The sequence below is a fragment of the Arenibacter nanhaiticus genome (assembly GCF_900141935.1).
In the GTDB taxonomy this organism is placed as follows: domain Bacteria; phylum Bacteroidota; class Bacteroidia; order Flavobacteriales; family Flavobacteriaceae; genus Arenibacter; species Arenibacter nanhaiticus.
In genome coordinates, this window is record NZ_FQYX01000007.1 from 1 (window position 1) to 57671 (window position 57671).

General features: G+C 38.5%; 43 protein-coding genes and 3 tRNA genes (1 of these 46 running past the window's edge). 26 read left to right on the plus strand and 20 right to left on the minus strand.

Annotated elements, in window-relative coordinates:
- Nucleotides 1-680: 680 nt before the first annotated feature.
- Nucleotides 681-1319: a hypothetical protein gene (locus BUA16_RS06050; protein ID WP_072763818.1), complete on the plus strand. Its 639-nt coding sequence runs from the start codon at nucleotides 681-683 to the stop codon at nucleotides 1317-1319.
- 360 nt (nucleotides 1320-1679) lie between these two features.
- On the opposite strand, the gene BUA16_RS06055 is transcribed toward BUA16_RS06050, so the two are convergent.
- The 3 genes from BUA16_RS06055 to BUA16_RS06065 all read right to left on the minus strand — a co-directional run bounded on the left by BUA16_RS06055 (nucleotide 1680) and on the right by BUA16_RS06065 (nucleotide 9116).
- Nucleotides 1680-3146: a glutamate synthase subunit beta gene (locus BUA16_RS06055; protein ID WP_072763820.1), complete on the minus strand. Its 1467-nt coding sequence runs from the start codon at nucleotides 3144-3146 to the stop codon at nucleotides 1680-1682.
- A gap of 7 nt (nucleotides 3147-3153) precedes the next feature.
- Entirely contained in the window at nucleotides 3154-7662 is a 4509-nt protein-coding gene (gene gltB, locus BUA16_RS06060; RefSeq protein ID WP_072763821.1) for a glutamate synthase large subunit, read from the minus strand.
- Nucleotides 7663-7973: 311 nt separating this feature from the next.
- Complete coding sequence (locus BUA16_RS06065; protein WP_072763823.1) at nucleotides 7974-9116, minus strand: acyl-CoA dehydrogenase; 1143 nt, start codon at nucleotides 9114-9116, stop codon at nucleotides 7974-7976.
- 245 nt (nucleotides 9117-9361) lie between these two features.
- On the opposite strand from BUA16_RS06065, the gene BUA16_RS06070 reads away from it, so the two are divergent.
- The 7 genes from BUA16_RS06070 to BUA16_RS06100 all read left to right on the plus strand — a co-directional run bounded on the left by BUA16_RS06070 (nucleotide 9362) and on the right by BUA16_RS06100 (nucleotide 14596).
- A complete protein-coding gene (locus BUA16_RS06070) occupies nucleotides 9362-10588 on the plus strand; it encodes a Glu/Leu/Phe/Val dehydrogenase dimerization domain-containing protein (RefSeq protein WP_072763824.1) in 1227 nt (408 codons plus the stop codon).
- Between the two features lie 362 nt (nucleotides 10589-10950).
- Nucleotides 10951-11643 carry a MotA/TolQ/ExbB proton channel family protein gene (locus tag BUA16_RS06075; RefSeq protein ID WP_072763826.1) on the plus strand — a complete coding sequence of 231 codons (693 nt, stop codon included), beginning with the start codon at nucleotides 10951-10953 and terminating at the stop codon, nucleotides 11641-11643.
- A gap of 10 nt (nucleotides 11644-11653) precedes the next feature.
- Entirely contained in the window at nucleotides 11654-12040 is a 387-nt protein-coding gene (locus BUA16_RS06080; RefSeq protein WP_072763827.1) for an ExbD/TolR family protein, read from the plus strand.
- A complete protein-coding gene (locus tag BUA16_RS06085; RefSeq protein ID WP_072763828.1) occupies nucleotides 12040-12939 on the plus strand; it encodes an energy transducer TonB in 900 nt (299 codons plus the stop codon). The genes BUA16_RS06080 and BUA16_RS06085 overlap by 1 nt, the downstream gene beginning before the upstream one ends.
- A gap of 121 nt (nucleotides 12940-13060) precedes the next feature.
- Nucleotides 13061-14272, plus strand: a complete 1212-nt coding sequence (locus BUA16_RS06090; RefSeq protein ID WP_072763829.1) for a bifunctional folylpolyglutamate synthase/dihydrofolate synthase — start codon at nucleotides 13061-13063, stop codon at nucleotides 14270-14272.
- Nucleotides 14273-14366: 94 nt separating this feature from the next.
- Nucleotides 14367-14441 (plus strand) — tRNA-Val (locus BUA16_RS06095).
- Between the two features lie 80 nt (nucleotides 14442-14521).
- Nucleotides 14522-14596: transfer RNA gene (locus BUA16_RS06100), tRNA-Val, on the plus strand.
- Between the two features lie 211 nt (nucleotides 14597-14807).
- Here the strand turns inward: BUA16_RS06100 and BUA16_RS06105 are convergent.
- A complete protein-coding gene (locus BUA16_RS06105; RefSeq protein WP_072763830.1) occupies nucleotides 14808-15023 on the minus strand; it encodes a transposase in 216 nt (71 codons plus the stop codon).
- 136 nt (nucleotides 15024-15159) lie between these two features.
- On the opposite strand from BUA16_RS06105, the gene BUA16_RS06110 reads away from it, so the two are divergent.
- Both BUA16_RS06110 and BUA16_RS06115 read left to right on the plus strand, forming a co-directional pair.
- Nucleotides 15160-16644 carry an arylsulfatase gene (locus BUA16_RS06110; protein ID WP_072763831.1) on the plus strand — a complete coding sequence of 495 codons (1485 nt, stop codon included), beginning with the start codon at nucleotides 15160-15162 and terminating at the stop codon, nucleotides 16642-16644.
- Nucleotides 16645-16763: 119 nt separating this feature from the next.
- Nucleotides 16764-16838, plus strand: a tRNA-Val gene (locus tag BUA16_RS06115).
- Between the two features lie 31 nt (nucleotides 16839-16869).
- On the opposite strand, the gene BUA16_RS06120 is transcribed toward BUA16_RS06115, so the two are convergent.
- Together BUA16_RS06120 and gldJ are read right to left on the minus strand one after the other, a co-directional pair.
- Complete coding sequence (locus BUA16_RS06120; protein WP_072763832.1) at nucleotides 16870-18141, minus strand: UDP-N-acetylmuramoyl-tripeptide--D-alanyl-D-alanine ligase; 1272 nt, start codon at nucleotides 18139-18141, stop codon at nucleotides 16870-16872.
- Between the two features lie 64 nt (nucleotides 18142-18205).
- Nucleotides 18206-19864: a gliding motility lipoprotein GldJ gene (gldJ, locus tag BUA16_RS06125; protein ID WP_072763834.1), complete on the minus strand. Its 1659-nt coding sequence runs from the start codon at nucleotides 19862-19864 to the stop codon at nucleotides 18206-18208.
- Nucleotides 19865-20303: 439 nt separating this feature from the next.
- Between gldJ and porV the strand changes: the two genes are divergently transcribed.
- From porV to BUA16_RS06155, 6 genes are all read left to right on the plus strand, one after another.
- On the plus strand, nucleotides 20304-21440 hold the full coding sequence (gene porV, locus BUA16_RS06130; RefSeq protein WP_072763970.1) for a type IX secretion system outer membrane channel protein PorV: 1137 nt from the start codon (nucleotides 20304-20306) through the stop codon (nucleotides 21438-21440).
- A gap of 98 nt (nucleotides 21441-21538) precedes the next feature.
- The gene (gene cdd, locus BUA16_RS06135) at nucleotides 21539-22021 is read left to right on the plus strand and encodes a cytidine deaminase (protein WP_072763836.1); all 483 of its coding nucleotides are present in this window, start codon (nucleotides 21539-21541) and stop codon (nucleotides 22019-22021) included.
- Between the two features lie 196 nt (nucleotides 22022-22217).
- A complete protein-coding gene (gene pdhA, locus BUA16_RS06140) occupies nucleotides 22218-23216 on the plus strand; it encodes a pyruvate dehydrogenase (acetyl-transferring) E1 component subunit alpha (protein ID WP_072763838.1) in 999 nt (332 codons plus the stop codon).
- 4 nt (nucleotides 23217-23220) lie between these two features.
- Nucleotides 23221-24840: a pyruvate dehydrogenase complex dihydrolipoamide acetyltransferase gene (locus tag BUA16_RS06145; protein ID WP_072763849.1), complete on the plus strand. Its 1620-nt coding sequence runs from the start codon at nucleotides 23221-23223 to the stop codon at nucleotides 24838-24840.
- Nucleotides 24841-24952: 112 nt separating this feature from the next.
- Nucleotides 24953-25978: a M28 family metallopeptidase gene (locus BUA16_RS06150; protein ID WP_072763971.1), complete on the plus strand. Its 1026-nt coding sequence runs from the start codon at nucleotides 24953-24955 to the stop codon at nucleotides 25976-25978.
- Nucleotides 25978-26658, plus strand: a complete 681-nt coding sequence (locus BUA16_RS06155; protein WP_072763850.1) for an SDR family NAD(P)-dependent oxidoreductase — start codon at nucleotides 25978-25980, stop codon at nucleotides 26656-26658. The genes BUA16_RS06150 and BUA16_RS06155 overlap by 1 nt, the downstream gene beginning before the upstream one ends.
- A gap of 172 nt (nucleotides 26659-26830) precedes the next feature.
- Here BUA16_RS06155 and BUA16_RS06160 read toward each other — a convergent pair whose 3' ends face one another.
- Entirely contained in the window at nucleotides 26831-27892 is a 1062-nt protein-coding gene (locus BUA16_RS06160) for an AI-2E family transporter (RefSeq protein ID WP_072763852.1), read from the minus strand.
- A gap of 192 nt (nucleotides 27893-28084) precedes the next feature.
- Between BUA16_RS06160 and BUA16_RS06165 the strand changes: the two genes are divergently transcribed.
- The 3 genes from BUA16_RS06165 to BUA16_RS06175 all read left to right on the plus strand — a co-directional run bounded on the left by BUA16_RS06165 (nucleotide 28085) and on the right by BUA16_RS06175 (nucleotide 31335).
- Entirely contained in the window at nucleotides 28085-28687 is a 603-nt protein-coding gene (locus BUA16_RS06165; protein WP_072763854.1) for a SprT-like domain-containing protein, read from the plus strand.
- 12 nt (nucleotides 28688-28699) lie between these two features.
- Nucleotides 28700-29779 (plus strand): mannose-1-phosphate guanylyltransferase, encoded by a 1080-nt coding sequence (locus BUA16_RS06170; protein WP_072763856.1) that lies wholly within the window; start codon nucleotides 28700-28702, stop codon nucleotides 29777-29779.
- A 95-nt stretch (nucleotides 29780-29874) separates the two neighbouring features.
- Entirely contained in the window at nucleotides 29875-31335 is a 1461-nt protein-coding gene (locus tag BUA16_RS06175) for a DUF389 domain-containing protein (RefSeq protein WP_072763857.1), read from the plus strand.
- 17 nt (nucleotides 31336-31352) lie between these two features.
- Here the strand turns inward: BUA16_RS06175 and BUA16_RS06180 are convergent, their stop codons facing one another.
- Nucleotides 31353-32120, minus strand: a complete 768-nt coding sequence (locus tag BUA16_RS06180) for an ABC transporter ATP-binding protein (RefSeq protein WP_072763859.1) — start codon at nucleotides 32118-32120, stop codon at nucleotides 31353-31355.
- Nucleotides 32120-32857: an MlaE family ABC transporter permease gene (locus tag BUA16_RS06185; protein ID WP_072763861.1), complete on the minus strand. Its 738-nt coding sequence runs from the start codon at nucleotides 32855-32857 to the stop codon at nucleotides 32120-32122. Before BUA16_RS06185 ends, BUA16_RS06180 begins: the two co-directional genes overlap by 1 nt.
- Nucleotides 32858-32971: 114 nt before the next feature.
- Between BUA16_RS06185 and pafA the strand changes: the two genes are divergently transcribed.
- Nucleotides 32972-34654 carry an alkaline phosphatase PafA gene (gene pafA / locus BUA16_RS06190; RefSeq protein ID WP_072763863.1) on the plus strand — a complete coding sequence of 561 codons (1683 nt, stop codon included), beginning with the start codon at nucleotides 32972-32974 and terminating at the stop codon, nucleotides 34652-34654.
- 38 nt (nucleotides 34655-34692) lie between these two features.
- Here the strand turns inward: pafA and BUA16_RS06195 are convergent, their stop codons facing one another.
- The 4 genes from BUA16_RS06195 to gcvP form a co-directional block, all read right to left on the minus strand.
- Complete coding sequence (locus tag BUA16_RS06195) at nucleotides 34693-35547, minus strand: glycosyltransferase family 2 protein (RefSeq protein WP_072763865.1); 855 nt, start codon at nucleotides 35545-35547, stop codon at nucleotides 34693-34695.
- Nucleotides 35548-35642: 95 nt separating this feature from the next.
- Nucleotides 35643-36170, minus strand: coding sequence for a class I SAM-dependent methyltransferase (locus BUA16_RS06200; protein ID WP_072763972.1), 528 nt, complete (start codon nucleotides 36168-36170; stop codon nucleotides 35643-35645).
- Nucleotides 36171-36312: 142 nt separating this feature from the next.
- Nucleotides 36313-37374, minus strand: a complete 1062-nt coding sequence (locus BUA16_RS06205) for a 3-oxoacyl-ACP synthase III family protein (protein ID WP_072763867.1) — start codon at nucleotides 37372-37374, stop codon at nucleotides 36313-36315.
- A 169-nt stretch (nucleotides 37375-37543) separates the two neighbouring features.
- Nucleotides 37544-40393 carry an aminomethyl-transferring glycine dehydrogenase gene (gene gcvP / locus BUA16_RS06210; protein ID WP_072763869.1) on the minus strand — a complete coding sequence of 950 codons (2850 nt, stop codon included), beginning with the start codon at nucleotides 40391-40393 and terminating at the stop codon, nucleotides 37544-37546.
- A 137-nt stretch (nucleotides 40394-40530) separates the two neighbouring features.
- Here gcvP and BUA16_RS06215 point away from each other — a divergent pair, with 137 nt between their 5' ends.
- Nucleotides 40531-41355 (plus strand): UbiA prenyltransferase family protein, encoded by an 825-nt coding sequence (locus BUA16_RS06215; protein ID WP_072763871.1) that lies wholly within the window; start codon nucleotides 40531-40533, stop codon nucleotides 41353-41355.
- Between the two features lie 2 nt (nucleotides 41356-41357).
- Here the strand turns inward: BUA16_RS06215 and BUA16_RS18590 are convergent, their stop codons facing one another.
- Both BUA16_RS18590 and BUA16_RS06225 read right to left on the minus strand, forming a co-directional pair.
- Nucleotides 41358-41516 carry a hypothetical protein gene (locus BUA16_RS18590; RefSeq protein WP_178338849.1) on the minus strand — a complete coding sequence of 53 codons (159 nt, stop codon included), beginning with the start codon at nucleotides 41514-41516 and terminating at the stop codon, nucleotides 41358-41360.
- Between the two features lie 58 nt (nucleotides 41517-41574).
- The gene (locus BUA16_RS06225; RefSeq protein WP_072763875.1) at nucleotides 41575-42135 is read right to left on the minus strand and encodes a sigma-70 family RNA polymerase sigma factor; all 561 of its coding nucleotides are present in this window, start codon (nucleotides 42133-42135) and stop codon (nucleotides 41575-41577) included.
- Nucleotides 42136-42209: 74 nt separating this feature from the next.
- Here BUA16_RS06225 and BUA16_RS06230 point away from each other — a divergent pair, with 74 nt between their 5' ends.
- Nucleotides 42210-42566, plus strand: coding sequence for a rhodanese-like domain-containing protein (locus BUA16_RS06230; RefSeq protein ID WP_072763877.1), 357 nt, complete (start codon nucleotides 42210-42212; stop codon nucleotides 42564-42566).
- A 49-nt stretch (nucleotides 42567-42615) separates the two neighbouring features.
- Here the strand turns inward: BUA16_RS06230 and BUA16_RS06235 are convergent, their stop codons facing one another.
- The 3 genes from BUA16_RS06235 to BUA16_RS06245 form a co-directional block, all read right to left on the minus strand.
- Nucleotides 42616-44652 (minus strand): M3 family metallopeptidase, encoded by a 2037-nt coding sequence (locus BUA16_RS06235; protein ID WP_072763879.1) that lies wholly within the window; start codon nucleotides 44650-44652, stop codon nucleotides 42616-42618.
- Nucleotides 44653-44803: 151 nt separating this feature from the next.
- Complete coding sequence (gene purE, locus BUA16_RS06240; RefSeq protein WP_072763881.1) at nucleotides 44804-45295, minus strand: 5-(carboxyamino)imidazole ribonucleotide mutase; 492 nt, start codon at nucleotides 45293-45295, stop codon at nucleotides 44804-44806.
- Between the two features lie 15 nt (nucleotides 45296-45310).
- Complete coding sequence (locus tag BUA16_RS06245) at nucleotides 45311-46465, minus strand: 5-(carboxyamino)imidazole ribonucleotide synthase (RefSeq protein ID WP_072763882.1); 1155 nt, start codon at nucleotides 46463-46465, stop codon at nucleotides 45311-45313.
- A 134-nt stretch (nucleotides 46466-46599) separates the two neighbouring features.
- On the opposite strand from BUA16_RS06245, the gene BUA16_RS06250 reads away from it, so the two are divergent.
- The 3 genes from BUA16_RS06250 to BUA16_RS06265 all read left to right on the plus strand — a co-directional run bounded on the left by BUA16_RS06250 (nucleotide 46600) and on the right by BUA16_RS06265 (nucleotide 50038).
- The gene (locus tag BUA16_RS06250) at nucleotides 46600-47706 is read left to right on the plus strand and encodes an adenylate kinase (RefSeq protein WP_072763973.1); all 1107 of its coding nucleotides are present in this window, start codon (nucleotides 46600-46602) and stop codon (nucleotides 47704-47706) included.
- 651 nt (nucleotides 47707-48357) lie between these two features.
- Nucleotides 48358-49371, plus strand: a complete 1014-nt coding sequence (obgE, locus tag BUA16_RS06260; protein WP_072763886.1) for a GTPase ObgE — start codon at nucleotides 48358-48360, stop codon at nucleotides 49369-49371.
- 145 nt (nucleotides 49372-49516) lie between these two features.
- Nucleotides 49517-50038: a DUF4136 domain-containing protein gene (locus BUA16_RS06265; protein ID WP_072763974.1), complete on the plus strand. Its 522-nt coding sequence runs from the start codon at nucleotides 49517-49519 to the stop codon at nucleotides 50036-50038.
- 173 nt (nucleotides 50039-50211) lie between these two features.
- Here the strand turns inward: BUA16_RS06265 and BUA16_RS06270 are convergent, their stop codons facing one another.
- Both BUA16_RS06270 and BUA16_RS06275 read right to left on the minus strand, forming a co-directional pair.
- Nucleotides 50212-50586: a DoxX family membrane protein gene (locus BUA16_RS06270; RefSeq protein WP_072763887.1), complete on the minus strand. Its 375-nt coding sequence runs from the start codon at nucleotides 50584-50586 to the stop codon at nucleotides 50212-50214.
- A 77-nt stretch (nucleotides 50587-50663) separates the two neighbouring features.
- Complete coding sequence (locus BUA16_RS06275) at nucleotides 50664-56744, minus strand: alpha-2-macroglobulin family protein (RefSeq protein ID WP_072763889.1); 6081 nt, start codon at nucleotides 56742-56744, stop codon at nucleotides 50664-50666.
- A 344-nt stretch (nucleotides 56745-57088) separates the two neighbouring features.
- Between BUA16_RS06275 and BUA16_RS06280 the strand changes: the two genes are divergently transcribed.
- A protein-coding gene (locus BUA16_RS06280) for a UDP-N-acetylmuramate--L-alanine ligase (RefSeq protein WP_072763890.1) crosses the window boundary here: on the plus strand, nucleotides 57089-57671 show its 5' portion. It continues 779 nt past the right edge of the window; the window shows 583 of its 1362 coding nt (coding positions 1-583); its start codon is at nucleotides 57089-57091; its stop codon lies off the right edge, out of view.

The following is a 57671-nucleotide window of genomic DNA, read 5'->3' on the forward strand; positions in this document are numbered from 1 at the left end:
CAGCTGGCCCCTTACTCCAAATGCTGCTGTGCGGTCCTCTATTTTCTTTTCTCTTTGAACTTCCCTATCATATGACTAAAAATGTATTTGTTCAATATTAACCAAAAGTCAAATTGACCGGTAGTCCCGCAACATGCGGGGGAGGTACTGATTACTGTTCACCGTTCACCGATTATTTTTTCCACATTGTTTATTGCTAATTGTTAACTGTTAACTGAAATCCTCGCGTTAGGGATTGCAGCGGCATCCTTTTTTAGAGGGCCACGGGACCTTTAAAAAAGATAGAGCGGAAAGCCTGACCGACGAAGGAGGGAACGCCCAAAACGGTCTATTGCTGCTTCCCTATAAATATCTTTCCTTGTAATATGACCAAAGTTTTATTTAGTAGCTAATACCTATTGCCTTTTTCTAACCGCTACGAGATATAACACAGGTCCTTGGATGTTTTCAGATTCTTTCCCGGAGGATTAGCACAGCATGCTTTAGAAGTATAATATGTACTAAATTAAAAATAAGGTGATTATATCTGTTACAAAGAGAATAGTTTAATTAACACATAAAAACAATACTTAAAGTAGGAAAAAACAACTTTAAAATATTATTTTTGGACTCAACAAATTATTAATAGGAAAAACATTGGCTTCTAGTGAAAATAGTTGCTGGGAGGAACATTAACAAGCATGGTTAAAAACTTTATAGTATTTCTTTTACTTTTATTCATCACTTTATCGAATGCGCAAAATTACAAAGCTAATTATGCTATTGAAGATTACGATACATGGGGAACGGTACAATTGAAAGATAGCTTTGGCGACGAATCTGATGAAACCATTTGTACGTATTTAACCAAGGGAACGTACATAGATATTAAAGGTGAGTACGAAAGCATGGAAGTGATGGCTTTGGTTGATTTGAAGCGAAAGCAGCTGGCCGTAAATATTTATAATGGGTGTAACGAACTGATTAAAAATATAAATTTTGATGGAAAGGTTTTAATAAAGGATATGGGAAGTAATGATATTGATCATTACCTTTTTAAAGGAACAGATTGGACTTCGAATACTTTGATGGCACCTATTACAGAGGGGAAATACAGGGCTATCCCTGTAAAATATCTATTAGACGGTAATGGCCAGGTGGTAAAGTTTAAAATGGAGCATAGTACGGAGGGGCCAAAGAAATATTTAGGAGAGTATAATTTCAGTATTTTGGCTTGGGATGATACTTTTAGAAACTACCTAGAGGAAGGCCTATATAAAGAGGAAAAAAAGGAAAAGAATATTGGCAATCCACGGTTTATGGGAGAGGCTTCTAGATAAGGTATTAGCCGATCCTGATGATCGATTGTATATCGTTCCTATTTATATTTAGCATTTCATATCTCTGTAGGTCGGTTTTTTTGATAGTTCAAGGGCGTCAGTTGTCTAATATGTCTTTATTTGAAGGTTATTAATGACCTTTTAAGGGGTTTTTACTTAAAATACCGATATTGCCTAGCTCTATAGAACTAGAAGAGTGCACTTCGTTGAAAGGCTTATAAGCTTAAAAAGAGCAATCAATTGTCTTTGCGAATAATGGCTTAACGATTAAAATAAGTTGAATGCTTTGTGTGTTCTTTAAAAATAAAGGGCTGTCCTTGTACAAGAACAGCCCTTTAAATATATAGAAAGTTTTGAACCTTAAATCCTAGGCAAATCTCCTTCTCCTTTTAATGGTAAATTAGAAGATCCCATTAAATATGCATCCACGTGATGGGCTGCTTGTCTTCCTTCGGAAATGGCCCAAACGATTAGGGACTGTCCTCTTCGCTGATCTCCTGCGGCAAATACTCCAGGGACATTGGTTTTATAATCGCTTTCAGATGCCTGTATGTTGGTTCTTGGGTCTGCTTCAATGCCTAATTGCTCGGCAACGGTCATTTCTGAACCTGTAAATCCTAAGGCCAACAGAGCCAATTCGCATTTCCATTCTTTTTCCGTACCTGGAACTTCTTGTAGCCTAGGACGTTTTCCGGTTTCTATGATCCATTCTACCTCAGTGGTAACAAGTCCGGTTAAGTTTCCGTTTTTGTCACCTGTAAATTTTTTGGTTGAAATACTAAAAAATCGTTCAGCTCCTTCTTTGTGCGAGGTACTGGTGCGCAAGCGCATTGGCCAAAATGGCCATGGTTGGTCATCGGGGCGATCAACGGTTCCCTTGGGCATGATCTCAAAATTAGTAACCGAGGTTGCGCCATGTCTAATGGAGGTTCCGATACAATCCGATCCGGTATCTCCACCACCAATAACGATGACATCTTTATCGGTAGCTTTTATTTCTTCGCCCAAGTCGGTAATTCCATCGACACGTTTATTGTTTTGTTTTAAAAAGTCCATGGCTTGTACCACACCTTTTAAATCGGAGCCTTCAATCGGTAAATTTCTTCGGACCGTTGCACCTCCACAAAGGACAATCGCATCGTATTCTTTTTTAAGGTCTTCTGCAGAAATATCCGTTCCTACTTCTACACCTGTTTTGAATTGGATGCCTTCTTCTTCTAAAATTCGAAGCCTTCTGTCAATAACCGATTTATCCAACTTAAAATCAGGAATCCCATATCGTAAAAGTCCACCTATTTTTTGATCTCTTTCAAAAACGGTTACCAGATGACCAGCCCTATTTAATTGTTGGGCAGTGGCAAGTCCGGCTGGACCAGAGCCTATAACGGCTACTGTTTTCTCGGTTCTTTTTACTGGTGATTGGGCTTTTACCCATCCTTGTGAAAAGGCAGTTTCTGCTATATTTTTTTCTATATTTTCTATAGAGACCGGGTTTTCATTGATTCCCAATACACAAGCTTCCTCACAGGGTGCAGGACAAAGCCTTCCTGTAAATTCAGGAAAATTATTGGTAGAATGTAATATTTGCGCCGCCATTTCCCATTTTCCTCGGTAAACCGCGTCGTTAAAATCGGGGATCAGGTTCCCCAATGGACAACCACTATGACAAAAAGGAATGCCGCAGTCCATACAACGAGCACCTTGCTCTTTAAGTTCCTTTTCTTTCATAGGAAGGGTAAACTCCTTATAGTGTTTAACCCTATCTTCCACGGGAGCGTATTCTTCTACCTTTCTATCGAATTCCAAAAATCCTGTTATCTTTCCCATATTTCGATTATATAGTTTCTAGTTTTTCTTTTTCTAGGCGGATTAAAGCCTGCTTGTATTCTTCTGGGAATACCTTTACGAACTTAGTAAGGCAATCTTCCCAATTTTCCAATATGCGTTGGGCTATTGGACTTAGTGTGGCATTGTAATGATTTTCAATAAGACCTTTTAATTCCGCAATGTCATTGTCGTCATCTAATGGCAATAAATTTAACTCGGGTGACTTACAATTTTTGTGGAAGGTCTTTTTCTCGTCAAAAATATAGGCTATACCACCGCTCATTCCTGCACCGAAGTTTCTTCCTACTTCTCCAAGGATAACCGCGATACCACCAGTCATATATTCACAGCCGTGATCGCCAATACCTTCAACAACGGCTTTGGCTCCAGAGTTTCTGACACAGAATCTTTCTCCGGCCTTACCATTAATATAGGCCTCTCCGTTGGTGGCCCCGTAAAGGGTAACATTCCCGGTAATGACATTTTCTTCTGGTTTTAAGGTAGACTTATAAGGAACCTTAATGATTAGTTTGGCGCCCGACAAACCTTTTCCTAGGTAGTCATTGGTATTTCCATTAACAACCATGGTGAGTCCTTTGGTTGCAAAGGCTCCAAAACTTTGTCCGGCCGAACCTGTGAAATTAAGTTTTAAAGTGTTTTCTGGTAAACCTTCGGCACCGTAAATTTTTGAAATTTCATTACTGGTAATTGCCCCAACAGCTCTATCGGTGTTTTTAATAGGGAAATCTAAATTTGTTTTTTCCTTTCTAAATAAGGCAGGATGTGCTTTCTCAATGATTTCAAATTCAATTGACTTCTCTATATCGTGTTGTTGCTTTTGTGTATTGTAAAACTTGGTACCTTTAGGCACGTCTATTTCATGTAAAATAGGGGTTAAATCTATTCCGGCTGCTTTGTAATGCTCCAAGGCTTTTTTACGATCTAATTTTTGGACTTGTCCCACCATTTCTTGGATGGTCCTAAATCCTAATTGCGCCATGATTTCCCTAAGTTCTTGGGCGACGAAATACATATAGTTAACTACGTGCTCGGGCTTTCCATTGAATTTTTTCCTTAATTCCGGATTCTGTGTTGCAATTCCGACCGGACAGGTATTTAAATGACAAACGCGCATCATAATACATCCGGAAGCTACCAATGGAGCTGTCGCAAATCCAAATTCTTCTGCCCCTAGCAAACAAGCGATGGCTACATCTCTACCAGTTTTTAATTGTCCGTCACATTCTAGAACCACTCTATTTCTCAGGTCGTTCATCACCAAGGTTTGCTGTGCTTCAGCGATTCCCAATTCCCAAGGCAAACCTGCGTGTTTTAGGGAGGTTAGCGGCGATGCTCCAGTTCCTCCATCGTGTCCGGAGATTAAGATAACATCGGCCTTTGCCTTAGAAACACCGGCGGCTACGGTACCAACACCTACTTCGGAAACCAATTTGACGTTGATTCGGGCCTTTCTGTTGGCCGATTTTAAATCGTATATTAATTGTGATAAATCTTCAATGGAATAAATATCATGATGTGGTGGGGGCGAAATTAATCCTACATAAGGTGTAGAATTTCTTGTTTTAGCGATTGCAGGATCTACTTTTGCTCCCGGTAATTGTCCACCTTCCCCAGGTTTTGCTCCCTGGGCCATTTTAATTTGGATTTCTTTGGCACTGGTCAGATAGTTGGAGGTAACTCCGAACCTACCAGAGGCTACCTGTTTTATGGCACTGTTTTTCCAGTCGCCGCTTTGGTTTTTGTAAAAGCGTTCGGCGTCTTCTCCTCCTTCGCCAGAATTACTCTTACCGCCAATACGGTTCATGGCGACCGCTAAATTCTCATGGGCCTCCTTACTGATGGAACCATAGGACATGGCGCCAGTTTTAAAGCGTTTTACTATTTCGGTCCACGGTTCTACCTCTTCCAATGGAATAGGATCAAAATTGGAAAATTCGAACAACCCTCGAATGGTCATGAGGTCTTTTGTCTGCTCATTCACCATTTGAGAAAATTCCTTATAAGACTCTGGTTCGTTGTTTCTTACCGATTTTTGTAGTTTGGCGATGCTCAATGGGTTGAATAAATGTTTTTCCCCATCCCTTCTCCAGCGGTACTGTCCGCCTATTTCTAAATCTAGGCTAGCGGCAACTTCTTGTGTTTTAAAGGCTTTATGGTGTCTTTTTGCGATTTCTTTCTCAATTTCGTACAAACCAATTCCTTGTATTCTGGTAGGAGTGTTCGGGAAATATTTATCTACGGTTTTGGTATTGATTCCGATACATTCGAATAACTGGGACCCCCTATAAGAATTAAGGGTAGAAATACCTATTTTATTCATGATCTTAAGAATTCCTTTACCTACTGCTTTGTTGTAGTTCTTAATGGCTTCTTCAAAGGTATATTCCGTAATATCGAGGGCAGAAATTTGTTCGGCGATAATTTCATTCACCATATAAGGGTTAATGGCACTGGCCCCAAATCCGAACAATAAGGCAAAATGGTGAACCTCTCTAGGTTCAGCAGATTCTATGATGATACTTAGTTTAGATCTTTTTCCCAATCGCTGTAAACCACTATTAACAAAAGAACAGGCTAGTAAGGCGGGAATAGGTGCGTTTTGAAGATTTACATTCCTGTCGGATAGTATAATGATGTTGGTGCCTTCGTCGATGGCTTTTTCGGCCTGCTCTAAAAGTGATTCCAAGGCATTTTCCAATCCGTTATGTCCCTTTTCTATTTCGTATAGCATAGGAATAGAGACAACCTTATAATCTGGACTTGCGTCGTAATTTTTTATCTTGTCCAAATCCTCCTTGGAAATAACAGGATTTTGGATCTTTAATTTTTTACAGTGATATTCAGATTGTTCAAAAATATTTTGATCACTTCCCAGGGTTAAGCTAATATCGGTAATAAGCTCTTCGCGAATACCGTCCAATGGTGGATTGGTAACTTGAGCAAAGAGTTGCTTAAAATAATTATAGATTAATTGAGGACGCTCTGATAATATAGCGATAGGGGTATCCGATCCCATAGAACCTAGAGGTTCCTTGGCAGTTTTTCCCATCGGAAGAATGATAGTATTGATATCTTCTTGGGTATATCCAAAAATAGCTTTCCGCTTTTGTACGCTTTCCTCGTTTAAAAATAAAGGACAGTCATTATAAGGTATATCTTTTAGATGTACCAAGTTTTTGTCTAACCACTGTTTGTATGGGTGTCGGTGAGCTATTTCTTCCTTGATTTCCTCATCATTGACAATACGGCCTTCTTCCATATTTACCAAGAACATTTTTCCTGGTTCCAGTCTACCGTGCATTTCGATGTTCTCTGGTTCTAGTTGAACCACTCCTACTTCAGACGACATAATTACGTATCCATCTTTTGTAACGGAGTATCTAGAAGGTCTTAGGCCGTTTCTGTCCAATACTGCACCAATATAATTTCCGTCCGTAAAAGGGATAGAAGCCGGACCATCCCAAGGCTCCATCATACAAGAGTTGTATTCGTAAAAAGCTCTCTTGGCTTCGGACATCTCCTCGTTTTTTTCCCAAGCTTCAGGAACCAATATCATCATCACTTCAGGAAGCGATCTTCCTGTCATCAATAATAGTTCTACCACCATATCCATAGTAGCTGAATCCGATTTTCCTGGAAGGATGATAGGGAGTATATTTTTTATTTCATCACCAAACAGTTCACTTTCCATTAATTCCTGTCTAGAAAGCATTCTGCTGACATTTCCTCTAAGGGTGTTTATTTCACCATTATGGCACATGTAGCGGAAGGGCTGTGCTAAATCCCAGGTAGGGAAGGTGTTGGTAGAAAAACGTTGATGAACCAAGGCTAATCGGGTAACTACTCTAGGATCCATAAGATCTTGGTAGTATAAACTTATATCCTCGGGCATTAAAAGACCTTTGAAAATAATTATTTTGGTCGATAAACTAGGAACGTAGAAGAACTTGCTTTCAGACAGTTTTGAGCTGTTGACGGTATGTTCGGTAACTTTTCTAGCAATAAATAATTTTAGGTTAAAATTAAAAAAATCCTGATCGCTATTTTCTTTGGCTACGAATAATTGCTTTACAAAAGGTTCTGTTTCTGTTGCAATCCTTCCTGGTACGGATCGGTTTACAGGAACGTCTCTCCAGCCTAATAATTTTAAGCCTTGTTTTTTAATGTTTTCTTCAAAAACATCTATACAGTAATTTCTTTGGTTTTCCTTCTGTGGCAAAAATATATTTCCAACAGCATATTCGCCAGGTTCAGGAAGCTCAAAGTCGCAAACCTCCTGAAAAAAGGCATGAGGAATGTCAATTAGAATTCCAGCTCCATCTCCAGTTTTACCGTCAGAACTGACTGCTCCCCTGTGTTCTAATTTTTCTAATATCTCTAAAGCCTTATGGATAATATCGTTAGACTTTTTACCTTTTAGGCTACATATAAATCCTGCTCCACAGTTATCATGTTCAAATTCCGGTAGGTATAACCCTTGTTTTTTCAGCATCATAGATTAACGTATTTCTTCAAAAATACGGAATTTCATGAATTAAAATCAGTGTATACGCGTAAACCGTATAAAAAATTCAGCGTTTTCAATTATAGCTTACCTAAAATGCATATATTAGATTTTTGAGCTCATATATTATGATTATGATAATTTAAGATTTCGTTAAGAGAGGTGTTCGCTCTTTTATAGTTTGTCCTCATTCAGTTTTATGGGGAATTAAAAGTTTGCTTCCCGACATTAAGGAGCAGCCATGGGTAAATGAATCGCCACTCCTGAATTTGGGTTATAAATTTATAGCGGTATGTTCAATGCTAATTTTTTAAGATACTTCTCGAGATGACAATTTTTTGAATCTCTGAAGTACCTTCGTATATCTGGGTAATTTTGGCATCTCTCATATGACGTTCTACGTGGTAATCTTTAACAAAGCCATTTCCGCCATGAATTTGTACTGCTTCTGTAGCGGTATCCATCGCTACTTGTGAAGCGTATAGTTTAGCCATGGCTCCAGAGAGGTCGTAATCATTGCCCTGATCTTTGTCCCAAGCGGCTTTGTATACCAACTGGCGTGCTGCTTCGATTTGGGTATGCATATCGGCAAGTTTAAAGGCGATCGCTTGATGGTTCATAATTTCCGTACCAAAAGCTTTTCGTTCTTTTGAGTATTTTTTAGCCAATTCATAGGCACCGGCAGCTATTCCGAGCGCTTGGGCGGCAATCCCAATTCTTCCGCCCGCTAAAGTTTTCATCGCAAACTTAAATCCGAAACCATCTTCGCCTATCCTATTTTCTTTAGGGACCTTTACATCATTAAAAATTAACGAATGGGTATCGCTTCCGCGTATTCCGAGTTTGTTTTCTTTAGGCCCTATTTCAAACCCGGGCATATCCTTGGTCATTATAAGGGCATTTATTCCTTTGTGGCCTTTAGAAATATCGGTTTGTGCTATTACAAGGTATGTCTCGGCAGAATTGCCGTTGGTAATCCAGTTCTTGGTACCGTTTACGATATAATGATCGCCTTTGTCCAAGGCAGTGGTTTTTTGTGAGGTGGCATCACTGCCGGCCTCGGGTTCCGAAAGACAAAACGCCCCTATACTCTTACCGCTGGCCAAAGGGATTAAATATTTTTCCTTTTGGGCTTCTGAAGCAAAATGTTCCAGTCCCCAACATACCAATGAATTATTGACAGATACAATAACAGAAGCGGAAGCATCTACCTTGGAGAGCTCTTCCATAACTATTACATAGGATATAGTGTCTAGTCCACTGCCGCCGTATTTAGGATCAACCATCATCCCAAGGAACCCTAATTCCCCCATTTTCCTCACCTCTTCGGTTGGAAATTTTTGGGCGTCATCTCTTTCGATAACTCCAGGGAGTAGTTCGTTTTGGGCAAAATCCCTTGCGGCTTGGCGTATCATTAGTTGTTCTTCTGTTAGGGAAAAATTCATAGTATATAAAAGTTTAAGTGGTTTGTATCAAATATAAGGGTATACATTGAAATAATTATGATTAAGAAAAACTATAAATCCTAATCTATATTTATATATTTGTTTGTCGAAATCCTTTTTTATTGAAGATTAAATTACAATTATGAGACAACATTAGCTTCGGTAGTAGCAATGAATTCCGAGAATAGCTGGCAAGTGAAATTTTGCCTATAATTGTATTATAATCAAATAATTAAACCATTACAATGAAAAAGTTACTTCAGATATACGAGAACAAGGCTCCTGAGATTGTTTTTAATTGGAAGGATCCTGAAACCGAAGCAGAGGGTTGGACCGTCATAAATTCGCTTCGCGGCGGTGCGGCAGGAGGAGGTACTCGTATGCGAGAGGGGTTGGACATGAATGAGGTCCTGTCCTTGGCCAAAACAATGGAGGTGAAGTTTACGGTTTCCGGCCCGCCGATTGGAGGGGCGAAATCTGGAATTAATTTCAATCCTAATGATCCTCGTAAAAGCGGTGTTCTAAAAAGATGGTATCATGCCGTGGCCCCATTGTTAAAAAGCTATTATGGAACCGGAGGCGATTTAAATGTCGATGAAATTCACGAAGTTATCCCTATTACGGAAGATGCAGGGGTTTGGCATCCGCAAGAGGGGGTTTTTAACGGACATTTTAAGCCCACAGAGGCCGATAAAATAAATAGGATCGGTCAATTGAGACTAGGAGTTATAAAGGTGTTGGAGAGTAATAAGTATTCTCCTTCTACCCAAAAAAAATATACGGTGGCCGATATGATTACCGGTTTTGGGGTAGCCGAAGCCGTGAAACATTTTTACGATATACACTCGGGTTCTGTGGTAGGAAAGCGTGCTATTGTACAAGGTTTTGGTAATGTGGGTGCTGCTGCGGCCTTTTATTTGTCCCAAATGGGGGCTAAGATCGTTGGGATTATCGATAGGGATGGTGGCGTAATTAAGGAAGAAGGGTTTTCTTTTGAAGAAATCACCACCTTTTACCTAAATAAAAAAGGGAATACTCTTGTAGCCAAGGATCTGATTCCTTTTAATGAAATAAATGAAAGAATATGGCGTTTGCCTGCAGAAATATTTGCACCATGTGCGGCTTCTAGGTTGGTGACCAAGGAACAGGTTTCTGAAATGATCGATACAGGTTTGGAAGTTATAACATGCGGCGCTAATGTTCCGTTTGCGGATAAGGAAATATTCTTTGGGCCTATTATGGAATATACCGACGAAAGGCTGAGTTTGATTCCCGATTTTATTTCGAATTGTGGAATGGCACGTGTCTTTGCCTATTTTATGGAAGGAAGGGTTGCCATGGACGATGAAAAAATTTTTAACGATACTTCTCAAACGATAAGAGAGGCATTATTGAATATTTATAAAAATAATAGTACCAAACGTAATATTAGTAAAACAGGCTTTGAAATAGCACTCAAGCAGTTAATTTAGTATTCGATAATCGTAGAAACTTTTTTGTTTTTAGGTATTGGTTCCGCAGTGATAGATAATGTACCTTTGGTGTTGGCAAGAAGGGAAATGCTGTCTGAAGGAGTGGATGTTGCTGTTTGGGATTTCAGTGCTTCTTAAGCAGGAATAAGAGGTGTAATGTTGATTGTTGGTTCTGCTGTTGGGGTGGTATTAACAAGAATGTAAAAATAGATATTTTCTAATATCTTAAGGAATTGGCATGGTTGGTTTTTGCCGTTTTTTGGCGGGTTCCCTTGCTTTTGTGCTCATTAGAAAATTTGTGTTAAACACATAATATAAATCGGGTAAAACCGTTAATAAGGCAACTTTAATAAAGTAAATATATGTTATTGTTTCAAGGCCTCACTCAGGAGGCAGGTATTGAGGAAGTACTGTCTGAAGAAAAGACACTTTCGGTAATTGATTTAATAGTTAATGGTGGAACAGGAAGTATTCTGATCATCACCGTATTGTTTGTAATGCTCTTTGTGGCGTTGTATATTTATTTTGAACGGATTTTTGCCATCAAGGCGGCCTCTCAGATCGATAGCAATTTTATGAACCAAATACGAGATCATATTACTAATGGAAAGCTAGAGGCGGCAAAATTGTTATGCGCTCAGACCGATTCGCCAGTGGCGAGGTTAACGGCCAAGGGAGTTTCTAGAATAGGGAAGCCTTTAGACGATATTAATACGGCTATAGAAAATGCCGGTACCTTGGAGGTGTATAAACTAGAGAAAAACGTTAGTGTTTTAGCAACCGTAGCCGGTGCTGCCCCTATGATTGGATTTTTAGGAACCGTTATTGGTATGATTTTGGCTTTCCATGAAATGGCCTCCAGTGGTGGTCAGGCAGAGATGGGGTTACTGGCATCGGGTATTTATACGGCCATGACAACTACGGTGGCTGGTCTTGTAGTCGGTATTATTGCGTATATAGGGTATAACCATTTGGTAAATAGAACAGATAAGGTAATTCACAAAATGGAAGCTACTGCAGTGGAGTTTTTGGACTTGTTGAACGAACCGCTATAGTGGATATAATATGAAACTAAAAGGAAGAAATAAGGTTAGCCCAGATTTTAGCATGTCGTCTATGACCGACATTGTATTCTTGTTGCTTGTTTTTTTTATGTTGACCTCCAATTCTCCCAACGCTTTAGATCTATTGTTGCCAAAAGCAAAGGGGAAATCGACCAATACACAAAATGTATCGGTAAGTATTAACGAGAAATTGGAGTATTTTGTCAATAAGGATAAGATAAATGGAGAATATTTAGAAATAGAATTAAAAAAGGCACTAAAAGGACAAGAGAAACCTACCATTATTCTAAGAGCATCGGAGAGTATAGCATTAAAAGAGGCCGTGAATGTTATGGATATTGCTAATAGGAATAATTATAAAGTAATTTTGGCCGTGCGACCTAACTAATGTCATTATTAGATACCCCTTACAAGAAAAAATCCTTTACCCTTACAACTTTGTTGTTAAGTGTGCTGTTGCTATTGCTTTTTTATGTGGGACTCAGTTATATGGACCCACCGATAGAAAAGGGTATTTCTATTAATTTTGGAACTACCGAATTTGGAAGTGGAAGGGTGCAGCCTAAAGAAAAGATAAAATCCGAACCTGTAAATACACCGCCAAAAGAAACTGCCGTTCAAGAAACGAAAGTAGAAAAGGTAGTAGAAAAAATTCCTGAAGAAAAGATAGCGAAAGATGCCCCTACGGAAAAACTGTTGACGCAAGAAAATGAGGAGTCTGTGCTTATAAAACAACAGCAAGAAGAGAAACGAAAAGCCGAGGAAGCAGTTAATAAGGCAAAGGCCCAGGCCGAAAAGCTGGCCCAAGAAAAAAAGGCTGCAGAAGAAAAATTAAAAAAGGAACAAGAGGCTAAAAAGAGCAAGCTCGATGCCTTGATAGGAGGTATTAATAAGGCCGAAGGAACTACAGCCGGTGGCGAAGGAGACGATAAACGGGCCGGTGACAAAGGGAGACAAGACGGAGATCCGTATGCTACCAGTTATTACGGAGCCCCAGGCACGGGTAGTGGATCGGCAGGTTATGGTCTCAGTGGTAGGTCCTTGGTCAATAAGGGCAAGGTGGTACAGGAGTGCAACGAAGAAGGTAGGGTAGTAGTGAAAATTATAGTCGATAAAAACGGTAATGTGGTAAGTGCAGTGCCAGGAATGAAAGGGACTACCAATAACCATCCTTGTTTGTTGGAGCCCGCAAAGAAAACAGCCTTTTTACATAAGTGGAATTTGGATACCAATGCGCCTAACCAACAGGTAGGATTTGTAGTGGTGAATTTTAAACTTGGAGAATAAATTCTTTCTATACATTTTTTAAAGCAGTATACTACACACAAGTACTTAGTTCTCTATACCCAAAAACAAGAGGGTTAAATGAGATAATATTTTTAATTCTAAAAAAAAAAGGTTCGTCAAAATGACCTATCAGGAGACTCTGGATTGGATGTTTAGCCAACTTCCAATGTACCAGCAAAACGGAAATTCGGCTTATAAGGCCAAATTAGATAATATTTACGCGCTCAGTTCTTATTTGGGAAATCCCGAAAGAAAATTCAAAAGTATTCATGTGGCAGGGACCAATGGCAAGGGTTCTAGTAGCCATATGTTGGCTTCCATATTGCAAGAGGCTGGATACTCCGTAGGTTTATATACCTCACCGCATTTAAAAGATTTTAGGGAGCGTATACGAATTAATGGTGTTCCGGTTTCGGAAGATTTTGTCGTAGATTTTATAAAGGACAATAAATTGTTTTTTGAAGCGCATCGTTTGTCGTTTTTTGAAATGACCGTCGGAATGGCTTTTGATTATTTTGTTAAGGAAAATGTCGATATAGCGATTATAGAAGTCGGATTGGGAGGGCGATTGGACTCTACTAATATCATTACTCCAGAAGTTTCCCTAATTACGAATATCGGTTACGATCACGTAGAGTTATTGGGAGATACCATCGAGAAAATTGCTTTTGAGAAAGCGGGAATTATTAAGGAAGGTGTTCCAGTAGTTATCAGTGAACTTCAAAAAGAAACAGCGGCAGTATTTAGTACTGTAGCCCATGAAAATAAGGCTAAAATCATTTTTGGTAGTGAAGTAACTCCTGCTAAGTATAAAACCTCTTTGTTGGGGAATTATCAGTCTAAAAACATCAAGGGGGTTGTTGCGGCTATAAAGGAATTAAAAGGTTTTGAGGTGCGGGAAAGTCATATTCGCGATGGATTGCTGAATGTGGTAAAAAATACCGGCCTTTTGGGGCGTTGGCAGCTTGTAGGGAAAGAGCCGACAGTAGTTTGTGATACGGCTCACAATACTGAAGGCCTGACAATAGTCATGGAACAATTAAAACAACAACAATACGGGAACTTACATATGGTCTTGGGATTTGTAAAGGAGAAGGACTTAGAACGAGTTTTTCCTCTTTTTCCAAAAAATGCCACCTATTACTTTTGTAAACCAAATATTTTAAGGGGACTAGATGAAACTGTGTTAAAGTCCCATGCCAATGAGCTAGGCTTGGTTGGGAGGAGTTATAATTCTGTAAATGAGGCGCTTGAAGCGGCAAAAAAAGCTGCTGATAAAGACGATTTTATTTATGTTGGTGGGAGTACTTTTGTGGTAGCAGAAATTATTTAATTTTTTTTTCGATTTTATTTTGGTGAAACGAAAAACAAGCTTACATTTGCACTCGCAACGCGGTTATAGCAACTGAATTGCACTCCTCGAAAGAGGGCTCTTAGCTCAGTTGGTTCAGAGCACCTGCCTTACAAGCAGGGGGTCACTGGTTCGAATCCAGTAGGGCCCACGATAAGAAGGAAGCTTCTAGGTAAAATTGGAAGCTTCTTTTTATCAAAGTCGAAAGACTGAAATACAATCCTCGAGAGAGGGCTCTTAGCTCAGTTGGTTCAGAGCACCTGCCTTACAAGCAGGGGGTCACTGGTTCGAATCCAGTAGGGCCCACAGTAGTAGAAAAGGCTTCCAAGAAATTGGAAGCCTTTTTTTGTTATTATACCTTATTTCTGGAATGAGGTTGTAAAATATAGACGGATCAAGAACAATTGTTGTGTTTATGGATCAAGTCCAAAATCTGGGTTTTTACGGATCATGACCAAAAGTTGTGTTTATGCAAAAATATTTGAGAGTCTAATCGGATCATGACCAATTGTTGTGTTTATGCAAAAATTGTGGTTAATCTATAAAGGAAGAATTCTACATTTTTCACCCCTCTGAACTGTGCCCTGAACGCTTTAATTTTTGCATTGAATGATTCTGCCGAGGCATTCGTACTTTTATTTATAAAATAGTTCAGGATAGTTCTGTAATTAACGCTGATACTGTTAGCCACTGTTTGGAAGCTTTTAAAGCCCGAAGCCTCTACGTGGATCATGACCAAAAGTTGTGTTTATGCAAAAATATTTGAGAGTCTAATCCATACAATTTTGTTAGATTTAATTAATATCAGGCTAATGTTTTATTGAGACTTGTGTTAACTTCGTATGTTTGGTTAATTAAAACTAGAGTAAATGAATATTAAAAGTGTTAGTGTCCTAATGGCTATTGCTGCTTTAGGGCTTGTTTCCTGTAATTTTTTAAGTAATAAGTCTACTGTTGCCCAAGATAGAAGTATATCATCTACCGATGCGGTAAGGGTAGATAAGCCGAATATTATTTATATTCTGGCCGATGACTTAGGGTATGGCGATCTCGGTATTTATGGACAAGAGAAATTTGAGACTCCAAATATCGATAAATTGGCTGCTGAGGGTATGTTGTTTTCTCAACATTATTCCGGTAGCACCGTTTGTGCTCCTTCTAGATCTGCATTGATGACAGGGATGCATACAGGACATACGGTGGTAAGAGGGAATTATGAAATTAATCCAGAAGGACAATACCCGATTCCGGATGATACTTACACGATAGCCGAGCTTTTAAAAGAAGCAGGGTATACCACAGGTGCTTTTGGAAAATGGGGTCTTGGTTACCCTGGTTCTGAAGGAGATCCAAATTACCAAGGATTTGATACTTTCTACGGCTATAATTGCCAAATGATTGGGCATAATTATTACCCCTACCATTTATGGTCAAATCAGGATTCTATTGTCTTGCCTGCAAATTCTGGTTTTAATAAGGGAACCTATGCACCGACTCTTATTCATGAAAAAACCATAGCGTTTATAGAAGAGAATAAAGACACTCCTTTCTTTGCTTATGTGCCCTCTATAATTCCGCATGCCGAATTGGTAGTGCCAGAGGATGTTCACAATAAGTTTAGTGGGAAATTTGCCCCTGAAAAACCATACAAGGGTGTGGATAGTGGTCGTGGTTATAAAATTGGAGGATATGGTTCACAACCGGAGCCTAGGGCGGCTTTTGCAGCTATGATTACCTTGTTGGATGAGCAGGTAGGTGAAATTATGAAGAAGGTAGAGGATTTGGGGATCGCAGACAATACCATTATTATTTTTGCTTCCGATAACGGTCCTCATAAAGAAGGTGGTGCAGATCCCGATTATTTTAATAGCAATGCCTCTTTAAAAGGGTATAAGAGAGATTTATACGAAGGTGGAATTCGTGTTCCAATGATTGTTAAATGGCCAGGGAAAATTAAAGAAGGTTCTAAAACGTCACATGTATCGGCTTTCTGGGATGTATTTCCAACAGTCGTGGAAATTACAGGGCAGAAAAAGAAAAATGGTTTAGATGGTATTTCTTTTTTACCAACTTTATTGGGGAATGAAGATCAACAACAAGCGCATGAATATCTGTATTGGGAATTTCATGAGTTAGGTGGAAGACAGGCAGTTAGAATGGGAGATTGGAAGGCTGTAAAGTATAATGTATTGAAAAATCCTTCTGCAAAACTAGAACTATATGATCTTTCCAAGGATGTGAAGGAAGAAAATAATGTAGCGGACGAGCACCCTGAAATTGTTGAAGAGATAGAAAAAATACTCCGTGAGGCAAGAACCCCTTCTGAGGTGTTTAGTTTTGGAAACTCTGAATAAAATTTGGTTTGCAACTATGGGTAACGGTTAGAATGTAATAGTAACTGTCTAATTTTTTTGAAAAGAATTTTAGACAGTTACTTTATTTTAATGTATGTTTGTTGCGGTAATAATTTAATGGGGTATTAGCTCAGTTGGTTTAGAGCGCTGCCTTGACAGGGCAGAGGTCACTGGTTCGAATCCAGTATGTCCCACTACAGTAATTTTCTTTCTTACTGCTTTCTACTACAGCAGTTCCAGTATTCGTTCTAGGGCCATGCCTCTGGAACCTTTGATCAGAATGGTGGACTTTTTAAATTTTGTTGTTTTTAAATATTGAGCCAGCTCATCAAACGATCTGTACTTGGTAAGGCTGTTTTTTGTTTTGTAAAAGTTTTCACCTACCAAAAACAGGGCATCAAAATTCATGCTTATGGCAAGATCTGATAATTCTTGATGTTCTTTTTCTGATGAGCTTCCCAGTTCAAACATATCGCCTAAAAAAACAACCTTATTGCTCGCTTTTAGTTCCTTAAAATTTTCCAAAGCCAGTTTCATGCTTGTGGGATTGGCATTATAGGCATCCAAAACAATTTGGTAGCCATCTTTCTCTATAATTTGGGAGCGGTTGTTTTGAGGAGAATAGTTTTCTATGCCTTGTTTAATGAGGTCTAATGTTAGTTTAAAATAGTGTCCTATTAAAATAGCGGCACAGCAATTTGTAAAATTATAGCGCCCTACCAATTGAGTTTGTATAGTTAAATTTTCTACGGTTAAGCGTACAAACGGATCGGCATCTAGAAATGTTATGGGATAGTACTGTTTATTATCGCTATAGCCCGATTTATGAGGGTATGAGTGAAGTCTATTGGTTTGTATTGGGTCGTCTCCGTTAAAGAAAATGTGTTTTTTGTTTAGGATAAGGTAATCGTATAGCTCGCCCTTGGCCTTAATAACGCCCTCGACACTTCCAAAGCCTTCTAAATGTGCCTTTCCGAAATTGGTTATATAGCCGTAATCTGGTTTCGCGAGTTTACAAAGGAATTCTATTTCTTTTAGGTGGTTGGCGCCCATTTCAACGATGGCAATGTCCGTCTCGGGGGTAATGGAGAGAAGGGTTAAGGGAACACCGATATGATTGTTTAAATTACCTTTGGTAGCGATGATTTTAAATTTTCTGGAAAGCACCGAGGCTATCAATTCCTTGGTAGTTGTTTTGCCGTTGCTCCCAGTAAGGGCGATAACGGTAGCTTTGCAGTAATCTCTATGCCATTGGCCAAGTTGTTGCAAAGTTGAAAGGACGTCATCGACTACAATAATCTGGTCATTGTGATCGGTACGTTTTTCATCGACTACGGCATAAGAAGCACCTTTTTTTAAGGCTTCTTCAGCATAGGCATTACCGTTAAAATTATCTCCTTTTAAGGCGAAAAAAATACAGTTGTCGGTTATCTTTCTGCTGTCCGTACAGATGTTGGGAAACTCTAAGAAGAGTTGGTGTAGTGCTTCAAGTGTCATAAACCGAAGATATAAAAAAAGCCCTTTTTGAAAAGGGCTTCTTATGAATTATTTATGAAATTGCTTATCTGACTTTTTTAGCTCTTGGAGTTTTGTTTTTACTCTTGGATTTTGAGCCGACCCTAGACATGGCGCATCTAAAACCTATGTAATCTGTTGCCATGTATTGTGGTAGATATCTTCTTTGAGCTGGATCTAGCCAATAGGCCCTATCTCTCCATGATCCTCCCTTAAATACTCTTACCTCGTCATTTATCAAGGACGTTCTAGTGTTAGATTTGTCATAAGCCCTAACAAGTTCGCCTCTTTCGTCTACCTGAACCTTGCTTACGGGAGCGTTGTACATTTTAATTTTATTTTCTTCATCATCATCATCATTAAAACGGTCGTAGAATCTAGTAGACCCGGGTTCGCCATCCCTATAGCCACGGTTGTCACTAGAGGAGAAATTGGTTCTTAAGAAAGTTTCTTCTTCTCCAACTGGAATCATTTTTATTTCCCCTGGTAAATTTACGGCCATAATCTTGCCATTGGGAAGGGTGTCGTATACAATAGAATCTCTTATGACATGTACCTTGCCGTCTTTTCCGATGGCTGTTTTCATATAAACGTTTCCTCTGAAATAATTAAAGTCGCTTATTTCATCGTCTACAATTGGTCTGTATACATCTGCCACCCATTCGGCAACGTTGCCTGCCATATCGTATAGGCCAAAATCATTAGGTTTGTATGATTTTACTTCTGCGGTAATATCGGCTCCGTCATCGGACCAGCCTGCAATACCGCCATAATCACCTTTTCCTTGTTTGAAATTAGCTAATTGATCTCCTCTGCCCACGCGTTGTCCGTTTCTGGTGTAATCGCCCGCCCAAGGATATTTTTTTCTTCCTTTATAATTGTTGTATTCTCTATTGCCGATCTGTGCTTGGGCTGCATACTCCCATTCGGTTTCTGTGGGCAATCTGTATTCTGGTAAAATGATACCGCTACTTCTTTTGGCAAAAGAAGAAATGGAGTCTTTCTTTCTTTTTCCTTGAAGTGAATCTATTTGGCCGTTGTATACAGATTCTGGTTTGTTTAAATAGGCTTCGGTACTAAAACCGCCTCCTACTTCGCCGGAAATCACCTTGTATTTGGCGTCCTTAGATAGGTATCCTTCTCTTTCTAACATAATCTCGTTTACACGGTCTGTTCTCCATTCCGCAAATTGAGTTGCCTGTATCCAATTTACCCCAACCACTGGATATTCCGCATAAGCAGGGTGGCGCAGGTAATTATTGGTCATGGTTTCGTTAAAGCCCAGCCTATTTCTCCATACCAAGGTGTCTGGTAATGCTCCGGTATAAATGTGGGCGTACTTAGAATCTGATGGTGGATATACGCTTTTTAGATAATCCAAATATTCCAGATACATAACGTTGGTAACCTCAGTTTCATCCATGTAAAAAGATTGTACATGTTGTGAAGTAGGAGTGTTGTTCCAATCGTGCATCACATCATCCTGTACCTGGCCTTTTGTAAATGTACCTCCTTCAATAAAAACCAGACCTGGAGCTGTTGCTTGCTCTTTAAAGTCTGAATTGTATTGAAATCCACCTTCTTTGGCATTGATCTTCCAGCCAGTGGCTCTCGAAACATTTTTGGAAGAGGAGTTTTTACAACTTGTAAAACCACCTGCAATCACTGCGAAAGAAAGTACAACTTTGATGAATTGTTTTTTCATAATTTGGACTTGTGTTCAGAAACAAACCTCTGTTAAAGGGGATTGTTATTCTTATTTTTGTTAAAAATTTATGTCGCTATTGGCTAATAAAACGGCAATTAAGATAGAATATTTTATCACTTGTCTGATATTTTACGAAATATATCTATGGCTTAGTGCCGATGCTTCACAAGAATAACGACTTAAAATATATTATAGTATGGACTTTTATTTTTTCTTCCCAAGAAATCTGTAAAATTAAAAAAGAGATTCTTAATTGGGCTGTAAAATTAATAATGTTTATTGCTATTTATAAATAAGGAATATAATTCTTTTTTAAAAAAAGAGTTTGTTTGCACAAGATAAGTTGAAAAAGATCGTTTCATTGTTACGGATAGGTTTTATTAGTTTTAACTAGATTTACAGTTTTTTAGAAAACTACTACATTATAATGGGGGAAATGAAAAAAATAGTAACACTGGTTCTTGTAGTGTTTATGGGGAAGGTTATGGCTCAAGAAGAGCGGGTTATTACTACGGCGGTTCCATTTTTGACCATCGCTTCCGATGCACGGGCTTCTGGTATGGGCGATATGGGAGTAGCTACTTCTACAGATGCTTTTTCACAACAATGGAATCCAGCAAAATTCGCCTTTTCTAAAGAGAGAACCGGTCTAGGATTAAGTTATACCCCATATTTAGAAAGTATCATTACTGACATATCCTTATTGAGTGCTGGGTTTTTTAGTAAAATAAATGATCGCAGTGCCTATGCCTTTGGAATACGGTATTTTACTCTAGGAGAGATAGAGCTAAGACAATTTGCCGGGGATCCGGGAAGGCCTGCAAAGCCTAATGAGGTTGCTTTTGATGGTTCTTATTCCTTAAAGCTCAGCGAAACTTTTTCTATGGCCGTAGGAGGTCGTTTTATCAGTTCTAATTTAAAACTGCCCGATGACGGTTTTGAAGATTCTAGAGCAGCTAGTTCTTTCGCTGTAGACGTAGCAGGATATTACCAATCACGTGAAAGAGCCTATAATACTTTTGACGGGCGTTGGAGAGCCGGGTTTAACCTCTCTAACCTAGGGGGGAAGATCAAATACGACAACGGTGGACAGGAAAACTTTTTGCCGACCAATTTAAAAGTTGGACTTGGTTTCGATTTCATTTTAGATTTTGACAATGTAGTATCTGTTACTACAGAGTTTAATAAATTATTGGTGCCTACTCCGAAAGATTTTAATGATGATGGAAAAATTAATGAGGTCGATAATGAAGAATACCAAAACATTACTTTTTTTGAAGGAGTCTTTAAATCTTTTAACGATGCACCAGGTGGATTTAGTGAAGAGCTTAAAGAAATTACATGGGCGCTTGGGGCAGAATATGTATACCAAGAATCGTTTATGTTAAGAACTGGGTACTTTCACGAAAGCGAATTAAAAGGTTCGCGTAAATACTTTACCCTAGGGGCTGGATTCAGATTTAAATCTGCTGAAATGGATTTATCATATCTATTCTCAACCTCACAAGTAAGAAATCCATTAGAGAATACCCTTCGCTTCTCTCTAACCTTTAACTTAGCACAGGTGTTGTAGGGAAAGTTGCGTGGCCAGAAAATATAGGGGCGTAGAGAACAGCTTTTCTTAAGTGGTTTTTTACTAAATTTAGCCCGTAATATATTAAGGTGTAGTCCATGAAAAAGCAGAAAATTAGTTTCGATCTTATGGTTTATGAGACGAAGGATGAATTGGAACGGAAGGATCAAGAATTAATGGAAACTGCCGTAAATGCACGGAAGGATGCTTATTCGCCCTATTCGAAATTTAATGTCGGCGCCGCTATCTTATTAGATAACGGAGAAGTAGTGATCGGAAATAATCAGGAAAACGCCTGTTATCCTGCAGGACTTTGTGCAGAAAGAGTAGCCATGTTTTACGCCTCGGCAAAATATCCAGGTGCAATTATTAGAAGTATTGCTATTAGTGCTACTTCCCAAAATTATTGTATGGATAAACCAGCGGCTCCCTGCGGGAGTTGTAGACAGGTTATTTCAGAATATGAAGTAAAACAAGAGCAACCAATCGCTATAATTTTAATGGGAGAAACAGGGGAGGTGCTTAAGTGTCAATCTATTTCTGATATTCTTCCCCTTGCCTTTAACAAGTCTTACCTATAAAAAAATGTTTTTTGCTTTTTTTTGAACCTTATTTTTAAATTTTTCTTAAAAATAGCCGAATTTGGTTCAGATTATAGCTTTGTGAAAAGCTTTTTATTTAAATTTTTTTCCTGTTGAATTATATATGTATTTTTGTTCTCCGTTTTTATCATAACCAGGTATTGGGTAAAGGGAAATATTACAAAATCAACAATTAATGGAAAAAGTAACCAAAGAGGTCTACCTTAAATGGTATGAGGACATGTTGTTCTGGAGAAAGTTTGAAGATAAACTAGCTGCAGTATACATTCAACAAAAAGTTCGTGGATTTTTACACTTGTACAATGGTCAAGAAGCAGTTCTTGCTGGAGCATTGCATGCAATGGATTTGACTAAGGATAGGATGATCACAGCGTACAGGAATCATGTTCAGCCGATAGGAATGGGAGTCGATCCTAGGAATGTAATGGCAGAGTTATACGGTAAAGTTACCGGTACTTCTAAAGGAATGGGTGGCTCTATGCATATTTTTTCTAAGGAGCACCGTTTTTATGGTGGTCACGGAATTGTAGGTGGACAAATACCTTTGGGAACAGGATTGGCTTTTGCTGATAAGTATTTTAAGAGAGATGCTGTGACCCTATGTTATATGGGTGACGGAGCGGTGAGACAAGGAGCACTTCACGAAAGCTTTAACTTGGCTATGTTGTGGCAGTTGCCAGTAGTTTTCATTTGTGAGAACAACGGCTATGCTATGGGTACTTCTGTGGCTAGAACCTCGCACTCTACAGAAATTTGGAAACTAGGGTTGGGCTATGAAATGCCATGTGGACCAGTAGATGGTATGGATCCTGTAACCGTTGCCAAGGAAATGAGCAAGGCTATAGAACGTGCTAGATCTGGAGGAGGGCCTACTTTCTTGGAAATGAAAACATATAGGTATAGAGGACATTCTATGTCTGATGCCCAGCATTATAGGACGAAGGAAGAAGTAGAAGAATACAAAAAAATTGACCCAATTTCTCAGGTATTAGCCGTAATCAAAGAAAATAATTACGCTACAGAGGAGGAAATCAAAGGAATTGATAAAAGGGTTAAGAAATTAGTTAATGAATGTGAGAAATTCGCGGAAGAATCCGATTATCCACCAGTAAACCAATTGTATGATATGGTATACGACCAAGAAGATTTTCCATTTGTACAACATAAACTATAAGTAAATGGCAGAAGTAATAAACATGCCGCGACTTAGCGATACCATGGAGGAGGGTACTGTTGCTAAGTGGCTGAAACAAGTAGGAGACAACATAGAAGAAGGAGATATCCTAGCAGAAATTGAAACAGATAAGGCTACAATGGAGTTCGAATCTTTCAATGAAGGGGTATTGTTATATATTGGGATAAAAGAAGGCGATACCGCACCAGTCGATTCTCTTTTGGCCATTATTGGTGAAGAAGGTGAAGATATTTCAGGATTGATTAACGGAGCTTCTAATACCGAGGTGGAAGAAACCACTGAAACGGCTGGCGAAGAGGAGGTCAGCAACGAAAATGGCAGCCAAGATATTCCTGAAGGGGTAGAGGTTGTTAAGATGCCTAGGCTAAGTGATACCATGGAAGAAGGTACTGTGGCCAGTTGGTTGAAAAAAGTAGGGGATGATGTTGAGGAAGGAGATATTCTTGCGGAGATTGAAACCGATAAAGCTACCATGGAATTTGAATCTTTCTATTCTGGGGTACTATTATATGTAGGAGTTCAGGAAGGTGAAACTGCTCCTGTTGATTCAGTATTGGCAGTTATTGGGCCAAAAGGCACCGATGTAGATGCAGTATTGAATGCGGGGAAAGGCAGTGCTCCTAAAAAGCAGGCCCCTTCTAAAGAAACTGAAAAAGTAACCAGCGAAGCAGCTCCATCGGCAACAACTACCGAGGCTGTTGCACAAGATGGTGAACGTGTTTTTGTTTCCCCATTGGCAAGGAAAATTGCCAAGGATAAAGGAATAAACCTAAGAGATATAAAAGGTAGTGGCGATCAGGGAAGAATTGTAAAGAAAGATGTGGAAGCATATCAGCCTAAACAAGCTGCAGCAACAACTCCTGCTGCAACCCAAGCAGCTAAGCCATCGGCCCCTGCACCTATTGCTCTGGCCGTAGGAGAAGAAAGCACTTCAGAGGTTAAGAATTCGCAAATGCGAAAGGTAATCGCGAAAAGATTGGGTGAGTCTAAATTTTCGGCACCACACTATTATTTGACTATTGAGGTCGATATGGACTATGCCAAAATTTCTAGAACACAGATCAATAGTCTGCCAGATACCAAGGTGTCGTTCAACGATATGGTGGTAAAGGCTTGTGCTATGGCTTTGAAAAAACACCCACAGGTTAATACTTCATGGAACAACGATACGACACGTTACAACCAACATGTTCATATTGGTGTAGCCGTGGCCGTGGAGGATGGTCTGTTAGTTCCTGTGATCAAGTTCGCAGATCAGCAGAGCTTAACCCAAATAGGTGCCTCTGTTAAAGATTTGGCAGGTAAGGCAAGAAACAAAAAAATTGCACCAGCAGACATGGAAGGCAGTACTTTCACCGTTTCTAACCTTGGAATGTTTGGAATAACCGAGTTTACTTCGATTATCAATCAACCAAATTCTGCTATTTTATCCGTAGGAGCGATCGTAGAAAAACCGGTAGTTAAAAATGGTCAGATAGTTGTTGGTAGTACTATGAAAGTTACTTTGGCTTGTGATCATAGAACGGTGGACGGAGCAACAGGAGCTCAGTTTTTACAGACTCTAAGGGCATATCTGGAGAATCCTGTGACCATGTTGGCATAAATGACAAATTCGTCCGTCAATTTATTTCAAGACGCGACATTATAATTCAAAAAGCATCCTACTGTACGGGATGCTTTTTTTTGTTAAATTTAATTCAATTATAAACAACGATATGAAGGGAATTTTTAAAAGTTTACTGTTATTGCTATTAATAGCCAGTTGTGGGGTTCATAATACAAATGAAGTCGCCCAAAAGGAGTCAACCCCTACTATGGGAAGTGTTCAGGGAGATCAATTAACCACAGTTGAAAAATACTTAGATGCCCCTTTGGCGTTTTCAAAGGAGGAACGGGTAAGCGAAATTTTGGGGTATTTGGCTTCCGATGCATTAGAGGGAAGAGAAGCTGGAAGCGAGGGTATAGATAAGGCTGCAGCCTATATAGAAGACCTTTTTATAAATTATGGGATAGCACCCTTTTTTACTAGCTATCGGGATACCCTTTCTAATTTTGAGAAAACAACCTTTAATATGGTTGGTTATATAGAAGGTAGCGATGAGGATTTAAAAAACGAATATGTCATCATTGGAGCGCATTACGACCATATCGGTAGAATTGCCGGAGTAGCCGGAGATGATATAGCCAATGGCGCTAATGATAATGGATCTGGAACTACTACTGTGCTAGAGTTTGCTCGTTATTTTGGACAAACCAAGGCTAACAAACGATCTGTTATTTTTGCCTTGTTCAGTGCGGAAGAACAAGGACTTTTAGGGGCTAAGCACTTAGCGGAAAGATTGAAGGAACAAGAGCTTGATTTATATACCATGCTTAATTTTGAAATGGTAGGGGTTCCTTTGGTCGATAAGGACTATATGATGTATGTTACCGGGTATGAAAATTCTAATTTAGCGGATGTTTTTAACGCCTATGGCAAGGACAAACTCGTTGGGTTTTTGCCTACCGCGAAGGAATATAATTTGTTTAAAAGATCGGACAATTATCCATTTCATGAAACCTTTGGGGTTCCCTCTCAAACATTTTGTACTTTCGATTTTACCAATTTTGATCATTATCACAAGGTAGGTGATGAGGTTTCTATGATAGATATGGAGCACATGAGTTTTTTGGTAAATAAAACCATTCCGGTTCTGGAAAAAATTATCAATGCACCAACAAAAGAAATAAGTTATAAGTAATGGCAAATATTATTATTACAGGAAGCAGTAGGGGGATAGGGTTTGAAATGGCCAAGCTCTTTGCAGATAAAGGACACAAGGTTTTGGCTTTGTCAAGAAACGACGCCCCTATAGCGGCACTGAACCACAAAAATATTTTTAGTTTTCCCTTTGATCTTTCCATGCCATCGGACTATGCTAGATTGGATGCATTTTTGGCTGAAAATTGGAGGCAGGTAGATGTGCTTATTAACAATGCGGGGAAATTGTTGAACAAGCCCTTTTTGGAGTCGTCCATGGAAGAATTTGAGGCGGTATACAAGGTTAATGTCTTTGGCGTGGCCGAATTGACTAAAAAAATAATCCCATTAATGCCTAAGACTGGACATGTGGTGACAATTAGTTCTATGGGGGGTGTGCAAGGAAGTATGAAATTTCCTGGACTATCGGCTTATAGCTCTAGTAAAGGAGCCGTAATTACACTAACAGAATTATGGGCAGAAGAGTTTAAAGAATCAGGTCCTTCTTTTAATGTCCTAGCCTTAGGGGCTGTTAACACAGAAATGCTGCAGGAAGCTTTTCCAGGGTATCAGGCTCAAGTATCGGCTTTGGAAATGGCTAGTTATATAATGGACTTTGCTTTAACAGGGAATAAGTTGTACAATGGAAAAATGTTGCAGGTTTCCAATAGTACTCCCTAGTGCTGAAAGGTATTATTTAGATAAAAGTTACCAACACCTTGTCAAAAGTAACGACAAGTGTTGTTATGATATTAGAGATAAGTCTTCTAATAATACGAAACCCCCTAATGGATGTTATGAATTCCGGTAGGGGGTTTTTAATGTTTGAGTTATAATAACTTTTAAGAAGCAATTATTTTTTTTTCAAGGGGATATTTATAGGCTTCGTCGATCCCGAAATTAGATCGGCAATGAGTTTTGTTTGCGGAAACTGTTCTAAGATAATCTTTAGGAATACCGTTATAGGAATGGCCATTATAAGTCCAGGAATACCCCAGATAAATCCCCAAAACATTAACATCACCAAAACGGTAATGATGTTTATAGAAAAAGACTTGCCCATAAAAATAGGCTCCAAAATAGATCCAAATAGTACCTGTACTCCCGTAATGGAAATCGTAAAGAACAATAAAGTACTGCTCGGGTCTAATTCTACAAAGGCAAAAATGCTTAATAAGATTACGGTGGCAAAGGAGCCTACCATCTGAATAAAGTTAATGGCAAAGGCAAATAGTCCCCAGAAAATGGGAAAACTAACATCGAAAATAACACAGGCAATTCCAGTTCCGATTCCCGTAAACAAACTTACGAGAAATTTAACTTTGATAAATTTTATAAGGTCATTTTCAATTTTCATAAAAGCCTTTACTGAAGTATGTTTTTGCTTTAATATGGTGCTATTCATCAATTTTTGAACATTGATAGATTCTGCTAGCCAAAGAACCACGAAAAACACTGTCATTAATGTCATGGTCAATGTATTCCCCAAAAAATTAATGGTGGAGCTAAAGTTTTTTACGATACTTTCCTTGGGAACTATATTATTTAAGATAGATTCGTCCTCTGAATAAGGAATGCCAAAGTATTGTTCCATACCAACTAATAAGGCCTTCAGTTTGGGTTCAGCCTTTTCAAGGAAAATTTTATCACTAGATAGGATTTCTTTGCTGGTAAGTTGTATCAATTCGCCTCCAATTTTTAGAGCGCCTATAATAATTAGGATCACTATAAAAATACTAAAGGGTCTAGGTAGTTTTTTTTTGCTCAACCATCTCATTAATGGTAAAAACAAGAGGGCTATGAACATAGAAAACACCAAGGGTATGAAGATGAACGATAATAGTTTCAGCAAATAAAATACTAATGGGATCACTATAATCAGTAATAGTTTATTGGTGGTTTTTATACTATTCATTTCTTAAATTCGAGTTTATAAAAGCTATTGGCACTAGAAAGTGCAAAGTTAGGTGAAAGATGTTATCTTTAATCGTTAATTAAAATCTAAAAAAGGCGTTAAATTATAGTTTTTAGGTCTGGTGTTGACTAATTTATTTAAATATCGAGGAGCACCTACAAAACGGATCTTAAAATTTCTATTTTTGCGGGTATGCAGGGCATCTTAGAAAAGTATCTACCAGAACGGGCAGTGAGTCCATGTTTGGAATTAATAAAACAATTTGGGGTTAACCTTAAAATTGTTAATCAAAGGGTTACGAGACATGGCGATTATAGGAGAAGGCCTAATGGTTCCCATCAGATAACCGTAAATGCTAGCTTAAATAAGTACCGTTTTTTGGTTACTTTGATTCATGAAATAGCGCATTTAATGGCTTTTGAGAAGTATGGTTATAACATTAAACCGCACGGTTTGGAATGGAAGAAAACTTTTCAATATTTAATGTTACCTTTCCTTCGTCCAGAAATTTTCCCTTCTGAACTGTTACCGTTCCTAGCAAATCATTTTAAGAATCCGAAAGCTAGCAGTGATACGGATGCACGCTTATCCTTGGCATTAAAACAGTTTGATGATGTAGAAAGAAAGCTCAGTTATATATTTGAATTACCACACGACAGCATTTTTAGAATATATAACGGGAAGTTATTTCAGAAGAAGTATAAAAAAATAAAACGGTACGAGTGCGTTGAGATGGCAACTGGGAAGGTTTACCTCTTTCAGCCAAACGCAGAAGTAGAGTTGATAAAAAGTTAAATGCATTATTTAATGAAGAAAAATTATTATGCGGTTTTAATGGCAGGTGGTATTGGATCTAGATTCTGGCCGACAAGTACCTCCGAGTTCCCAAAACAGTTTCACGACATGTTGGGGTCCGGGGAGACCCTGTTACAAAAAACCTTTAAAAGGCTTTCTGATTTTATTCCCAAAGAAAATATACTGGTATTAACCAATGAGCGATACAACGACTTGGTTTTGCAACAGTTGCCAATGGTTAAGCCGTCGCAACTAGTTTTAGAGCCGGCAATGCGCAATACTGCTCCTTGTATATTATATGCTGCTTTGAAAATACAGAAAATGGATCCCAATGCTGTTATGATAGTGGCTCCAAGCGATCATTGGATAGAAGATGAACAAGCCTTTTCTAAGGATGTTATTGAATGTTTTGGCCGATGCGAAAAAGAAAATGTGTTGTGTACCCTAGGCATAAAACCTACTTTTCCCAATATTGGGTTTGGATATATCGAATATGAAAAAGGGAAGGAAGAGAATTTAAAAAATGTTCTTCAATTTAGAGAAAAACCCGATTATAATACGGCTAAGGAATTTATTGCGCAAGGAAATTTTTTGTGGAATGCAGGGATTTTTATGTGGAGCGCAAAGGCTATATTAGAGGCTTTTAAAACTTATCAGCCCAAACAATATTCTTTATTTGAAATCGGGATTCCAGTTTTAAACACTGACAAAGAAGAAACTTTTATCAAACAACAATATCCCAAGGCCGATAACGTATCTATAGATTATGCTATTTTGGAGCCTGCTAAAAATATTTATGTTTTGCCAGCTAATTTCGATTGGAACGATCTGGGGACTTGGGGGTCTTTGTACGATAAATTGGAAAAGGACGAACATAATAATGCCGTCGTTAATTGCCGGTTACTTTCGGAGAATTCCACAGGGAATATTATCCGTTCTCCTAAGGGGAAAATAGTGGTGGTAGACGGACTAAACGATTATATCATAGTAGATAAAGAAGAGGTGCTTTTGATATATCCCAAGGCCAAAGAACAAGATATCAAAAAGGTGCTTTTAGGAGTAAAGGAGAAATTTGGGGATGAATATATTTAATAATGAATTGAGTACGACCGAAAATAGGTCGCAAAAACGAATGACGATATGCGAATTCCATATGACCGCTAAAAAAACATTAGAGATCTACACATATGAAAGAAAATACAGAAATAGATAGAGAAAAGCGCTTGGCTGACGAAAACACACAAGAAATAAAGAAGGATTTAAAGGGGCTTTTAGGAGGGATTAAGATATTTCTTGTCGATTTACTGGATATTAGGCAAAATACGGACCAAGAGGCTACTAAGGAGTCTATTATAGCCGATATCCCCTTTAAAGGGCATACCTCGTGGATTTTAATATGTTCTATTTTTATAGCTTCCGTCGGATTAAATGCAAATTCTACGGCAGTGGTTATTGGAGCGATGTTAATTTCCCCTCTAATGGGGCCTATTTTGGGAATAGGGCTGTCCTTAGCGATTAATGATATAGATACTTTAAGGCGCTCTATAAAAAACTTTGCGGTGATGGTAGTTCTAAGTGTATTTACCGCCTTTTTGTTTTTCTACTTTTTTCCTTTACGCGATGAGTCATCGGAATTGTTGGCCCGTACCGCTCCAGATATAAGGGATGTGTTAATTGCTTTTTTTGGTGGCCTGGCCTTGGTAATAGCTAGGGCGAAGAAAGGGACCATCGCCAGTGTTATTTTTGGAGTTGCGATTGCTACGGCTTTAATGCCTCCTCTCTGTACGGTTGGTTTTGCATTGGCTATTGGGAATTTTAGTTATGCCACTGGGGCAATGTACCTTTTTACTATCAATACTATATTTATTGGTTTGGCAACCTTTTTAGTTATTAAAGTGTTGCGTTTCCCAATGGTGCGTTATGCCAATTCTCAACGCAGGAGATTTATTGCTAGAATGGCTTCTATAGTAGCTGTTGCAGTTATGATCCCAGCTGGCTTTACTTTTTATGATGTGTTTCAAGAATCGATATTTAGAAAGGATGCAAAAGATTTTGTGAAGCAAAATATCGTTCCTTATAAATTGCCAGGAGAGGGGAGGTACTTGGAGAATTTAACGGAAATCCAATATAACCATGGTGTAAACGGATTTATCGAGTTGGTCTTTATGGGGAGTGAGCCAATACCAGATAACGTGATAGCAACATGGAATGCCCAAAAAGACAGTTATCCGAAATTGAAAAATACCGATTTAAAAATCGTCCAGGGATCTAAGAACTTGGAATTAGACCAGATGAAATATGTAAACGAACTGTACGAGTCCCAAAAGACAGAATTGTTAAGCAGGGAACAGCAGATTCAGGTATTGAGGAGTGAGGTGGCTAAATTGAATAAAATGGCCGAAAAACAAATACCTTTCCAAGATATTAGTGAAGAGGCCAAATTAAATTATGATACGATGGCAAGCATAGCATTTGCCTTTACTATTTCGACCGACTTTAATACCCTAGATACTATTCCGGTATTTAGAGTAAAATGGAAGGATGGCCTTTCGGAAAGACAGATGAATGAGCAGACCGAAAAATTATCAAAATGGTTGCAATTGCGTTTAAAGGATCCAAAGATCCAGGTGAAAAAAGAATTGAATTAAGGCGGTACACAACCGCTTTAATTTCGCTCTTCCAAATACATTTGCCGCACCTTTTTAAACAAATCAGATGAATAAACAAAGTCGGTGACGGCTTTGTTGTCTGTTTTGAATATTTCCTTATTACTACCTTCCCATTCTTTATAACCATTTTTGAGGAAAATAATTTTTTCTCCGATTTCCATAACTGAGTTCATATCATGAGTGTTTATTACTGTAGTGATATCGAATTCTTGGGTGATTTCATGGATGAGGTTGTCTATAAGTATGGCTGTTTTAGGATCGAGTCCCGAGTTTGGCTCATCACAAAATAAATACTTGGGATTCATGACAATGGCCCTGGCAATGGCGACTCTTTTTTGCATCCCCCCCGAGATTTCAGAAGGATATTTTTGGTGGGCATCAATTAAGTTGACTCTTCTCAGAACGATATCGACCCTATCTTGCATTTCAGATTTCGATTGTTTTGTAAACATGTCCAAAGGAAACATAACGTTTTCCTCTACAGTCATGGAGTCAAATAAGGCACTTCCTTGAAATACCATGCCTATTTCTTGTCTTAAATTTCTTTGTTGATCCCCGGATAGATTGCTGTATATTTTACCGTTGTAAATAATATTTCCCTTATCAGGTGAAAACAATCCTAGCAGGCATTTTAGAAACACTGTTTTACCCGAACCACTCTGTCCTATGATAAGGTTTGTTTTTCCCTTCTCGAACTGAGTACTCACGCCTTTTAAAATATGGGCATCCCCAAAAGATTTATGTATATCGTCTACTTTGATCATTAGCCTAATAATAATTGGGTTAGTACATAATTTACAATAATAATAACCACACTGGTCCACACGAAAGACGTCGTACTAGCCTTACCGACCTCCAAAGCTCCACCTCTCATGTAAAATCCGTGAAAAGAAGGGATGGTGGCTATGATAAGAGCAAATGCAATAGTTTTTATAAAAGAATAGGCTACGTGAAAAGGAATAAAATCTAACTGAATACCTTCTATAAAGTCGGCACTAGAACTAAATCCGCCAAAAACACCGGCGATCCATCCACCGAAAATACCAACATACATTGCTATGGCAATAACGAAAGGATATAATAACATGGCAATGATCTTTGGGAAAACCAAATAATTAAGAGAGTTTATCCCCATCACTTCTAAGGCATCGATCTGCTCGGTAACTCGCATGGTACCTATACTAGAGGTAATATAAGAACCTACCTTTCCGGCCATGATAATGGAAGTAAAAGTGGGCGCAAATTCTAAAATCACCGATTGCCGAGTGGCAAAACCGATAAGGTTGCGCGGAATCAACGGATTTGTAATATTCAATGCCGTTTGAATGGCGACAACCCCTCCAATAAAAAAGGAGATAAAAATAATAATCCCGAGAGAGCCGTAAATTAATTCGTCTATTTCTTTTAAAATTAATTTTCTCATTATGGGCCATTTTGTAGGTTTTTTGAAAACCTCCCTTATCATGATAAAATAGCTGCCAATTGATGCGATGTAATTCATGCAGTAAAAATATGCTTATGCCTGTAAAAATAACAATATTAGATGTCATTTAACCTTGATTTAAAATATTAAAGGATTTATTTCTATATTTTTGGGAGTTAAATTTATAGATATATGTGTCATAGAAAGTTTCACTTATTTTATTTCCTTCTTTTCTTGAGTTTTAATGTAGGAGTACTTAACGCGCAACGAAAAATAAAGCAGAAAACAGATAGTCCCCAACAGCTGGCCATTGCGACTACCCCAAAATTAGTGGTGGGCATTGTTGTAGACCAAATGAGGTACGATTACTTAAGTCGTTTTTGGCACCAGTATGGAGACGGTGGTTTTAAGCGCATGGTTCAAGAAGGGTTTAATTGTAAAAACAATCACTTTAACTATGCCCCAACCTATACAGGACCTGGTCATGCTTCTGTATATAGCGGAGCTACGCCGTCTAGTCATGGTGTAATCGGTAATGACTGGTACGATAAAGAGTCAGATAAGAGCGTATACTGTGCGGGAGACCCTGCGTATTCATCTGTTGGAACAGCCTCCAGGGCAGGAGAAATGTCTCCTCATAGGATGACATCGACAACCCTTACGGATCAATTGAGGTTGCATACCCAAATGCGTGGGAAGGTAATTGCTATTTCATTAAAGGATAGGGGTGCTGTATTGCCAGGAGGACATTCGGCAAATGCTGCCTATTGGTTCCATGGGGAAAATGAAGGAAATTGGATTACTAGTTCTTATTATATGGACGAATTGCCAAAATGGGTATCCGATTTTAATGCGGCAAGAAGTGTCGATAAATATAAAAAACCATGGACCACTTTAAAGGATATAAATACGTATACGGCAAGCGGATCTGACGACAATGCTTATGAAGGGCTTTTTAAAGGACAGACCAGCCCTACATTTCCTCATGACTTGGAAGCATACTGGGATAAAAATGGACAGTATTCTATTTTAAAGGGAACACCCTATGGTAGTAATTTGACCACCGACTTTGCTTTAGCAGCGGTAAAAGAAGAGGCTTTGGGAGTAGATGATATTCCGGATTTCCTCGCTGTTAGTTATTCGAGTACAGATTATGTGGGTCATAAATATGGCGTGAATTCCAAAGAAATAGAAGATACATATGTGCGTTTAGATCTAGAGCTTGAACGTCTCTTTAATTCCCTTGATAAAACGGTAGGTAAAGGGGAGTATACGGTTTTCTTGACCTCTGATCATGCCGGAGTGCATGTTCCGGCATATCTTCAAGACAAAAAACTTCCTGGTTCTTATGTAGATTTTGGTGCGGTTAAAAAGGAACTTAACGACTATTTAAAAAATACCTATGATACATCAGACCTGGTTCGTAATTTTTCTAATAACCAAGTGTTCTTGAATCATGAAGTAGTAGAGAATTTAAATCTTGATCTGGTGGCTGTTCAGGAAGCTGTAGCGAAGCATTTATTAAAGAATAAAGAGATACAGCAGGTTTTTACAGCTCATCAATTGTCACAAAACGAGTACACATCCGGTATTCCTAATATCATTCAAAATGGGTATAACCTAAAACGCTCGGGCGATGTTATATTGGTGCTGAAACCAGGAAGCGCTAGTTATTCCAGAACTGGGTCTACCCATGGATCTCCATGGAAATACGATACTCACGCGCCATTGTTGTTTTTTGGAAAGGGTATAAAAAATGGCAGTACGGTAAGGAGAACCGAAATTCCAGATATAGCGCCTACTATTTCTGCTTTATTGGGAATAGCTTTTCCTTTTGGAGCAACAGGAGAACCTATTATTGAGGTTGTAGAGTAAAAAGGTTCATTAACTATATAATTAGCCAAGCATTTCTGTTATCGGAAAAGCTTGGCTTTTATTTTTTTCCAGCGGAGGCGCCGTATAAAATCACCTTCTTCAATATTGACTAAATAAGGTTTTTTCTCTTTTTTAGCTTTTAAGAACCCTCTTATATTGTCCCAAAATGCTTGTGGTTTACCTTGCTTTGCTGCCATTTTTAGGGAAGCAATCAACGTAATCCAAAATCCGTATCTCATGGTAAACATGGCTTTTCCTTGGAGTAATTTAGCCTTGGGATTATAGGCCTTGCCCAAGGGGCGTAAATGTTTAGCATGTAATGTATGGTCGGTACTTATATTAAAGCCGTGGTATTGGGCCAGCAATTCATCTACGGTATCCCATCCCATGGCATTCCTAAGTCCGCCTATGGCTGTAAAACAATTTTTGGTATACGCTTTAAAGGCTCCGCGAACATGATCCTTGTCCATGGGGTGATTTAATTTCCAAGTCCCTGTTATATCCTCTTCATAGGCAAATCCTCCAGCTATTCCAATCTTGGGACTGGTTTGGAAAATTGAAGCTATTTTTTCAAAATAGTGATGGGGAAGAATTATATCTGCGTCTAGCTTTACAATAAAATCGTATCGGGAATCTAATAGCTGTAGCCCTTTGTTAAAAGCATTAACAACCTTACTTCCGGGCATATGCGCGGAAGAGGATGTTGTGTTTAATTTCACTATAAAAGGATAGGTGGCTATAAACCTATCAATAATACCTTCGGTATTATCGGTAGAATTATCGTTGACTACTACTACCTTTTTAGGAAGAAGGGTTTGGTTGACTATCGAATGTAAGGTATCCGATAAAAATAAAGCCTCATTATGGGCAGGTATGATAATGTAGTATTGCATCTTTTAAATTCCAATAGGTGAATGTACTTATTATAGTTAAGTTAGATAAAAGAACTTTTTTATTGTTTTAGGTCTAACATAGGGATATTGTACATTTATTGATCTTTGCGTTCTGCATATACAATATAATATCTAGGGGTAAAGGACCGAAGTAGCGGTCTGATTCCTATTTTTTTTACAGGATTGGTCCATTTTGCGCGGTCCTTTATTTCCCATCCCGATTTTTCTAACAACCAATCAAATTGCCAATCTTCAAATTCGTGGTAATGCCTGTCCCATGGGTCGGTTTTACTTTGGTATGCAGGGGAAAACCACAGTCGAAGGGGGATGCTAGCGACTAATTTATTGGCTTTTATTTGGGTGAGTACATTGAGTGGAGATAATAGGTGTTCAAATATTTCAAAGGCCGTAACTACATCGACCTTTGCATTTGTTACAGACGAAAAATCCAAATCCAAATCTTCACCATGGGTATTGTTTACCTGATAACCGTTTTCTTTCATGATCTTAGAAAAGGGATTGTCTACACCTAAATCTAGGATGGTTTGATCTTTTGAAATGTGTTTTTCTAAGAAATTGAGCGTGTGCTTAAATCTTTTGTTCGGGAATGTTTTTTCGTACATGGATGTCAGATTTAAAAAGGATTCGCTATTGTAGCTGATTGAAATTCCTTTTTGGATCATGCGAATTTAAAAAATAAACCATAGTGGGTAGACTATGGTTTATTTTTTATAACAATGAAATTCTAATAATAGAAATAAGTTGTTAAACTTTATAGACAATGGCGTTTATATTCATTCCGGCGCCAACACTGGCAAAGAGCACAATATCTCCTTTTTGAATAGATTGGTTTTCTACTTTTCCATTTTTTACCATATCGAACAAGGTAGGGATCGTGGCCACAGAACTATTTCCTAATTTTTCAATATTCATGGGCATAATTCCCGCTGGCATATCCATATCGAATAGTTTATAAAAGCGTTTTACAATTGCCTCGTCCATTTTTTCATTGGCTTGGTGGATAAAGATCTTTTTGATCTCAGTAATATCTACACCACTTTTATCCAAGCATTCTTTCATGGCCTGTGGGACATTGGTACAGGCAAATTCATATATCTTTCTACCGTACATTTTAATGAACCTAGTGTCTGTTTGCTTTAATTCCTTGGAGTAGGATTCTCCGAAAAACAGAAAAAAGGCTTCATCATTGGCATAGGTGGCACTGGCGTGGGATAAAATATGCCCAGCGTCTTCTTTGGCCTCTATCACCGTAGCGCCGGCCCCGTCCGAATAAATCATAGAATCCCTATCGTGGGGGTCAACGACTCGTGAAAGGGTTTCAGAACCAATGACCAAACATTTTTTTGCGATACCACTTTTTATAAAAGCATTTGCTTGGATAACGCCTTCAATCCATCCGGGGCAGCCAAATAATAAATCGTAGGCTACACAACTTGGATTATTAATTTTTAGTAGATTTTTTACTCTAGTTGCCAAACTAGGAAGCGTATCCCCTTGGGTTTTTCCATGGGAAACATCTCCAAAATTATGGGCAAAGATAATATAGTCTAACTCTTCCTTATCAATACCCGCATCAGCAATGGCCTTCTCGGCCGCATAAAAGGCTAGATGAGAATTGTTGATGTTCTCTTTAGCATAGCGTCTTTCCTTAATACCTGTGATGCCTTTGAACTTTTGAATTATAATCTCGTTATTTTGTTTAAAGGGAGTTCCGTCCTCGTTTAAAAACTCGTGAGAACCAAAATCGGAGTTTTCGATAATAAGTGATGGAAGATACGAACCGGTACCGGTAATTGCGATATTCATAGGTTGTTGCTAATTAATTAGAATAAATATAAATATAATGACTTTGTCCATTATGAGTGCATAAGATTCCATATGATGTTCAAGATTAATTCAACCAAAAAAATGAGCATAAAAAAAAGCCTTTCAAAATAAATTGAAAGGCTGTAAAGGTTTGATTTTATTAGGGTTTTTATGCTTCCATATAAGCTTCAATAGGAGCACAAGTACAGATTAAATTACGGTCTCCATATGTTTCATCAACACGTCTTACGCTAGGCCAAAATTTATTTTCCGCAATATAAGGTAACGGAAAGGCTGCTTTTTGCCTGCTGTAGGGCAGTTGCCATTCATCAGCTGTAATCATCTCTAAGGTATGCGGTGCATTCTTAAGGGCATTGTTAGGGTTATCTATAGAAGCTTCATCAATTTCTTCTCGTATAGATAACATGGCGCTTATGAATCTGTCCAATTCTGCAACACTTTCACTCTCGGTAGGTTCAATCATTAAGGTCCCTGCCACTGGGAAAGAAACCGTAGGGGCATGAAAACCATAATCCATTAAACGCTTGGCGATATCGGAAACTTCAATTCCTTTTTCTTTAAACGGCCTACAGTCAATAATCATTTCGTGGGCAGCTCTTCCTTTTTCACCTGTGTATAATACGTCAAATTTCCCGCTCAGGCTATTTTTGATGTAGTTGGCGTTTAAAATGGCCGTTCTAGTAGAATTAGAAAGTCCAGATTCACCTAACATTTTAATATACCCATAAGAAATAAGGCACACTAAAGCAGATCCCCATGGGGCTCCAGAGATAGCTGTGATAGCTTTTTCTCCACCAGTTTTTATCACTGGGTTTCCAGGTAAAAATGGCACTAATTGTTCTGCAACACAAATTGGGCCTACACCTGGTCCACCACCACCATGTGGGATGGCAAAGGTTTTGTGCAGGTTAAGGTGGCAAACGTCTGCTCCAATAGTACCAGGATTGGTCAATCCTACTTGGGCATTCATATTGGCACCATCCATATATACCTGACCACCATTGTCATGGATTAATTTGGTGATTTCTTTTATAGAAGATTCAAAGACCCCATGGGTAGAAGGATAGGTGACCATTAATGCCGAAAGGTTGTCTTTGTGTAAAATGGCTTTTTCACGTAAGTCGGTTACGTCTATATTTCCTCTCTCGTCTGTTTTGGTTACTACCACTTTCATGCCGGCCATAACCGCAGATGCTGGGTTAGTTCCGTGAGCAGATGCCGGTATCAAACAAATGTTTCTGTGACCTTCCCCTCTAGACTCATGGTATGCTCTAATAGCCATCAGTCCGGCATATTCTCCTTGAGCTCCAGAATTAGGTTGTAACGAGGTTCCTGAAAACCCGGTAATAACATTAAGGTCTTGCTCTAATTCCTTCAATATAATTTGGTACCCTTCGGCCTGATCTATTGGTACAAAAGGATGAATATTAGCCCATCTTGCCATACTTAATGGAAGCATTTCAGAGGCTGCATTCAATTTCATTGTACAAGACCCCAAAGAAATCATGGAATGGTTAAGTGCTAAATCTTTTCTTTCCAATCGTTTTATGTAACGCATCAAAGCAGTCTCGGAATGGTAAGAGTTAAATACGACATTATTTAAGAATGATGAAGTACGAGTAACACTGCTACCAATTTTATTGTCGGTAGTCAATTCGTCTAAAATCAAGGTGTCTTTTCCTAAAACTTCGGCAAAAACATCTACAATAAGTTGTACGTCTTTTAAGGAAGTAGCCTCGTTTAATGATATAGAGATGGTATCGGCATCTACATACCAAAAGTTCATTTCGTTCTTTTCTGCAATAGGTTTTACTTTGGCAGCATCAGCCTTAACAATGATGGTGTCAAAATAAGAAGTGTTAAGCTGGTATAAACCTAATTTCTCCAAACTATCAGCTAAGGTAACAGCAGCACTGTGTACCTTGTTGGCAATATATTGAAGGCCTTTTGGTCCATGATAAACAGCATACATCCCGGCCATTACTGCTAGCAATACTTGGGCAGTACAAATGTTCGATGTGGCTTTGTCTCTTTTGATATGTTGCTCACGGGTCTGTAAAGCCATGCGTAGAGCACGCTTACCATCGGTGTCTTTCGTTACGCCAATGATACGTCCCGGAATATTTCTTTTATAAGCTTCTTTCGTTGCAAAGAAGGCGGCATGTGGACCTCCATATCCTAAAGGTATACCAAATCTTTGGGTGGTTCCAACGACAACATCTGCCCCAAATTCTCCAGGAGGGGTCAATAATACTAAGCTTAAGATATCAGCAGCTACTGCTACTTTTATGTTTTTTTCGGCGGCTTTGGCAACAAAGGCGGCATAGTCATGAACTTGCCCGTGTTTACCAGGATATTGTAATAAGGCCCCGTAAAAATCTTCTGTAAATGAAAATTCCTCATGGTTTCCTATTACCAATTCTATGCCGATAGGAGTAGATCTTGTTTGTAAAAGAGAAAGTGTTTGTGGCAGTATTTCTTCAGAAACGAAAAATTTTACGACATTGTTTTTCTTTTGGGCTCTATCGCGTACTTCAAAAAGCATGCTCATAGCCTCGGCGGCTGCAGTACTCTCATCTAAAAGAGAGGCATTGGCCAATTCCATACCCGTTAGATCTGAAATCATGGTTTGGAAATTTAATAAAGCTTCCAAACGGCCTTGGGCAATTTCTGCTTGATAAGGAGTGTATGCAGTATACCAACCTGCATTTTCTAAAATGTTTCTTTTTATAACGGATGGAGTAAAACTTTCATGGTATCCTAAACCAATATATGTTTTAAATACCTTGTTTTTTTCCGATAAGTTTTGAATATGTGATAAATATTCATGTTCACTCATTGGGGCATCCAAATCAAGAGGTTCTTTTAGACGAATGTCATCTGGAATAGTCTCAACAATAAGCTGCTCAATATTTTTTACATTAATAGTTTTTAGCATTGGTTGAAGGTCTTCTTCTCTAATGCCGATGTGACGCAAAGCAAATACATCTGTCCTCATGATTCAAGCTGTTTTTCTAAAATTAAGGTGTGCAAAAATACTCATTATTTATTTTTAAATGTTACGATTGTAGTGGAACATTTATAAAGTTTTTTTGAAATAAAAAAGGTTAACAGCACATTACCTACTTTTGTTTAATGAAGTGGATAAAACAATTATTCGTTTTTTATCTAGACGCAAGTATTCATGTGTCCTTTGCTGTGATTGCCTTGTTAGAGCTTACGTGGTATTTTTTTGAAAAGCCTAGGGAGGTTCACATTTCGTATTTTATATTTTTCGGAACTATAAGCTGTTATAATTTTGTAAAGTATGGGGTAGAGGCTAAAAAGTATATATTAGTATCCCATACCTATCATAGGAAAATTCAATTAATAAGTGTTTTAGCCTTGGGAGCCGCTGTTTATAATGCTTTTTATTTGGATGCAAATATGTTGTTAGGTTTAATGGTATTGGGTTTTGCTACTGCTCTGTATGCTATTCCGATGTGGCCAAAGTCTAAAAATCTTAGGAGCTTAGGGGGATTGAAAATATTTATTGTAGCTATGGTTTGGGCAGGGACAACTGTTTTTTTACCTATGATACCCGGTAAAGATTTTTTGTCGTGGGATGTGGCTATTGAAGGGGGACAACGCTTTATTTTTGTACTAGCCTTGATGTTGCCTTTTGAAATACGGGATTTAAAATATGACGCTCCCGAGCTAAAAACCTTGCCTCAGCGGTTTGGGATTCCCAAGGTAAAAAGGCTTGGAACCCTCTTAATGTCAATTTTTTTCTTACTTACTTTTTTTAAGGACTCATGGCAGTCTTTAGAACTGTTCTCTAAAGGTGTGGTAGCTGTTTTATTGGGAGCAATGATATGGTATACCAAAGAAAATCAGTCAACATATTTTGCTTCCTTTTGGGTAGAAGCCATTCCTATATTTTGGTGGGGGCTTATTTTAGGGTTAGGGTATTGGATTTAATCTCATTCTTTAAACATTCCTTTAATCTTTCTTTTTCTTCGGTAGGAAGCGTCTTTAGATTGGCCTGATGGCAGAGGGTGGACAATTGCCTGTTTTTTTTCGAAAAAACCTTGCAAGCCTGGCAAATGTTGATGTGGAATATAAATTGTATTCTTTCCCATAGCGTAGCTTCTTGGTATTGTTTTTTAGTGCAGATGATTGCAGCTTTTTTACATGAACTCATATCTTGAACCAATTGTTTTTAAGGCATTCCATAAGCGAGGTTCTTGCTCTATGGATGATTACCCAAAGATTAGACGGATTAATTTTCAGCTCCTTACAGACTTCTTCTGTACTTAATCCTTGTATTGTTTTTAAGGAAAAAGCTAAGGCGTGTTTTTTAGGGAGCTTGGAAATACACTCATGAATAGCAACTCCCAATTCTTCATTTTCCATGGCGTTATTTTCTAATAGGCTTAGAGGGTCTGCTACTTGGTGTTCCAGAAAATTGTTGTCAAAATCGCTATCGGCCTTTGGGGTTATCCGTACCGTTGCCTGTGCTTTTTTTGAATTTATTTTACGATAGTGATCTATGATTTTCCGTTTTAAAATGGCAATGAGCCAAGTGCGTTCAGAAGCATCCCCTTTGTAGTTTTGTGCCGATTTTAGGCCAGCAAAAAAGGTGTCCTGAACTAGGTCTTTTGCAATGTCAACATCACTAACCCTGGCTATAGCATAGTTAAAGAGGTAGTCAGAGTGGTTGTCTACCCAATTGTCCGGATGTAATATGTGCTTTGTCATATTGGTATGTTACCCAAAAGTTAGTGATTTTTTTCTAAGAATGATTTCTTATTTTTGGATCAAATAAAAATGAAATGAGATCCGTATTTTTGGTTTTAGTGGTTTTGGTCCTACACATCAGTTGTGCACAGGCAACTTCGAATAACTTTCCTATAGCATCCTTTGAGCAATCTTTACTTAAAAATGCCATCTTAGTCGATGTGCGAACTCCAGAAGAATTTTCTCAAGGGCATTTAGAAGAAGCCGTAAATATAAATTGGTATGATCCTGATTTTGCGACTAATTTTAGCAAAATTGAAAAAGAAAAAACGATCTACTTGTATTGTAAAGTAGGTGGGCGTAGTTTAATGGCTATGGAAAAATTAAAGAAATTAGGATTCAAGAACGTTATTAACCTAACGGGAGGATATGATGCGTGGATTGCAAAATAATGAACTTCTTTTTTCCTTGTTTTTTCCATAGCCATTGGCTTTTTATACTTTACTTATTTACGGGAGTATCCAATAACCCAGCTCGTTCCAATAAAGCTTCAATATTTGGTTCAGCACCGCGAAAACGTTTGTATAATACCATTGGGTTTTCTGTTCCTCCTTTAGAAAGTACGTGGTCCATAAATTTTGTGGCCACTTCTTTATCGAAAATGCCTTTTTCTTTAAAATAGGCAAAAGCATCGGCATCTAAAACTTCGGCCCATTTATAACTGTAGTATCCCGAAGAGTATCCGCCCTGAAAAATATGGGAGAAAGATGTGCTCATACAAGTTTCGGCCATGCTTGGGAAAAGGTCGGTATTCATAAATGCCAATTCCTCTTGTTTCTTAACATCGGTAATATGACTCGGATCGGCTGCATGCCAAGACATGTCTAATAATCCAAAGCTTATTTGGCGTAAGGTTGCCAAGCCTTCCTGGAAGGTAGATGATTCCTTAATTTTTGTCACCAGTTCCATGGGGATCAATTCGCCAGTTTGGTAATGGGTAGCAAATAATTCCAAGGCCTCCTTTTCGTAGCACCAGTTTTCCAAGATTTGGCTTGGCAATTCTACAAAATCCCAATATACCGAAGTCCCGGATAGGCTAGGGTAGGTGGTGTTGGCCAGCATACCGTGCAATCCATGTCCGAATTCATGGAACAAGGTGGTTACTTCATTAAAGGTAAGCAAGGATGGTTTGCTTGCGGTAGGTTTGGTAAAATTACAAACGTTAGAGATGTGCGGTCTTATATTCTTTCCATTTTTTAGGCATTGCGATTTGTAGGAGGTCATCCATGCTCCGCCGCGTTTTCCTGCTCTAGGGTGAAAATCGGCATAAAAGATGGCTACTAATTCTTTTTTTGCATCATAAATGCGATACGTTTTTACGTCTTCGTGATATTTGTCAATATCAAAGACTTCTTCGAATTGTAGGCCGAACAACTTTTCCGATACCTTAAAAACCCCTGCAATAACATTTTCTAATTTAAAGTAGGGCTTTAATAGCTCATCATCTAAATTAAACAGTTTTTGCTTTAATTTTTCGGAATAATAGGCGCTGTCCCATTTTTCGAGCTGGGATATTCCGTCAAGGTCCTTGGCGAATTGCTCTAATTCAGAAAACTCCCTTTCTGCTGCTGGTTTGGCCTTTTCTAGCAATTCATTTAAAAAAGAGTATACTTTCTCAGGGGTTTCGGCCATGCGTTCTTCCAATACAAAATGGGCATGACTTTTATAGCCTAGTAAGACCGCTCTTTCATGGCGAAGCCTAGTGATTTTTAAAATGTTTTCCTGGTTGTCCAGTGCATCTTGATGGAACCCCTTGCTGCCAAAAGCGATGGAAAGTTCCTTGCGGAGTTCCCTATTGGAAGCATATTTCATAAAAGGAATGTAACTCGGATAGTCTAGAGTGATTAACCAACCTTCCAGGTCCTTGGATTTTGCCAGTTGAGCCGCCGCTTCCTTTTCTCCTTCTGGGAGACCGTCCAAATCGGACTCCTGGGTAAGGTGCTTCTGATATTTATTGGTTTCTGCCAATACATTTTCGCCAAACTGTAATTTTAGTTTTGCAAGTTCGGCATCAATTTCCCTTAAGCGTTTCTTCTTTTCTTCGGGCAAATTAGCACCGTTACGGCTAAAGCTTTTGTATCTTTTATCGAGAAGAGTGCTTTCTTCTGGAGTTAGGTCTAAGCTTTCTTTTTGTTCATAAACCGTTTTTATCCTTTGGAATAAATCTTGGTTTAGGGTGATGTCGTTACTGAACTCCGTAAGTAATGGTGATACTTCCTGAGCTATTTTTTGGATTTCTGCATTGGTTTCGGCAGAATTAAGGTTGAAGAATACACTAGAAATCCTGTCCAATTGTTGTCCTGAAAAATCCAAAGCAACAATGGTATTTTCAAAAGTCGGGGCTTCGTTAGCCTGCGCTATGGCATCTATTTCTGCTCTGGCATCGGCGATGGCCTGAACGAAGGCAGGTTTAAAATGCTCGTTTTTTATTTTTGAAAATGGGGCTGTATCAAATGGGATCAATAAAGGATTGCTCATTTTTGTTTTGTTTTTAGGATTATAACAAGAGGAGAAAATACCTGCTATCGTGTTTTTGTGAAACTTAAAATTCACAAAAAAAAATATGGAATGTTCTTGGCTGCCACAAAGGGCTTACAAGAGTCGCCGTTCAAGATAGCAGGGAATGGTGTTACTTTATTTTACGTACTTCTTGGGCACCGTCGATTACCTTTTGTTTTAATCCTTCTTTGTAAAGAATAATTTTGTCTAAAACACATTTGTCCGAACTACCTATTATCTGTGCTGCCAATATACCTGCATTTTTAGCACCGTTAAGGGCTACCGTGGCAACAGGGACACCTCCAGGCATTTGAAGAATAGATAAAACAGAATCCCATCCGTCGATCGAATTGCTGCTTTTTACCGGAACACCAATGACAGGCAAGGGAGACATAGAAGCTACCATTCCTGGTAGATGTGCAGCTCCACCGGCACCCGCAATGATCACAGAGTATCCATTTTTATGGGCATTCATGCTAAAATCGAATAATTTTTCTGGGGTACGATGGGCAGAAACTATGTCTACATCAACGGCGATATCAAAACCTTTTAAAATATCAATGGCTTCCTGCATAATAGGAAGGTCACTGGTGCTTCCCATAACAACGGCTACTTTGCTCATAACTATAATAATTACTTATTTGCTGATTACTTTTATAGTGTTCTTTACTTTTTCTGCTATTTTTCTAGCTTGTGCAATATCTTGGTTTACGATGGTAACATGCCCCATTTTTCTAAAGGGTCTTGTTTGTTTTTTACCGTAAATATGGGGAGTAACACCGTCTAGTTGAAGGATTTTCTCCATGTTCTGGTAAACTACCTCTCCTGTATGCCCTTCGGCACCTACTAGGTTTACCATAATTCCGGCCACCTTACTTTCCGTACTTCCTAAGGGCAGGTCTAAAATAGCACGGATATGCTGTTCAAATTGATTGGTGTAACTGGCTTCGATACTATAGTGCCCGCTATTGTGAGGTCGAGGAGCTACTTCATTGACCAAAATCTCATCGTCTTTGGTCTGGAACATTTCTACGGCCAAAATACCGATATGCTGAATTTTTTCTGAAACTTTCAAGGCAACATCAATAGCTTTTTGTGCTACTTCGTCACTGATCCTTGCCGGACAAAGAACGTACTCTACTTGATTGGCTTCTGGGTGGAATTCCATTTCTACCACAGGGTAGGAAACAGTTTGCCCGCTTGGGTTTCTGACAACAATGACGGCCAATTCATTTTTAAATGGGATCATAGTTTCTGCTATGCATTCCGAGTTAGGTAGCCCTTCTAAATCTTTAAGACTTCTAACGACCTTTACCCCTTGGCCATCGTAGCCGAATTGGGCACTCTTCCAAACAAAGGGAAAAGTTAAACCACCATTGGCAACGCTATCTTCAATTTCGCTAGTATATGCAAAGCGGCTAAAAGGAGCCGTAGGGATATTGTTGTCTACGTAAAATAATTTTTGAGTGGCCTTGTTTTGTATAATATGCAAGGCATCAGTTTGCGGGTATACCTTGACGCCTTCGGACTCTAATTTTTCTAGGGCCTTGGTATTTACGTTTTCTATTTCGATGGTTAAAACGTCAACCTTTTTTCCAAAGTTATATACCGTGTCATAATCTAATAAATCGCCTTCGAAAAATTCGTTGCACGCTATTTTGGACGGAGCTTCTGGCGATGGATCCAATACTTTGGTGTGGATGTCAAATTTACGAGTCTCGTATAACAACATTTTACCTAATTGGCCACCTCCAAGAATTCCTAATTTAAAATCGGAAGAAAAATAGTTCATTTGAATTGATTCACTTTTGTTATGGTGATTGTAGTATGTGGACAAAAATACGGCTAAATCTTAGAAACTGGCCTTGGACAACTAAAAAAGAAAAATCAAAATGGTATATTTGTGATCTTATTAAATTATTAACGGTGATAGAGCTACACGATAAATATTTCAAACCATTTATTAGCGAAGGAGAGATACTGCAAGCCATAAAAAAAGTTGCGGACGAAGTTGCTGCGGACTACCGTGATGAAACACCAATATTTATTGGGGTTTTAAATGGTTCTTTTATGTTTGTTGCCGATTTTTTAAAAGCGTATCAACATCCTTGCGAGATTTCCTTTGTACGATTGAGCTCTTATCAGGGGCTTACCTCTACAGGTATCGTCGAAACATTATTGGATGTCCCCGATAATATAGATGGACGTTCTGTAATTATTTTAGAGGATATTATCGATACCGGAAGAACCGTTAAAAAATTAATAGATTTATTTTCCAAGACCAAAGTAAAAGAATTTAGGATTGCCACCTTGTTTTACAAAGATGAAGTGTATAACGGGGAGTACGATATTGATTATTTTGGAATGAAAATACCAGATAAGTTCATCGTGGGATATGGACTGGATTACAAAGAGCTAGGAAGAAATTTAAGAGAAGTATATCAACTTAATATAAAACATATGATAAACCTTGTTTTGTTCGGAAAACCAGGAGCAGGAAAAGGCACGCAAGCTGCATTTTTAAAAGAGAAGTATAATTTGAAACATATTTCCACGGGAGATGTGTTTCGTTATAATATAAAAAACGGAACGGAACTAGGAGTATTGGCCAAATCATATATTGATCAGGGTGAATTGGTACCGGATGAAGTGACCATAAAAATGCTTCAGGACGAGGTAGAAAAAAATCCTGAGGCAAGCGGATTTATTTTCGATGGTTTTCCAAGAACAACGGCACAAGCAAAAGCCTTGGATCAGTTTTTAGTATCTAAAAACATGAAGATAGATGCTACCATTGCCTTAGAAGCCAATGATGAAGTACTTATTCAACGTTTATTGGAGCGCGGAAAAATTAGTGGAAGAAGTGATGACCAAGACGAGGATAAAATCCGTAATCGTTTTGAAGAATACAATGAAAAAACAGCTCCCCTAAAGGATTATTACGAGGAGCAAGGGAAATTCCATAGCGTTAACGGAATTGGGTCTATAGAGGATATTACCAGTCGATTGACCAAGGTGATCGAAGAAATATAAGTAGAACAGCTTCTTATTACAGTCGACGAAAGTTGATCAGCGCCATAGAACATCACCTGATTGTTTGTTAGGGATGCATTTAAAAAGGCTAGCTTTTGGATATTTTAATAGGTATCGTAAATAACCAAAAACATAACTTCTATTCTACGGTAGTAGCATTGCCTGAATAAAATGGAGGGTAAATTTCTGAAGATAATCTTTTTAGACATAAATGCGATAGCACTATGGGGCAGTTTTATGCCAAGAATTAAAGAAATAGAAAAGATCTTTTTTAGGGATCTTTATGCTATTTGAAGGATACACTCCTAATCCCAATCTTTCGCCATCCTATAGCAATACGGTTTTGAAAATAAGCAGTGGTTGAGATAAATGGCCCTGAGGGTTTTCTTATGGATTTGGAACCTTTTAACTGGCAAAGTATGTAGAAGGTTGCGGTTGTACAGCCGAAACGACCTCTAAGGTTGGTTTTATGGAATGCCCTAAAACCAAGGTTTTGGGATTTGACTTTAGTGTTGAAAAAATAAAACAGAATGTATACATTTGTGGCCAAGGATATTGGGATGTTTTTGGCGTATATACCTACACTTTTTAAGGCCTGCCCCATGCCAGAATAAGGTTCAATTAAGAAAAGGAACGAAATAAACTAAAAAAATGACTGAAGGCAATTTTGTGGATTATGTAAAAGTACATTTGGAATCCGGTAAAGGAGGAAAAGGTTCTATACATTTACATAGGGAAAAGTTTATAACCAAAGGTGGTCCCGATGGTGGTGATGGCGGCCGTGGTGGGCATATTATTATAAAAGGCAACAAAAACTTATGGACCTTATTGGGCTATAAGTTTCAAAGACATTTTAAGGCGGGCCATGGTGAGCATGGTGCTAAAAGCCGGAGTACAGGTGCCGATGGGCAGGATGTTTATTTAGAGGTGCCATTAGGGACTGTAATCAGAGATGCCGATACCAACGAAATAATTATGGAAATTACCAACGACCAAGAGGAAATAATTCTTTTGGAAGGTGGTTTAGGAGGGCGTGGAAACTGGCATTTTAGAACCTCTACAAACCAAACCCCAAGATATGCACAGCCCGGAATTCCAGGAAAGGAAGCTGATCTTATCTTTGAATTAAAAGTACTGGCCGATGTAGGGCTTGTTGGTTTTCCAAATGCTGGAAAATCGACCCTATTATCGGTGTTGACTTCCGCGCAGCCGAAAATTGCAGATTACGAATTTACGACCTTAAAACCCAATCTTGGGATTGTAGAATATAGGGAGTTTAAGAGTTTTGTGATGGCCGATATTCCTGGAATTATTGAAGGCGCTGCAGAAGGAAAGGGACTAGGGCATTATTTCTTAAGACATATTGAACGAAACTCTACACTGCTTTTTTTAATTCCTGCCGATAGTAAAGATATTAGCAAGGAATATGAAATTTTGTTAGACGAACTTCGTAGATATAACCCAGAACTTTTAGATAAAGATCGATTGATAGCCATTTCTAAAAGCGATATGTTAGATGAGGAGCTGATGGAAGAAATGAGGTCGGAACTCGACAAGGACCTACAAGGAATACCATATATGTTTATATCTTCAGTGGCACAACAAGGATTGGTAGAACTTAAAGATAGACTTTGGGAAATGCTAAATCGCAATGTTGTTGATTAGGCGTATTGTGTTTGGTTTTTCCATAATATGATTCCTATAACTCTCTCTTTAATTTTGTCCTTTTAGTATCGCTTTAAGGTATTTAATGGCACTGATAATTAAAGGGAGAGGCTATTTTTTGTTACTTTTATATAAAACGGTCATCATGAAAAAAATAGGAATCTTGTTCGTAGCATTGGTTTTGGCTTCTTGTAATGCTGTAAGAGTTCAGTACGATTACGATAGGACAGCTGATTTTTCGGCTTATGCCACCTATAATTATTATGCAGACATGGATACCGGTTTAAGTGAACTGGACAGGAAACGTCTTATAAAGGCAATAGATTTTAATTTGCGCAATAAGGGGATTAAACTTTCCGAAGAACCAGCTATTTTAATTGATATAAAATCTCGTTCTTATACTGGCATTCAAAGAAACACTGTTGGGGTTGGGATTGGGGGATCTGGCAGAAATGTAGGCGGTGGAGTAAATATTGGTATCCCTATGGGGAATTCCAAGCTAGAGAGAGAAGTTCAAATAGACTTTGTCGATAGCCAAAAAGATGCTCTTATTTGGCAAGCAACTGCTGTAAGTTCTTTTTATGAAAACAGTTCTCCAGAAGTACGGGAAGAAAAATTTCTACAATTGGTCACTAAAGCATTTTCTAAATATCCTCCTAAAAAGTAAGCTCTTTTATAAATAACATTGATTATAGTTTTTCTCTGCTTTGAAAAAAATCTGTTTAAGGATTATTCAAATACCATAGATAATATGGCCTTCCTGTTCTAGAAAGGCCTATGGTTTAAAAGAGCATACAGCATATATTCTGGTTGAATTTATGTAATTAAATAAGGGTGCTGTTATGGTCTTAAAATGTCCTTATACCTATCCTTGTAGGCGTAGAGCATGGTAATATTTAAAAGAAGTAATACCAAGGCAAAACCTATAGAGCTCGGTTCTAGAAAGGCATGGAATAATATGGCGTTGATTGAAATAATAAAAAGAATCAACATCATCAAGGAGGCAAACTTATTGATTAAAAGAGATATTCCAGCGACAATTTCTACCAAGGCAATGATGTTAATGGTATTAGTGCTCATTAAGGCAGAAAAATAGTTCATGGCAGCTTCTGACATTTGGCCGGCAGGCATAAAATGAAAAAACTTATTTGATCCGAAGATAATGAGGAATACTCCAAATACGATTCGTAATCCAATGAAAAAGGTTGCGTTCATAATAGTTTGGTTTTAAATTAATTATATGTTAATTTATGAAAAATATCAACGCGTAAATGCTAAAACTTTAAAAAAATCTAATTTACGCTTATTCTTTCACCTTTACTATGGCTGCTGAATTCTGGTGCATACATGCTTTGAATGGTCGTAATGCCATTGCTGAACTCCCCTTTATTATTTACTCTTAAGTCGTATTCAAATATATAAACACCCTTAGAAAGGTAGTCTATAAAAAAACTGGTACTAGCATCTTTGGTGCTTTCATAATAACCAAGGCCGTCTTGCCATCGGTATTGGGATAATACGTTAACGGGTTCTAATCCGGCAGCCCGCATATCTTTCATATGTATAAACTCCATAGCCCTATCTGTTCGGATTTCTAAACGGACTCTGAGTACATCGCCCAAATTTAGTTGGGTTGACGCTGTTATTTCCCTGAGTTCTTCACCGGTATCGGTGTCTTGTTTTAGAAATAACTTCTTTTTCAACTGAAGCGGACTTTTTTCCGAAGTAATCTTGTCTAAATCTTCAAAATACTGCCAGTACATTGCTCCCCAAGCCGGTCCTTCACCTTTTTTCGATAATGCTACCTTTGCCATCTCGGGTACTATTTCATCGCCTGTCCAAGAAATTTTATAATAGCCGGTACCAGCCTCAGTATGGGTGTTTTTTAATTTTGAAGGCGCTATTTTCTTTTCACCTACAGACACCTCAATCGCCTCGGTAACCGACAACCAATTGCTTCCTTGTAACAAAAGGGCGTAAACAGCTTCGGTAGTGGCTTTAGTGGTTTCCCATTGATTGGTCTGTTTATTTTTTAAAAGCCATATTTTTAGTTGGTCTATCGTTTTTGTATCATTGTTGATCTCTGAAAAGGCTTCAATCAATAAGGCTTGGGTTTCTATAGCAGCTTGGTTCCAATGCCATGAATTAGTGTTGGCCTTCCAATACATGCCTAATTCTTCACTGGTAATACTATTTTCTTCTAAGGATTTAATGATTTTTTTTGCGTTAGTGGTATCCTTGCTCCTGTTTAGAAATAATGCCAATAATCCTTGGGAATACAAATCTTTATTTGCCCAGAATTGCTGTGCTTGTTTCTTGTAGTAAAGGGTGATTTCGGATACTTTTTGGGAGGTAGGAATACGGCTAAAAAAACTTCTTGTATAAAGGTAGTGAAGTTGAATGGGGGTTAAATGATCTGTATTGGCGACCTTGGAAACCTTTCTCATTTTTTCATAATCTTCTATAAATTCGGCATCTAAATATGCGATGGCCTTTTTAATCATATCTTCAGTATCCGTCTCAGGGTTAAGAACGTTTAAATGATCTAAATGGCCTAATCCCGCAAGGATATGTTGGGTTATGAACCTATTAGAAATACCTCCCTTAAACCAAGGCCAAGCTCCAGAAGCTAATTGGTTATTTTGTAATTTTCTAAGGGTATTTTCACGCTCATTTTTCATTTTGTTTAGATTAAACAAAAGAGCAATTCGCTTTTTTTGTTCGGTTTCGGTTTGCGCATCGCGTAGCCAAGGCGTTTCTTGAATTAGGATAGATTTTAAATCCTGGTTTTTTTCTAGGTTGCTTAATAACGCATCTGTATTGGCCCATTGCTTAAATACTTCCTGGATTCTTGGTTGGTTTTGGACAATACTACTTGCTAATGTATTGGCATAATACCGAGCAAAGATCTGTTCGCTACAATCAAAGGGATATTCCATTAAATAGGGCAGTGCCTGTACCGCATACCAGGCAGGATTTGAAGTTATTTCAAGACTTAACTGGTGATGTTTTAGCGTTGATGAGGTATTTGTCTTTAGTTTTTCTAAAACAAAAGATTTTGTTTCGTTGCTTTTTACCAACATGGGCAAGGTTTCTGTAACCAGCATTCTGTTGGTAAGTACCGGCAATAGATTTTGTTCCCCATCACTATAGTCTCCGGCTGTTGCCATTATCGTGTATTGGACAGCTTGAAGGTTTTCGGGAATTTTTAAATTCCATGAAACTTCTGTGTTTCCAAGGGCATTTACCGTAAAGGTGGTTTCGGAAGGAGAGGTCAAGGCTTCCTGTTGCTGTATACTATCCTTTGGGATTAGGGAAGGTATCAAAAGATTTTGGGTTATATCTTTACCAGAAACGGCATCGACCAAAATAATGCTTGCGGTACCGTTTAAAAGATTGTCGGTGATATTGGCAATTTTAGTACTGATGGTAATTTTGTCTCCCTCCCTTAAAAATCGTGGCGCGTTAGGTGTCACCATAATTTCTTTTTGGGTTACGGTTTCCATGCTGATAAGCTTACTTTCCAAGTTTTTAGTATGCGCCAGTAATTGTACTTTCCAAGTAGTCAGTGCTTCTGGGCTGGTAAAACTAAAGCTTACATTACCATCTTTATCGGTGCGTAATTGAGGAAAAAAGAAAGCTGTCTCTTGTAAATTTTTTCGAATTTGGACCTGGGAAATAGTATCCTTTTTAAATGCAGAATCTATTCTTTCTTGAGATTCTGAAGCTTCCTTTCCTTGTTTTCCAAAACCAACTACCACTGGTTCTTCCAATAGTTCAGAATCTTCTTGGGTCCTTGCTAACTCATTATGGGCTTTTTTCATGACCATATTGTTTCGGTACAGCTGGTGTCGTTCCCCAAAATAAAAACCAAACCAATTAAAGGAATCATATGCTTGGGAGAATATAGGGTACTGAGCGTTTGGGGTATGAAAGTAAGTGAAGTTTTCGATGCGATAACTGTGATAAGCATTGCTGTACAAGCTCGAATGATAGGTCGGTTGCCATGTAGGGGAAAAGCTCCAAGAATGGTTTTGGAAGGCGTCCAAAGAGGCATCGTACATATTAGCCAAAACTTCTGCGGCCACCTTTTGTCCTTGAGCACCTTTTATAGAGAAAGACCATTTTTCTTCGTTGCCTGGTTGTAAATTATCCCGGAAAGTAACAGTTTCTATTTGAAGGTCTGTCTTGGGGTAGGGGACGTTAATATTGGCAGTTCCCGTCTCAAATGAATTAAAGACACTATAGGTGTAATGAACAGAAAAGCCGCCTAAATCTGATTCGGTAACGGGGATTTTGATGGTTTCGGTGTTATTCCGGAGCGTTATGATTTTGGTGTCAACAATCGTTTTGTTCTTTTCTATAAATAAGGTAACCGTTACGGTTTTAGCACTACTTCCTATGGTAACGGTAGCATTTTCTCCAGGAACATAGGAGTGCTGATCTGTTTTTATTTCAAAAAGCTTTTGATCAGATACTTGTTTCTCATTAGACCCATGGACAGTAATCATGGCCATGTCTTTTATTTTTTGTCCAAAGGCATCGGTGGTTTCTAATTCTATGGTATACACCCCAGAGGTCCAGTTTTTTATTTTTCTCAACTTAATTTCACCGGTTTTTTCGGTATTAAAATCGGTTTCGAAGGCCAAGGTCGATTTCTCCCATGTGCTAGGGTCGGACTCCTTGGCGTAGGCATCGTGGGGAAATAGTTTTTTAAAGGCTTCCTCAGTTCCCATTTTGTACTCTGGTGCTTCCCATGGTCTTGGTCGCAGAACATATTGCGGGGCTTTAAGCTTGTAAATCTTTAAGGTTCCTTGTGCGGATACTGGCTGTCCGTTTAGGTTGCTAGTTCTAATCTTTATAAGATTGTTCTTTTTGTCTTTATCCAAAAATGGGGCGGCCTCTATATTGGCCAATAGCGTATGGTACCCGGCCTTTATCGTGGTGATGGTGCTTTGGGTTTCTCCGTTAATATCGGTCACCTCCGCGGTAACTTCAAATAGGAAAATAGGGAGGTTGTCCTTGGAAACACTACTATCAGGAATGGCTACGAAAGGAATGTTAAAGAACCCTAGAGCATCGGTCTTTGTTTCTCCATGTGCGATTTCCTGGGGGGAGCTGCCGTAACTCGGGCGGAACCAATAGAACCATCTAGGAAAATTGACGAGCCTGCGTACCGTATAACGTACTTTGGCATCGCTAATGGCACTTCCGGAATAGGCTAGGGCAGTACCTTTTACCTCAATACTGTCATGCACTCTAAAAGTATCGGTTATGGGTTGAAAGGAGGCTTTAAATTTTGGGCGCTTGTATTCTTCTACAGAAAAAGAAGTGATTCCGGACAAAGCAATATCTTCTGATGTAATAACAATCGAAAAAGTTCCTGTAAGACCATTGTTGGGAATTATAAATTCGCCGTCAAAGGAACCAAATTCATTGGTTTTAAATTCGTGGGCAGCTATTTCCCGACCATTGACATCGCGTAAACGGGCCTTGACAAGGGTATTGGTAATTAATGAGGAAGAGTTCCCTTTTTGTGAAACGGCTATTCCCTTGAAAAAAACGGGCTGTCCTGGGCGATAAATACTCCGGTCTGTAAATAGGAAAGTAGTGTGGTTGATACGTTCGTGTTCACCGTAATTATTTCGGGGATATAGGCTATATTTTCCAAAAAATGCAGTGTCGCCTTTATGTTCGATATGAGTGGTGATGTTTAACCATCGTTCCTTGGTTAAGGGTAGGATAACCATGCCGGTTACATCGGTGACAAAAGACTTGTTCAAGAAATGTGCTCTAGTATCTAGCTGATAGGTAAAGGTTACTTTTGCTCCACTCAATGGTTTTCCGTTGTTTCTGTCTACAACTTGATAGAAATAATGGGTGGGGGATTTAGTCTCTATAAAGGCTAAATCGGTTACTTGGATAGGGCTAAAAGCAAAACTTTTTTTATCATCGTAGCCTACAGGGGTTGCCAGAATAATGTAGGTTCCCTGACTTAGTGATGGTAACAGCACTTCGGTTTTATGAGGAATATAGTCTCCTTCATTTTTTAATATGGCCTCCCAAGTGATAGCAACCTTTAATTTTTTTATAAAAGGCAATTGGTTTTCTAATGGGTATATGTTTTTAAGTGCAGTCAGTTCTTTTTGGGAAATTTCATAAGCGGTAAATTTTAGGGCATCATGGTTTTTATAATGTACCAATAGACGGGATGGATGGTTGATGGGGAGGTGTTTTTCCGTAGTAATCTGAAGTTCTTGTGATAAGATTATTGCTCGTAAATGGCTGAATTTTTCTGCTGCTTTACCCTTTGGATACTTTTTTAAGGCTGTTTCGCACAGATCTAGGGCCTCTTTTCGCTTCCATTGATGCTCCTCTTGTGTGCCTGGAATATAATTTTCTGCTCGCTGATGGTACCATAGCGCAATTTCAAAAGAATAGAAACTTTCTGCTTCATGGTTTTTGTGTAATTGAGCCGCAAGTTGTAGGGCCTCCAGGTAATATTGGTCCTTCTTCTCAAAAATAGCATTGTCACGGACAAACTTTAATCGTTCTATATCAATATCCACTAATGCAAAAGGAAGGGCGTCGTTTTGATGAGCTTTAATCAGCTCTTGATAGAGTAATAAAGCCTTTAATTGTTGAGAAGAGCTATCGTCCGATTTAAAACTATAGGTTGAGAACTTCGAGGATTCATTTAAATACTCTGGATTGTCAATTTCAAATTTATCAGCAGGGCGGGTGATGCTATTTTCGCTGCTCTTATAAAAATCAATGGCATTATGTGCCAAAAGGTCAAATAAGGTAGGTCTATAAAGTTCAGATCCTTTTTCTTTGTGTAATATTTCCAAATATCCTTTGATGTCTACTTGCTGTAGTGCATCAGGTGTAGCCAAGGAATTATCAAAATGATTTCCTATGGCTGTGAAAATTGTAGTCAGGTCCCAAGTTCTAAAATCATCGTTATCAACCGGTGTCTCCGTATATGATCTATCGTAAAAGCGGTACCGGTTCTCTTGAAAATACTGCCAATACATTTGTGCTAAATAGCTTTCTAGAATATTTTTAGTAGGAAAACTGCTTTGGGCTATTTCTGATTTAAAATTATTGATAATGTTCAGTTGTGCATCCTCTTCCAAGATTAGGATGTATTTGGACTTATATAATAACGCTTTTATAATTTGAGCGGAGTTGCTTTCTTTTCTTGCCTTATCGGAAATTTTTGTAACCACCTTCACTGCCGAATTGGTCATTGCCTCTTTTTCTAAGTTTTGTACCTGTTCCCATAGCCCTGCATAAGTAGGCGTTTTGGATTGTGATTGTCCCCATTGGGAAAAAAGTAAGACGGTAATAAGGAAGGTAAGGTTTCTCATAGGAATAGGTATGAATCTTTTTAAAAGTGTGATAAATGCAAAAAAGATACCAAGCTTGCTCAATTGTTAAAATAAAAAAGAAAGTTAGGTGTTTAATTTGGTTTTCATAGGGTTTTTTAGATGATGCGCCTTTAGCAGGTGTATTTACAAGTCAGCTATGAAAATATTATATTAAAAATATTTATTGCCTTTACTGGATGGTTATTAAGGGGTTTATAATTATAGGAAGTGCGAAGCTTCCCAAGTTGAAGCATTAAATAGGTAAGGAGAACACTGATAAAACCACGATGTAAAATTTCATTAGGTGATGACAATCCTTATCTTTACGACATAATTTTTTGTAAATGCACATACATTTTATTGCCATTGGAGGAAGTGCCATGCACAACCTGGCCTTAGCTTTGCACCATAAGGGATATACCGTTTCTGGAAGTGATGACGTAATTTTTGAACCTTCTAAAACCCGATTACAAGATCAAGGACTTTTTCCGGAATCTTTCGGGTGGTTTCCCGAGAAAATAAATGCCAATTTGGATGCTGTTATTTTAGGCATGCATGCTAAAGCAGATAATCCCGAGTTATTAAGGGCTCAGGAGTTAGGGCTTAAGATTTATTCCTACCCAGAGTTTCTATACGAACAATCAAAACATAAAACAAGGGTCGTTATTGGGGGGAGTCATGGCAAGACCACTATAACATCTATGATTCTGCATGTGCTAAATTATCACGGTAGGGAAGTAGATTATATGGTAGGCGCCCAATTAGACGGGTTTGATAGAATGGTACATCTGACCGAAGAAAATGATTTTATAGTTTTAGAAGGCGATGAATACTTGTCTTCTCCTATAGATAGAAGGCCAAAGTTTCATTTGTACAAACCTAATATTGCCTTACTCAGCGGTATTGCTTGGGATCATATCAATGTAT

Excerpts from the sequence above, each read along its gene's own strand:
- BUA16_RS06050 (WP_072763818.1), top strand. The coding sequence starts at position 681 with ATGGTTAAAAACTTTATAGTATTTCTTTTACTTTTATTCATCACTTTA.
- BUA16_RS06055 (WP_072763820.1), bottom strand. The coding sequence starts at position 3,146 with ATGGGAAAGATAACAGGATTTTTGGAATTCGATAGAAAGGTAGAAGAA.
- gltB (WP_072763821.1), bottom strand. The coding sequence starts at position 7,662 with ATGATGCTGAAAAAACAAGGGTTATACCTACCGGAATTTGAACATGAT.
- BUA16_RS06065 (WP_072763823.1), bottom strand. The coding sequence starts at position 9,116 with ATGAATTTTTCCCTAACAGAAGAACAACTAATGATACGCCAAGCCGCA.
- BUA16_RS06070 (WP_072763824.1), top strand. The coding sequence starts at position 9,362 with ATGAAAAAGTTACTTCAGATATACGAGAACAAGGCTCCTGAGATTGTT.
- BUA16_RS06075 (WP_072763826.1), top strand. The coding sequence starts at position 10,951 with ATGTTATTGTTTCAAGGCCTCACTCAGGAGGCAGGTATTGAGGAAGTA.
- BUA16_RS06080 (WP_072763827.1), top strand. The coding sequence starts at position 11,654 with ATGAAACTAAAAGGAAGAAATAAGGTTAGCCCAGATTTTAGCATGTCG.
- BUA16_RS06085 (WP_072763828.1), top strand. The coding sequence starts at position 12,040 with ATGTCATTATTAGATACCCCTTACAAGAAAAAATCCTTTACCCTTACA.
- BUA16_RS06090 (WP_072763829.1), top strand. The coding sequence starts at position 13,061 with ATGACCTATCAGGAGACTCTGGATTGGATGTTTAGCCAACTTCCAATG.
- BUA16_RS06105 (WP_072763830.1), bottom strand. The coding sequence starts at position 15,023 with ATGATCCACGTAGAGGCTTCGGGCTTTAAAAGCTTCCAAACAGTGGCT.
- BUA16_RS06110 (WP_072763831.1), top strand. The coding sequence starts at position 15,160 with ATGAATATTAAAAGTGTTAGTGTCCTAATGGCTATTGCTGCTTTAGGG.
- BUA16_RS06120 (WP_072763832.1), bottom strand. The coding sequence starts at position 18,141 with ATGACACTTGAAGCACTACACCAACTCTTCTTAGAGTTTCCCAACATC.
- gldJ (WP_072763834.1), bottom strand. The coding sequence starts at position 19,864 with ATGAAAAAACAATTCATCAAAGTTGTACTTTCTTTCGCAGTGATTGCA.
- porV (WP_072763970.1), top strand. The coding sequence starts at position 20,304 with ATGAAAAAAATAGTAACACTGGTTCTTGTAGTGTTTATGGGGAAGGTT.
- cdd (WP_072763836.1), top strand. The coding sequence starts at position 21,539 with ATGAAAAAGCAGAAAATTAGTTTCGATCTTATGGTTTATGAGACGAAG.
- pdhA (WP_072763838.1), top strand. The coding sequence starts at position 22,218 with ATGGAAAAAGTAACCAAAGAGGTCTACCTTAAATGGTATGAGGACATG.
- BUA16_RS06145 (WP_072763849.1), top strand. The coding sequence starts at position 23,221 with ATGGCAGAAGTAATAAACATGCCGCGACTTAGCGATACCATGGAGGAG.
- BUA16_RS06150 (WP_072763971.1), top strand. The coding sequence starts at position 24,953 with ATGAAGGGAATTTTTAAAAGTTTACTGTTATTGCTATTAATAGCCAGT.
- BUA16_RS06155 (WP_072763850.1), top strand. The coding sequence starts at position 25,978 with ATGGCAAATATTATTATTACAGGAAGCAGTAGGGGGATAGGGTTTGAA.
- BUA16_RS06160 (WP_072763852.1), bottom strand. The coding sequence starts at position 27,892 with ATGAATAGTATAAAAACCACCAATAAACTATTACTGATTATAGTGATC.
- BUA16_RS06165 (WP_072763854.1), top strand. The coding sequence starts at position 28,085 with ATGCAGGGCATCTTAGAAAAGTATCTACCAGAACGGGCAGTGAGTCCA.
- BUA16_RS06170 (WP_072763856.1), top strand. The coding sequence starts at position 28,700 with ATGAAGAAAAATTATTATGCGGTTTTAATGGCAGGTGGTATTGGATCT.
- BUA16_RS06175 (WP_072763857.1), top strand. The coding sequence starts at position 29,875 with ATGAAAGAAAATACAGAAATAGATAGAGAAAAGCGCTTGGCTGACGAA.
- BUA16_RS06180 (WP_072763859.1), bottom strand. The coding sequence starts at position 32,120 with ATGATCAAAGTAGACGATATACATAAATCTTTTGGGGATGCCCATATT.
- BUA16_RS06185 (WP_072763861.1), bottom strand. The coding sequence starts at position 32,857 with ATGAATTACATCGCATCAATTGGCAGCTATTTTATCATGATAAGGGAG.
- pafA (WP_072763863.1), top strand. The coding sequence starts at position 32,972 with ATGTGTCATAGAAAGTTTCACTTATTTTATTTCCTTCTTTTCTTGAGT.
- BUA16_RS06195 (WP_072763865.1), bottom strand. The coding sequence starts at position 35,547 with ATGCAATACTACATTATCATACCTGCCCATAATGAGGCTTTATTTTTA.
- BUA16_RS06200 (WP_072763972.1), bottom strand. The coding sequence starts at position 36,170 with ATGTACGAAAAAACATTCCCGAACAAAAGATTTAAGCACACGCTCAAT.
- BUA16_RS06205 (WP_072763867.1), bottom strand. The coding sequence starts at position 37,374 with ATGAATATCGCAATTACCGGTACCGGTTCGTATCTTCCATCACTTATT.
- gcvP (WP_072763869.1), bottom strand. The coding sequence starts at position 40,393 with ATGAGGACAGATGTATTTGCTTTGCGTCACATCGGCATTAGAGAAGAA.
- BUA16_RS06215 (WP_072763871.1), top strand. The coding sequence starts at position 40,531 with ATGAAGTGGATAAAACAATTATTCGTTTTTTATCTAGACGCAAGTATT.
- BUA16_RS18590 (WP_178338849.1), bottom strand. The coding sequence starts at position 41,516 with ATGGGAAAGAATACAATTTATATTCCACATCAACATTTGCCAGGCTTG.
- BUA16_RS06225 (WP_072763875.1), bottom strand. The coding sequence starts at position 42,135 with ATGACAAAGCACATATTACATCCGGACAATTGGGTAGACAACCACTCT.
- BUA16_RS06230 (WP_072763877.1), top strand. The coding sequence starts at position 42,210 with ATGAGATCCGTATTTTTGGTTTTAGTGGTTTTGGTCCTACACATCAGT.
- BUA16_RS06235 (WP_072763879.1), bottom strand. The coding sequence starts at position 44,652 with ATGAGCAATCCTTTATTGATCCCATTTGATACAGCCCCATTTTCAAAA.
- purE (WP_072763881.1), bottom strand. The coding sequence starts at position 45,295 with ATGAGCAAAGTAGCCGTTGTTATGGGAAGCACCAGTGACCTTCCTATT.
- BUA16_RS06245 (WP_072763882.1), bottom strand. The coding sequence starts at position 46,465 with ATGAACTATTTTTCTTCCGATTTTAAATTAGGAATTCTTGGAGGTGGC.
- obgE (WP_072763886.1), top strand. The coding sequence starts at position 48,358 with ATGACTGAAGGCAATTTTGTGGATTATGTAAAAGTACATTTGGAATCC.
- BUA16_RS06265 (WP_072763974.1), top strand. The coding sequence starts at position 49,517 with ATGAAAAAAATAGGAATCTTGTTCGTAGCATTGGTTTTGGCTTCTTGT.
- BUA16_RS06270 (WP_072763887.1), bottom strand. The coding sequence starts at position 50,586 with ATGAACGCAACCTTTTTCATTGGATTACGAATCGTATTTGGAGTATTC.
- BUA16_RS06275 (WP_072763889.1), bottom strand. The coding sequence starts at position 56,744 with ATGAGAAACCTTACCTTCCTTATTACCGTCTTACTTTTTTCCCAATGG.